This is a genomic window from Shewanella sp. GD03713 (genome assembly GCF_029843705.1).
In the GTDB taxonomy this organism is placed as follows: Bacteria; Pseudomonadota; Gammaproteobacteria; order Enterobacterales; family Shewanellaceae; genus Shewanella.
In genome coordinates this window covers 3,053,913-3,111,583 of record NZ_JAOCIW010000001.1, presented here as the reverse complement: position 1 = coordinate 3,111,583, position 57,671 = coordinate 3,053,913, and the positions used below count along the sequence as shown (strand labels likewise).

Annotated in this window: 44 protein-coding genes, 3 tRNA genes and 2 pseudogenes (1 of these 49 only partly in view); 22 read left to right on the top strand and 27 right to left on the bottom strand. The window is 48.2% G+C overall.

Annotation, left to right across the window (positions count from 1 at the left end; translation table 11 throughout):
• The 5 genes and pseudogenes from N5E87_RS13790 to N5E87_RS13770 form a co-directional block, all read left to right on the top strand.
• A protein-coding gene (locus tag N5E87_RS13790; RefSeq protein ID WP_086902529.1) for a class II D-tagatose-bisphosphate aldolase, non-catalytic subunit crosses the window boundary here: on the top strand, positions 1-1,053 show its 3' portion. The gene continues 234 nt to the left of window position 1, outside the view; the window shows 1,053 of its 1,287 coding nt (coding positions 235-1,287); the start codon falls outside the window, past its left edge; it ends in the stop codon at positions 1,051-1,053.
• Positions 1,054-1,060: 7 nt separating this feature from the next.
• Positions 1,061-2,221, top strand: a complete 1,161-nt coding sequence (agaS, locus tag N5E87_RS13785; RefSeq protein WP_086902530.1) for a D-galactosamine-6-phosphate deaminase AgaS — start codon at positions 1,061-1,063, stop codon at positions 2,219-2,221.
• 20 nt (positions 2,222-2,241) lie between these two features.
• On the top strand, positions 2,242-3,168 hold the full coding sequence (agaK, locus tag N5E87_RS13780) for an N-acetylgalactosamine kinase AgaK (protein ID WP_086902531.1): 927 nt from the start codon (positions 2,242-2,244) through the stop codon (positions 3,166-3,168).
• Positions 3,158-4,342, top strand: a complete 1,185-nt coding sequence (gene nagA, locus N5E87_RS13775; protein WP_086902532.1) for an N-acetylglucosamine-6-phosphate deacetylase — start codon at positions 3,158-3,160, stop codon at positions 4,340-4,342. The genes agaK and nagA overlap by 11 nt, the downstream gene beginning before the upstream one ends.
• 106 nt (positions 4,343-4,448) lie before the next feature.
• Positions 4,449-5,807 (top strand): annotated as a pseudogene (locus N5E87_RS13770) (sugar MFS transporter).
• Here N5E87_RS13770 and N5E87_RS13765 read toward each other — a convergent pair.
• From N5E87_RS13765 to N5E87_RS13725, 9 genes and pseudogenes are all read right to left on the bottom strand, one after another.
• A complete protein-coding gene (locus N5E87_RS13765) occupies positions 5,797-6,099 on the bottom strand; it encodes an AzlD domain-containing protein (RefSeq protein ID WP_011623281.1) in 303 nt (100 codons plus the stop codon). The pseudogene N5E87_RS13770 and the gene N5E87_RS13765 overlap by 11 nt on opposite strands.
• Positions 6,096-6,863 carry an AzlC family ABC transporter permease gene (locus N5E87_RS13760; protein WP_086902533.1) on the bottom strand — a complete coding sequence of 256 codons (768 nt, stop codon included), beginning with the start codon at positions 6,861-6,863 and terminating at the stop codon, positions 6,096-6,098. The genes N5E87_RS13765 and N5E87_RS13760 overlap by 4 nt, the downstream gene beginning before the upstream one ends.
• A 65-nt stretch (positions 6,864-6,928) precedes the next feature.
• A complete protein-coding gene (locus N5E87_RS13755) occupies positions 6,929-7,765 on the bottom strand; it encodes an AraC family transcriptional regulator (protein WP_086902534.1) in 837 nt (278 codons plus the stop codon).
• Positions 7,766-7,923: 158 nt separating this feature from the next.
• A complete protein-coding gene (locus N5E87_RS13750) occupies positions 7,924-8,598 on the bottom strand; it encodes a Vat family streptogramin A O-acetyltransferase (protein ID WP_086902535.1) in 675 nt (224 codons plus the stop codon).
• A 127-nt stretch (positions 8,599-8,725) separates the two neighbouring features.
• Positions 8,726-9,619 (bottom strand): methylated-DNA--[protein]-cysteine S-methyltransferase, encoded by an 894-nt coding sequence (locus tag N5E87_RS13745; RefSeq protein WP_086902536.1) that lies wholly within the window; start codon positions 9,617-9,619, stop codon positions 8,726-8,728.
• A 13-nt stretch (positions 9,620-9,632) separates the two neighbouring features.
• Entirely contained in the window at positions 9,633-10,400 is a 768-nt protein-coding gene (locus N5E87_RS13740) for an SDR family oxidoreductase (RefSeq protein ID WP_086902537.1), read from the bottom strand.
• A 142-nt stretch (positions 10,401-10,542) separates the two neighbouring features.
• Entirely contained in the window at positions 10,543-10,917 is a 375-nt protein-coding gene (locus N5E87_RS13735; RefSeq protein ID WP_086902538.1) for a hypothetical protein, read from the bottom strand.
• 110 nt (positions 10,918-11,027) lie between these two features.
• A complete protein-coding gene (locus N5E87_RS13730; RefSeq protein ID WP_086902539.1) occupies positions 11,028-11,483 on the bottom strand; it encodes a nuclear transport factor 2 family protein in 456 nt (151 codons plus the stop codon).
• Between the two features lie 35 nt (positions 11,484-11,518).
• A pseudogene (locus N5E87_RS13725) lies at positions 11,519-11,987 on the bottom strand (hypothetical protein).
• A gap of 750 nt (positions 11,988-12,737) precedes the next feature.
• On the opposite strand from N5E87_RS13725, the gene N5E87_RS13720 reads away from it, so the two are divergent.
• Together N5E87_RS13720 and N5E87_RS13715 are read left to right on the top strand one after the other, a co-directional pair.
• Positions 12,738-13,634, top strand: a complete 897-nt coding sequence (locus N5E87_RS13720) for a BRCT domain-containing protein (protein WP_011626623.1) — start codon at positions 12,738-12,740, stop codon at positions 13,632-13,634.
• A gap of 265 nt (positions 13,635-13,899) precedes the next feature.
• A complete protein-coding gene (locus tag N5E87_RS13715; protein ID WP_176370288.1) occupies positions 13,900-14,076 on the top strand; it encodes a hypothetical protein in 177 nt (58 codons plus the stop codon).
• A gap of 45 nt (positions 14,077-14,121) precedes the next feature.
• Here N5E87_RS13715 and panP read toward each other — a convergent pair whose 3' ends face one another.
• The 5 genes from panP to N5E87_RS13690 form a co-directional block, all read right to left on the bottom strand.
• Positions 14,122-15,771, bottom strand: coding sequence for a pyridoxal-dependent aspartate 1-decarboxylase PanP (gene panP / locus N5E87_RS13710; RefSeq protein WP_086902541.1), 1,650 nt, complete (start codon positions 15,769-15,771; stop codon positions 14,122-14,124).
• A 254-nt stretch (positions 15,772-16,025) separates the two neighbouring features.
• The gene (locus N5E87_RS13705) at positions 16,026-17,171 is read right to left on the bottom strand and encodes a glycerate kinase (protein WP_086902542.1); all 1,146 of its coding nucleotides are present in this window, start codon (positions 17,169-17,171) and stop codon (positions 16,026-16,028) included.
• Between the two features lie 58 nt (positions 17,172-17,229).
• On the bottom strand, positions 17,230-18,588 hold the full coding sequence (locus N5E87_RS13700; protein ID WP_086902543.1) for a GntP family permease: 1,359 nt from the start codon (positions 18,586-18,588) through the stop codon (positions 17,230-17,232).
• A gap of 259 nt (positions 18,589-18,847) precedes the next feature.
• Positions 18,848-19,846 carry a catalase family peroxidase gene (locus N5E87_RS13695; protein WP_086902544.1) on the bottom strand — a complete coding sequence of 333 codons (999 nt, stop codon included), beginning with the start codon at positions 19,844-19,846 and terminating at the stop codon, positions 18,848-18,850.
• 228 nt (positions 19,847-20,074) lie between these two features.
• Positions 20,075-21,307 carry a sugar diacid recognition domain-containing protein gene (locus tag N5E87_RS13690; protein WP_086902545.1) on the bottom strand — a complete coding sequence of 411 codons (1,233 nt, stop codon included), beginning with the start codon at positions 21,305-21,307 and terminating at the stop codon, positions 20,075-20,077.
• 231 nt (positions 21,308-21,538) lie between these two features.
• Between N5E87_RS13690 and N5E87_RS13685 the strand changes: the two genes are divergently transcribed.
• Positions 21,539-23,041, top strand: a complete 1,503-nt coding sequence (locus N5E87_RS13685) for a M4 family metallopeptidase (protein WP_086902546.1) — start codon at positions 21,539-21,541, stop codon at positions 23,039-23,041.
• Positions 23,042-23,169: 128 nt separating this feature from the next.
• On the opposite strand, the gene N5E87_RS13680 is transcribed toward N5E87_RS13685, so the two are convergent.
• The 9 genes from N5E87_RS13680 to N5E87_RS13640 all read right to left on the bottom strand — a co-directional run bounded on the left by N5E87_RS13680 (position 23,170) and on the right by N5E87_RS13640 (position 37,693).
• Entirely contained in the window at positions 23,170-23,892 is a 723-nt protein-coding gene (locus N5E87_RS13680) for a uracil-DNA glycosylase family protein (protein WP_176370289.1), read from the bottom strand.
• Positions 23,892-24,515: a hypothetical protein gene (locus N5E87_RS13675; protein WP_086902547.1), complete on the bottom strand. Its 624-nt coding sequence runs from the start codon at positions 24,513-24,515 to the stop codon at positions 23,892-23,894. Before N5E87_RS13675 ends, N5E87_RS13680 begins: the two co-directional genes overlap by 1 nt.
• 219 nt (positions 24,516-24,734) lie before the next feature.
• The gene (locus N5E87_RS13670) at positions 24,735-26,822 is read right to left on the bottom strand and encodes an MtrB/PioB family decaheme-associated outer membrane protein (RefSeq protein WP_086902548.1); all 2,088 of its coding nucleotides are present in this window, start codon (positions 26,820-26,822) and stop codon (positions 24,735-24,737) included.
• A gap of 12 nt (positions 26,823-26,834) precedes the next feature.
• The gene (gene mtrA / locus N5E87_RS13665) at positions 26,835-27,824 is read right to left on the bottom strand and encodes a decaheme c-type cytochrome MtrA (protein ID WP_086902549.1); all 990 of its coding nucleotides are present in this window, start codon (positions 27,822-27,824) and stop codon (positions 26,835-26,837) included.
• Between the two features lie 68 nt (positions 27,825-27,892).
• Complete coding sequence (locus tag N5E87_RS13660; protein ID WP_086902550.1) at positions 27,893-29,845, bottom strand: OmcA/MtrC family decaheme c-type cytochrome; 1,953 nt, start codon at positions 29,843-29,845, stop codon at positions 27,893-27,895.
• A gap of 333 nt (positions 29,846-30,178) precedes the next feature.
• Positions 30,179-32,374, bottom strand: coding sequence for an OmcA/MtrC family decaheme c-type cytochrome (locus N5E87_RS13655; protein ID WP_086902552.1), 2,196 nt, complete (start codon positions 32,372-32,374; stop codon positions 30,179-30,181).
• A gap of 246 nt (positions 32,375-32,620) precedes the next feature.
• The gene (locus N5E87_RS13650; RefSeq protein WP_279769136.1) at positions 32,621-34,540 is read right to left on the bottom strand and encodes an OmcA/MtrC family decaheme c-type cytochrome; all 1,920 of its coding nucleotides are present in this window, start codon (positions 34,538-34,540) and stop codon (positions 32,621-32,623) included.
• A 35-nt stretch (positions 34,541-34,575) separates the two neighbouring features.
• Positions 34,576-36,714, bottom strand: coding sequence for an MtrB/PioB family decaheme-associated outer membrane protein (locus tag N5E87_RS13645; protein ID WP_086902554.1), 2,139 nt, complete (start codon positions 36,712-36,714; stop codon positions 34,576-34,578).
• A gap of 13 nt (positions 36,715-36,727) precedes the next feature.
• Positions 36,728-37,693, bottom strand: coding sequence for a DmsE family decaheme c-type cytochrome (locus tag N5E87_RS13640; protein WP_086902555.1), 966 nt, complete (start codon positions 37,691-37,693; stop codon positions 36,728-36,730).
• Positions 37,694-38,119: 426 nt separating this feature from the next.
• On the opposite strand from N5E87_RS13640, the gene N5E87_RS13635 reads away from it, so the two are divergent.
• From N5E87_RS13635 to glnS, 3 genes are all read left to right on the top strand, one after another.
• A complete protein-coding gene (locus tag N5E87_RS13635) occupies positions 38,120-38,359 on the top strand; it encodes a FeoA family protein (RefSeq protein WP_011623257.1) in 240 nt (79 codons plus the stop codon).
• Positions 38,352-40,646, top strand: a complete 2,295-nt coding sequence (gene feoB, locus N5E87_RS13630) for a Fe(2+) transporter permease subunit FeoB (RefSeq protein ID WP_086902556.1) — start codon at positions 38,352-38,354, stop codon at positions 40,644-40,646. The genes N5E87_RS13635 and feoB overlap by 8 nt, the downstream gene beginning before the upstream one ends.
• Before the next feature lie 183 nt (positions 40,647-40,829).
• Positions 40,830-42,500 (top strand): glutamine--tRNA ligase, encoded by a 1,671-nt coding sequence (gene glnS / locus N5E87_RS13625; protein ID WP_086902557.1) that lies wholly within the window; start codon positions 40,830-40,832, stop codon positions 42,498-42,500.
• Positions 42,501-42,693: 193 nt separating this feature from the next.
• Here glnS and N5E87_RS13620 read toward each other — a convergent pair whose 3' ends face one another.
• On the bottom strand, positions 42,694-43,290 hold the full coding sequence (locus tag N5E87_RS13620; protein WP_011626606.1) for a Yip1 family protein: 597 nt from the start codon (positions 43,288-43,290) through the stop codon (positions 42,694-42,696).
• 279 nt (positions 43,291-43,569) lie between these two features.
• Between N5E87_RS13620 and N5E87_RS13615 the strand changes: the two genes are divergently transcribed.
• Positions 43,570-44,340 (top strand): tRNA isopentenyl-2-thiomethyl-A-37 hydroxylase MiaE, encoded by a 771-nt coding sequence (locus tag N5E87_RS13615; RefSeq protein ID WP_086902628.1) that lies wholly within the window; start codon positions 43,570-43,572, stop codon positions 44,338-44,340.
• A gap of 109 nt (positions 44,341-44,449) precedes the next feature.
• Here the strand turns inward: N5E87_RS13615 and N5E87_RS13610 are convergent, their stop codons facing one another.
• Together N5E87_RS13610 and N5E87_RS13605 are read right to left on the bottom strand one after the other, a co-directional pair.
• Positions 44,450-45,169: a UDP-2,3-diacylglucosamine diphosphatase gene (locus N5E87_RS13610; protein ID WP_086902558.1), complete on the bottom strand. Its 720-nt coding sequence runs from the start codon at positions 45,167-45,169 to the stop codon at positions 44,450-44,452.
• Positions 45,170-45,178: 9 nt separating this feature from the next.
• Entirely contained in the window at positions 45,179-45,670 is a 492-nt protein-coding gene (locus N5E87_RS13605; RefSeq protein WP_086902559.1) for a peptidylprolyl isomerase, read from the bottom strand.
• Positions 45,671-45,810: 140 nt separating this feature from the next.
• Here N5E87_RS13605 and cysS point away from each other — a divergent pair, with 140 nt between their 5' ends.
• Positions 45,811-47,190, top strand: a complete 1,380-nt coding sequence (gene cysS / locus N5E87_RS13600; protein WP_086902560.1) for a cysteine--tRNA ligase — start codon at positions 45,811-45,813, stop codon at positions 47,188-47,190.
• Between the two features lie 223 nt (positions 47,191-47,413).
• Here the strand turns inward: cysS and folD are convergent, their stop codons facing one another.
• Positions 47,414-48,268 carry a bifunctional methylenetetrahydrofolate dehydrogenase/methenyltetrahydrofolate cyclohydrolase FolD gene (gene folD, locus N5E87_RS13595; RefSeq protein WP_011623249.1) on the bottom strand — a complete coding sequence of 285 codons (855 nt, stop codon included), beginning with the start codon at positions 48,266-48,268 and terminating at the stop codon, positions 47,414-47,416.
• A gap of 261 nt (positions 48,269-48,529) precedes the next feature.
• Here folD and N5E87_RS13590 point away from each other — a divergent pair.
• From N5E87_RS13590 to ppiD, 9 genes are all read left to right on the top strand, one after another.
• A tRNA-Pro gene (locus tag N5E87_RS13590) sits at positions 48,530-48,606 on the top strand.
• 109 nt (positions 48,607-48,715) lie between these two features.
• Positions 48,716-48,792, top strand: a tRNA-Arg gene (locus N5E87_RS13585).
• Between the two features lie 9 nt (positions 48,793-48,801).
• A tRNA-His gene (locus N5E87_RS13580) sits at positions 48,802-48,877 on the top strand.
• 262 nt (positions 48,878-49,139) lie between these two features.
• Positions 49,140-50,444: a trigger factor gene (gene tig, locus N5E87_RS13575; protein ID WP_086902561.1), complete on the top strand. Its 1,305-nt coding sequence runs from the start codon at positions 49,140-49,142 to the stop codon at positions 50,442-50,444.
• Between the two features lie 89 nt (positions 50,445-50,533).
• The gene (gene clpP, locus N5E87_RS13570) at positions 50,534-51,142 is read left to right on the top strand and encodes an ATP-dependent Clp endopeptidase proteolytic subunit ClpP (protein ID WP_011717550.1); all 609 of its coding nucleotides are present in this window, start codon (positions 50,534-50,536) and stop codon (positions 51,140-51,142) included.
• Positions 51,143-51,241: 99 nt separating this feature from the next.
• On the top strand, positions 51,242-52,522 hold the full coding sequence (gene clpX / locus N5E87_RS13565) for an ATP-dependent protease ATP-binding subunit ClpX (protein WP_011717549.1): 1,281 nt from the start codon (positions 51,242-51,244) through the stop codon (positions 52,520-52,522).
• 132 nt (positions 52,523-52,654) lie between these two features.
• Positions 52,655-55,012 carry an endopeptidase La gene (lon, locus tag N5E87_RS13560; RefSeq protein WP_086902562.1) on the top strand — a complete coding sequence of 786 codons (2,358 nt, stop codon included), beginning with the start codon at positions 52,655-52,657 and terminating at the stop codon, positions 55,010-55,012.
• Between the two features lie 259 nt (positions 55,013-55,271).
• Entirely contained in the window at positions 55,272-55,544 is a 273-nt protein-coding gene (hupB, locus tag N5E87_RS13555) for a nucleoid-associated protein HU-beta (protein ID WP_011717547.1), read from the top strand.
• Between the two features lie 226 nt (positions 55,545-55,770).
• A complete protein-coding gene (gene ppiD / locus N5E87_RS13550) occupies positions 55,771-57,636 on the top strand; it encodes a peptidylprolyl isomerase (RefSeq protein WP_086902563.1) in 1,866 nt (621 codons plus the stop codon).
• The last annotated feature ends 35 nt before the right edge of the window (positions 57,637-57,671 follow it).

The following is a 57,671-nucleotide window of genomic DNA, read 5'->3' as shown; positions in this document are numbered from 1 at the left end:
GGCCTTGAACCTTCGCAGTTACTCTTTGGTGGCGACCACTTAGGCCCCGTTGTTTGGTGCCAGCAAGCCGCCGAAGAGGCGATGCAATTGGCGGAAGACCTTATCGCCGAATATGTTAAGGCGGGATTTACCAAAATCCACCTTGACACCAGTATGGCTTGTGGCGGTGATGTGCTTCCCTTAGCGGATGAACTTATCGCAGCGCGTGCGGCGCGGCTCTGTGCGGTGGCCGAAGCCCACCGTGCGCCCGAGCAAGCGCTCTGTTATGTGATAGGCACCGAAGTGCCTGCGCCGGGCGGCGTGAGTGAGATGGAGGCCGAACTTGCGGTCACGCCCGTCAGCGCCATTGAACATACCTTAAATTGCCACCGCGATGCCTTTGCTGCGGCAGGGCTGGGAGAGGAGGTGTGGCAAAAGGTGATTGCGGTTGTCGTTCAGCCTGGGGTGGAGTTTGATAACAGCCAAGTACATTTGTTTGAACCCGAGGCGACCCATGCCCAAAGTGAGTTCATTCGCGGTTATCCCAGATTAGTGTTTGAGGCGCATTCGACCGATTATCAGCTCAGCATGGGGTATCAAGCCTTAGTGCAGCAGCATTTCGCGATTTTAAAAGTGGGCCCACAGCTTACCTTTGCTCTGCGGGAGGCCTTGTTTGCCCTGTCCCATATCGAAAATGTGCTGTGCCAGCCCGAGCAATGCTCGGATTTACGCCAAAGCTGTTTTGAGTTAATGCGAGATAACCCTAAGTATTGGCAAGGGTTTTATGCCGACAACGAGGCATTGAAGTGGCAACTTGGCTTTAGCTTTAGTGACCGTGTGCGTTACTACTGGCCGAGTCTGCAAAACAAGGTCGAGCAGCTATTGAGCAACTTAGCCCAAAGCATTCCTCTGCCGCTGATCAGCCAGTATTTACCGAACCAATATACGGCGGTGTTGGCGGGGGAACTTAAGCCCACGGCCCGTGAACTCGTGCTGCATAAAATTACCGAAGTATTGGCCGATTACGCCAATGCCTGCCAGCTTCCTGTGATGCAATCACCTTTAAAGGGATGATATTTTGATGTTAACCAGTCCTCTTTCTCCATTCGAACATGAAGATAGCAACCTGTTATTGAGTGCAGAGCAATTAACCCAATATGGCGCCTTTTGGACGGCAAAGGAAATCAGCCAGCAGCCGAAAATGTGGCGCAAAGTGAGCGAGCAGCACAGTGATAATCGCACAATTGCAGCTTGGTTAACGCCGATTCTGGCAAAGCCGCAGTTAAGGATTATCCTCACTGGGGCAGGGACGTCGGCCTATATAGGTGATGTGCTCGCAGCCCATATTCAGCAGCATTTACCTTTGGCAACCCAACAAGTGGAAGCCATCAGCACCACGGATATCGTGAGTCACCCAGAGCTGTATCTGCGGGGCAATATTCCCACACTGCTGATTTCCTACGGCCGCTCGGGAAACAGCCCTGAGAGTATGGCGGCGGTCGAACTGGCGGAGCAATTGGTCGATGATTGTTACCATCTGGCGATCACCTGTAATGGTCAGGGAAAGCTCGCCAACTATTGCGCCGACAAATCCCATTGTTACTTGTATAAGTTGCCCGATGAAACCCACGACGTGAGTTTTGCCATGACCAGCAGCTTTACCTGTATGTACTTGGCAACCTTGTTGATTTTTGCGCCAAACCCTCAGGCGCTAGCGCAATGTATCGAGATGGCCGAGCACATCTTAACTGAGCGCTTAGCTGAAATCCGTCTGCAATCCGAGCAGCCTAGCAAGCGGGTTGTGTTCCTCGGTGGCGGACCACTTAAGGCCATCGCCCAAGAGGCGGCGCTTAAGTACCTTGAACTCACAGCAGGGCAAGTGGTGAGTGCCTATGAGAGTCCGCTCGGGTTTCGCCATGGGCCAAAATCTTTAGTCGATAGTTATACGCAAGTGCTAGTGATGGTGTCATCTGACCCCTATACTCGCCAATATGATAACGATTTAATTCAAGAGCTTAAGCGAGATAATCAAGCCTTATCAGTATTGACGCTCTCCGAAGAACTGTTAACTGGCAGCAGTGGGCTTAACGAAGTCTGGTTGGGATTACCCTTTATTTTGTGGTGTCAAATCCTAGCCATCTACAAAGCGATTCAACTTAAAGTATCGCCGGATAATCCTTGTCCCACGGGGCAAGTTAATCGAGTTGTGCAGGGTGTCAATGTATATCCCTTTGTAAAATAAATATAAATAAGGGCAAGGGCATGTATTACGGTTTAGATATAGGTGGAACAAAGATTGAGTTAGCGATTTTTGATACTCAATTAGCGCTACAGGATAAGTGGCGTTTAAGTACTCCTAGGCAGGATTACAGTGCCTTTATGGCAACGCTTGCCGAGCAAATCGAAAAGGCGGATCAGCAATGTGGTGAGCGCGGTACCGTTGGGATTGCGCTCCCCGGGGTGGTGAAAGCCGACGGGACTGTGATTTCGAGTAATGTGCCTTGCCTTAATCAACGCCGTGTTGCCCATGATCTTGCTAAGTTGCTCAATCGAACCGTGGCTATCGGTAATGATTGCCGCTGTTTTGCCCTCTCCGAAGCGGTACTCGGGGTGGGCAGGGGACACTCCCGCGTTTTGGGGATGATTCTCGGTACCGGTACTGGCGGTGGTTTATGTATTGATGGCAAATTGTATCTCGGTGCAAATCGACTCGCTGGAGAGTTTGGCCATCAAGGCGTGAGCGCCTATGTTGCCCGTCGACATCAACTGCCGCTCTATGCCTGTGGCTGTGGGCTTGAGGGCTGCGCCGAGACCTATGTGTCAGGCACTGGGCTTGGCAGACTCTACCAAGATATCGCGGGGCAAACGGCCGATACCTTTGCATGGCTGAGTGCACTGCGGCAAAACGACCCGCTCGCCATCAAAACCTTTGAGACTTATATGGATATTCTCGGAAGCTTAATGGCTTCATTAGTGCTGGCGATGGACCCGGATATTATCGTGTTGGGCGGTGGATTATCCGAGGTGGAAGAAATTCTCGCCGCCTTACCCCAAGCAACCAAGGCGCATCTTTTTGATGGCGTGACTTTGCCGCAATTTAAATTGGCCGACTTTGGTTCGGCCAGTGGCGTGCGCGGCGCGGCCTTGCTCGGTCACGGGCTAGATGCGGGGATAAGCTATGAAGCCTAATACGGATTTTAAGCTGATAGCCGACGGCGCTAAGGTGCTAACTCAAGGCAAACTTGCTGAGCACTGCATGATTGAGGTGTCGAATGGCATTATCTGCGGCCTTAAAACCTCAATATCGGCAGAGTGGACAGCGGATAAACCACACTACCGATTGACCTCTGGCACGCTGGTGGCGGGATTTATCGACACTCAAGTCAATGGTGGCGGAGGCGTGATGTTCAATCATGCTCCGACGCTGGAAACCTTAAGGCTGATGATGCAGGCCCATCGCCAGTTTGGCACTACGGCCATGTTACCTACGGTGATCACCGACGATATTGAGGTGATGCAGGCGGCGGCCGATGCGGTGGCTCAAGCTATGGTTTGCCAAGTTCCTGGGGTTATCGGTATCCATTTTGAAGGCCCGCATCTGTCGGTCGCAAAACGCGGTTGCCACCCTCCCGCGCACTTGCGCAGCATCACTGAGCGCGAGTGGCAGCTTTACTTAAGGCAAGATCTCGGTGTTAGGCTCATCACCCTAGCGCCAGAATCAGTCACCCCTGAACAAATCAAACGCCTCGTTGCCTCCGGCGCCATTGTCAGCCTTGGGCATTCGAATGCCGACGGCGACACCGTCCTTAAGGCCATTAAGGCTGGTGCATCGGGTTTTACCCACCTCTACAACGGCATGTCGGCACTGACTTCCCGCGAACCGGGAATGGTGGGCGCGGCATTGGCCAGTGAAAACACCTACTGCGGGATTATTCTCGATGGTCAACATGTGCATCCCATCTCGGCGCTGGCGGCGTGGCGGGCAAAGGGAACTGAGCACCTGATGTTAGTCACCGATGCCATGTCGCCCTTAGGGAGCGAGCAAACGGAATTTCAATTCTTCGATGGCAAAGTAGTTCGTGATGGGATGACGCTGAGGGATCAGCATGGCTCCTTAGCGGGTTCAGTACTGGATATGGCGAGCGCGGTGCGTTATGCCGCCACCGAACTCCATCTTGGCCTTAGTAACGCAGTACAGATGGCGACACGCACGCCCGCCGACTTTATTCAGCGGCCGCAATTGGGGGATATTGCCGAAGGTAAGCAGGCAGATTGGGTCTGGCTCGATGACGAGCACAGGGTCCTAGCGGTCTGGATTGCTGGGGAGTTGCTGTATCAAGCCGAGCAGGTTCGGTTTGCGTAAGTTATCGATATATCAATTAAAACAATAATTAAAGTGGCATTAATTTGGGAGATAAGTACTCAACTCATTGCCCATTCAACAAGCAAAATAACAATAAGGTGAAACGATGAAATTCACGTCCGACAGTACCCAAGCCACGGCCTCACCGCAGGGCAGTTTTATTCCTATGTTATTGATAGGAATTTTATTTTTTGTCTTTGGCTTTGTGACTTGGCTCAATGGTGCCTTGATCCCATTTTTAAAAATTGCCTGTCAGTTGAATGAGTTTGAAGCCTATTTAGTCACCTTTGTGTTTTACATAGCTTATTTTGTGATGGCGCTGCCGACCTCATCCATCCTCACGCGTCTCGGCTATAAGATGGGCATGACCTTAGGTTTAGGGATCATGGCGGCAGGCGCGGGTTTGTTTATTGTGGCGGCTTTGGTCGGCCATTTTGCGACCTTCCTCTTGGCGTTATTTGTATTGGGCACAGGCTTAACCTTGCTGCAAACGGCCGCCAATCCTTACATTGTCTGTATTGGCCCACGGGAAAGTGCGGCAATGCGGATAAGTTTAATGGGGATTGTGAATAAGGGCGCGGGCTTTATTGTGCCAATTATCTTTACTGCCTGGATTTTAACGGGCATGGAACCCTACAGTGAAACGGCATTGGCCAGCCTGTCCTAGGCGCAGCGCGAATTGGCGTTAACGGAATTAGCCAATCGTTTAGTACAGCCCTATTTAATGATGGTGTTTGTACTACTGGGATTGATGGCCTTTGTGTGGTTTTCGCCGCTGCCAGAGCCTGAATTAGGTGAGCGAGTCGAGCGTACTCAAGCCGATTGGAAGGCTATTCTACAGTATCCGCAGGTGATCTTAGGGGCACTAACACTCTTCTGTTATGTGGGCGCCGAGGTGATTGCCGGTGATAGCATAGGACTATTTAGTCAAGGACTCGGGGTTGCGCACTTTGGCATGATGACCTCCTACACCATGGGATTTATGGTACTTGGCTATGTGCTCGGAATCGTGCTGATCCCAAGCTGGATCAGCCAGCAAATGGCATTAGTGGGCTCGGCCATCGCGGGCTTGTTATTTACCCTCGGGGTCTTGCTCAGCGACAGTCAAAGCCAAGGTTTGTCTGAACTGTTACTCGGTTGGTTAGGCGTATTACCCGTGCCCGATCCCGTGCTTTACTTAGCCCTGCTTGGGCTGGCAAACGCCTTGGTATGGCCTGCGGTGTGGCCATTAGCCCTTGAAGGACTCGGGCGCTTAACGGCCACGGCATCGGCGCTATTGATCATGGGGATTGCAGGCGGTGCGATTCTGCCACTGCTCTATGGTTACATCGCCCATAGCCAAGGTGACAGCCAAATGGCATATTTCCTACTGTTACCTTGCTACGGCTTAATATTTTACTACGCCATTTGGGGCCATAAGTTAACGGCCAAAGTGGCCTCAAGCACTGCTATGGTTAATGAATAGCAAAGAAAAGTCCCATGCTCAGCACTGTGGTCAATAGGGTATTACGCGTGACAAATGCTAATACTGTTGCGACCACAGCGCATATCAAGTAGCTGTTATCTAAGCTTAAATCGAGTTTTCCCTCCTGCACAAATACGATAGGTGCAAAGATGGCCGTGAGTACGGCGGGCGCCGAATAACTCAAAAAGGTCTGGGTATTTTTACTCAGCCTTAGCGGCAATTTTGGCTCGAGCAGTAAATGCCGACTGATAAATACCACCGCCGCCATTGAAAAAATCATTAACCAGATCATAGGGTTTCCTCAGTTTGGGTGGCAGTCGTGTCGATTTTGGGGGCTGGCTTATCTTCGCCCGTGACTTTGGCATAGAGCACGCCAGCGCTCATCCCCGATAGGGCGGCAATTAACAGTCCCGCCTGAATATTCAGCACGGCGCACACCACAGCAAAGGTGAGTGAAACCAGCACACAGACTAGGATTGACGGCTTTTTCACCGTCGGGACTACAAGCGCAATAAAGGTCGCGGCAATGGCAAAGTCGAGCCCTAATTCGCCTAAGTTATCGATAGCATTGCCCGCGATAATGCCGAGCAGGGTGGCGAGGTTCCAACCAAGGTAAAAACTCAGACCGCCGCCCAGCGCGTACCAAGGATCGAACTTGTGCAGTTTGCCTTGGTTAGCAATGGCAAAGAGTTCATCGGTTAATAAAAAGCCCAGAGTGAGGCGCCATTTCAGTGGTAAGGGGCTGATTTGGCTGCGCATCGCCATGGCGTACAGCAAGTGACGCGAGGTGATCAGCAAGGTGGTGATTAAAATGCTCCACAGACCAATCCCCGCCTTAACCATGCCGAGCGCGACCAATTGCGCGGCGCCCGCAAAAATAATCGCCGACATGGCCTGACTTTCTATTGGTGTTAGTCCGACCTCAATCGCGAATGAGCCTGCGAGGATCCCCCAAGGAACGACGGCAATGGTGAGTGGCAACATGGCGAGTGTGCCCTTGAAAAAGGCCTTGGTCTTACTGGATGAATGGGTGTGGACAATATACGGCTCTGACACTCTGACTCCTCACACGGCTGGGATAAAAAGAATATAAGGGGTTAAGGCTAACGTAAAATCAGGGCTTAAGCTTGGATAATATTGCGGCCGATCCCCTTGGCAAATTGCCCTGGGGTGAGCCCGACAGTCTTTTTAAAATGGCGGTTTAAATGGCTCTGATCATGGAAACCGCACTCCATGGCGACATCTAGCAGCTTAATACCTTGGCCGATTTTCTGTTTTGCCAGTCTGACTCTGGCCTGAGTTTGATAGGCGTGGGGCGGCAGACCATAACAACGTTGGAATTGTCTAAGCAAATAATAGGGGCTTAATCCTGCGAGTGTGGCTAGCTCTTCGAGGGAGATATCGGCCGCGGGGTGATCGTCAATAAAGGATTTCACCAAGGCTAATGCGGGCTTAGCGTTTGCCCCCAAGTGTTCACTGGGATAATTACGGCCATGGCGCGCCATCAGTTGCGTCAGGCTCGAGTAGACCAGACTTTCACGTAGTAGGCGATTGTCCGAGGTATCTAAGGTGCTAAAGGTGAGGCGCAGCAATTCGGCAAGCTCGGGGTCGTGCACTACGGGTTGTGGGAAATAGGGCGCGCCGCGAGCTGAAGTGAACTCCTGAGTCATATTGGCAAATTGGGCGGGAACGGGATACATAGCACGATAGGACCAGCCGTCCTCGGTGGCGCTACAACCATTATGCACTTCGTCGGCATTGACAAGAATAATGCTGTGCTTTGGCGCCACATGGTTGCCACCGGTGCGATAAAAACGCTGAGCGCCCGTTTCAATCACGCCAACCGTGTAACCTTCGTGGGTATGGCGACTAAAATTTTGCTTATGATAGTGGGCGTTAAGTAGCTCAAGGCCCCCCAGTTCATTGGCGATGTGGTAGGCCGCATGTTCAGTGTTCATTCGGCCTCCTTTATCGACTGGATGAATGGGCGAGTGCGTTTGGCGTTTAATGCTTGTTTTGCCAGATAGTAACCCAGAACGCTTCGACACTTTTGTACAAAATTGCGCTTTGCCGTGTTTTCGGGGAAGTTTTGGGCACCGCTTTCTGCCGTCAACGGTTACGGCTGCGTGTGTATTTCATCGGCTAAGCGGGCTAATTGGCTAAGATCGGCGCCCACAATGGCAGGTAGATGCTCGCTGATTTTCTCAATCGGCCAATCCCACCACGCAATGGTGAGTAGCTTGTGTATTACCTCGGGCTCGAATCGCAACTTAATCACAGTCGCAGGGTTACCGCCGACGATGGCATAGGGCGGCACATCCTTAGTGACCACGGATTGGCTGGCGATAATGGCGCCGTGGCCGACGTTGACGCCGGGCATAATGGTGGCGTTATAGCCTATCCACACATCATGGCCAATGCGGGTGTCGCCCTTAAAGGGTAAATCCTCGGGCTTAGGTGTTGCCTTCTCCCAGCCATTGCCGAAGATATAAAAGGGATAAGTGGAAAAGCCCGATACCTGATGATTGGCGCCATTCATAATGAACTTAACGTCCCGTGCAATGGCACAAAATTTACCAATAATCAGCTTATCGCCAATAAAGTCAAAGTGATAAAGCACATTTGACTCGAAGCGCTCTGGCCCCGCAGGGTCGTCATAATAGGTGTAATCGCCGACGATAATGCTGTCACGGCTAATAAAGTTCTTCAGAAACCCCACCTGAGGGAATCCTTTTAAGGGGGATTTGTCATTCGGGTTAGGTCCATGTTGAGATGGGGAATGAGTCGGCATGTTTGCCTCCCTGATTATTCAATGGCTAAGAATTGGGTAATAGCGCGCAGTTTATAGTCGTAGTGCCGTTAAGAGTCGCGCACAGTTAATAACAGAAAAGCTCAGTTATACCTGCTGGTGGATCTTTTTACTCACAATAGGCCGCTTCCCTTGCCAATATGGCATGTTTGCGGGTTTCACCCCAGCGATAGCCGCCAAGTTCACCACTTTGACGTAGCACTCGATGGCAGGGGATAAGTAATGCCACCGGATTGGCACCAATCGCCGTACCGACGGCGCGTGAGGCCTTAGGCTTGCCAATGGCCTTGGCAATATCACCATAGGAGGCGACCTCTCCCTTAGGTAAATTCAGCAGGGCGCGCCACACATTAAGCTGAAAATTAGTGCCTTTTACCCAGAGTGAGAGCGGGGCTGGCTCGCCTTGGTGTATAGCCTGAGTATTAGGTGCTGTTAAATTAACCTCTGCGGCACTCGAGCCCGCAAAGTACTGGCTAAAGAGGTGATCAATTAAGCTTGCCGTTTGCGCCGTGTCCTCATAAATGGTGGCCTGACTCCAGCTTTGCTTTAAACGTTCTAATGGCAATTGAATTTGCTGCATATCGACAAAATCAAACTGGCAAATGCCCCGGGCCGTTTGGGCGATAAAGGCCAAACCGAAGGGCGTAGGATGATAGCCATAGGCAATGCTGATCCCTAAACCCTGCTGGCGATATTCGAAGGGGGTGACCGCCTCGAGTTGCACAAAATGATCGTATAAGCGCGAGCCACTGCTCAGGCCTAACTCATAACTGGCACTCAAGGTCGAGTGGGACGGCTGCTGCAATAACTGTTTTGCCCGCTCTAGGGTTAAGGCCTGCAAATAACGTTTGGGAGTGATCCCAGCCCAGCGACTAAAGAGCCGCTGAAAATGGAATTCACTTAAATGGACGTGCGCCGCAATCTCCGCCAGTGAGGGTTGATGACCCACATGTTGACGAATAAAGTCAATAGCACGCGCAATTCGCTCGTAATCTTGGGTCATCGTTATCCATTCCCTAGGTTTTACAGATGGACACACCACCATCGACCAATAAGGCTATCCCTGTGGTAAAACTGGCCGCATCGGAGGCGAGATATAGCGCCGATTGGGCAATTTCCGCGGGATCTGCGAGGCGCTTGAGGGCATGGAGGTTCTTCACAAAGGCCATGGCCTCCGGGGTATTAGCAAACTCCCGCCCCATGGGGGTATCTGTACCGCCAGGCAATAGCGCATTGACCCTAATGCCGCGCGCGCCGTATTCAACGGCCAAGGATTGGGTTAAGCCAATCATCCCCGCTTTACTCGCCGCATAGGCCGCCGTTTGCGGAAAGCCTATGGTATAGCCAACAAAGGAAGATGTAAAAATAATCGACCCTGCGCCACGTTTAAGCATTTGTGGTAATTGATATTTTGCCGCTAAAAATGCACTGGTAAGGTTGGTTGTTAGGGTGTTTTCCCATTCGGCACGGCTAAGCGCATCCGAATCCACACCTAACTCGCCATTAATGCCGGCATTGTTAAAGGCGATATCCAATCCACCATACTGCTCGACGGCAAGCGCCACTAAGTCACTGGCATACACCTCGTCGGTCACATCGCCCGCCAGATAAACCGCTTCACCGCCTTGAGTGATGATCTCATCCACCAATGAGGCCAATATGGCGCCGCGACGCGCCCCCAGTACCAGTTTTGCGCCTTCACGGGCAAAGCGTTTTGCGGTGGCATAGCCAATTCCCGAACTTGCCCCAGTAATGATTGCGACCTTTCCCTGTAACACTGTCATAGATATGTCTCCATTGATTGCCTCGGCCAATATGCGCCGATAGAGACATAGTGAAGGGTTAAGGCATACTACTCGACCCGAATCTTGCGCTTTTACTCTCGGCGCTAAAGTCGTGGAAGTTGGAGCGGATTATCACAGAGTTTTAGGCGATGCCAGCAGCATAAATCAGTAGCAAAGACAGCGGGACGGAAACAACACCTATTAAGCGGAATTGATTCTTAAACGCTTGGGCTGACCATAGGGCAAATTTACGATGCTGACTTGGCGGCGTGCATGCTAAGCCTATTCCCACGCAGAGTAAGACAATGCCTATCGCAAGAATGAGCTGTGGAAATCGGGTATCGGCGCAATATTGGATAAAAATCACACCCGCAATAATTCGGCTGACGACTTCAACAATATGGAAGTAGGGCCGCTCGCTAAATGCAATAATGCCATCAGCGAACGTCGCTGGCTTGACGACCATCACAAGGCTGAATAACAGCATCAATAGGCCAAAAGCCGCAATAAAGTACATTGCCATTCCTTGTTTTGTGAGGTGTCTTAAAGCCAAAATCCAATGGTTTAATCGATACTTTCAACCCAATAGTAAACCAGTATCGATTTCCCCTTTTTATCGCACAAGCCTTACCAGAGCTCTTTTACAAGGGAGATTTTGCCATCGGTAAAGCCAAATAAGACAAGTAGGGGCTGTTCTTGTTGCCATTGTCCATCGGGTTGAATGCTGCCGTGGGCGTATTCGACGGCGACATGGTTCTTACCCACAATGTAATTTAATACCCGCTGCTCCTTCGGTTGTTGATAGGCGCCGCGAGCAATATTGCGGATAAAGGCACTGCGCCAACTGGCCCTATCAAAATTAGCGCCATATTCGAGGTGGATATAATTCACCTTCGGATGCAGTAACTCCAGAAAATTATCGACATCTTGTTCGCTAGAACCCGATTGGCTGACCTTATCTAGAGCTTTAAAGTAGGCATGAATTTGCGGTAATTGGCACTCAGCATCACAAGTTTGGCTCGCATTTGCGGAGGAACTCAGCAGACAACAGAGGGTGAGCAACATCGATAAATAGTATTTCATCGCAACTCCTTTGCATTGGTTATTTTGTATTTGTTCTACTTTAACTTGAGTCGTAATTGTTCTATCTGCCTATCGATAGACGCAACCTGTGTATCTGCTTGCTGCGCCACAGCCGACATTTCTTGCGCTAAGCTTTGCTCCCAAGTTGCTCCGGCAAGATTGTTATTGGCGTAACTTCTATCGTTTCTCAGCTCGACAATACGTTTATCCCTTTGGTCGATAATGAGTTTTCGGTCGTTTTCTAGTTTAGTGATTTCACGGCTAATGCGTTCGTTGTTTATCAATAAAATCGGTGATTTCTTGTTTTTTATCCGAGTGAGTAACAGCGTTTGCGTGGGTAATATCAGGGCCCTTAACTACGCTACCGACGCCGCTGAGATCTACGGGTTGGCTATTTTCATCACAGGGATCGGCCTGATATTTTCCGTCGGCACATTGGTATACGGCGGCATTGGCCGAAAAAGGCAGGATAAGTGTAACTAGCAATAATGATTTTCTGTCCATAGAACACCCCATTGTCGATTTTGGCTAGATTACTCTGTCGTGGTGTAAAAACCAACCGCGAGGTCGTGGGGCCTCACCCTACAGCCTAATCCCATTCAGCCTTTGGTATGGCAGATGGTTTGTTATCAACAATTAAGGTATGCCATGAATTTAACAATGGGTGTTTTGTTAAATCTTGTTTAGTTAATTTATTTAAAAGCAAAGTCAAAGTCGTGGGGCTTCACCCCACACCCGACCAAGAGGGGATCAACAGCAATTCCCTCTTGGATCTCCCTTGCCGCCCCCAACGGAGTTGAAAGCCCCTTGGGCATTTAGCGTTCTAATGCTATCGCGTCAGACGCTCGTCCCTGATTCGACTGACGCTATCTCGGCATCCATGCCTCGCTCACGCAACGAACGCAAATGCCCTGCGGCAACTCCGAGGGGAGGTGTATTCTGCTACCTCGGAGTTAACTGTTAACCCCAAAACATTCAAACCTATCCAGTCTTTTTGTTAAGCCTGATAGTCTGTTATTTGTAATTAGAGCATTCCAAGAATTCACAATGGGTGTCTTATTAAGTCTCTGACTATTTTAAGTAGTTTATTAGTCGTTATTAAGTAACTATCAATTCTCACTTCACATTAATAACCTTCAATAAAACCATTTTACTAGAATTGGTTGATGAAAAATGAAAAGTGCATTATGTTTTTTATTTAAATAGGATGGTTAGCAGTGTTTCAACTCAATGACTATGTAATAGGGATATATTATGAGAGATGAAAATCCACTACTCGACAAAGATGGTCAACCCTACAGTCGAGTGAACTTTAAGCACAATAAACAAAAAGCTTTATGTTCGTTAAAAGGTGTTTTGACAGGTGTAATTTGCGATCAAAAACTCAAGCCCTCTGAGTTGCTATACCTTGAGTCGTGGCTTAATGACAATGAGTTTTTACAGGATGACGCAGATACTGCGGACTTACTCGATGCTATTGGTGATGTGCTAAATGATGGGATGATTACTGATGAAGAACATGAAGATATTTTCTGTTTGCTTGAAGACGTTATCGCTTATAAAACTCTAGATGACTCTAAGTGTAAAGATCATATGAATGTTCTTATCGGCATTTTAAAAGGTATTACAGCCGATGCCGATATTAATGATGCTGAAGTTTTATTTTTTAAAAAATGGCTTAGTGAAAACCTCGATATTGCTAATATTTGGCCTGTTCCAAAATTAACAGAAAAACTTGATCAAATTCTTCTAGATGGAGTGATTACAAGTGAAGAGCGAAAAGATCTATACCAATTAGTCACAATGCTCATTGGCAATGACTTTAGCGAAACGGGTGATGCGGCAGACTCGCCTACCCAGAGTTTCGATAGTGTCTTGAATATTTCCCATAAAGATAAATGTTTTTGTTTTACAGGTAAGTTCAAACAATTAAAACGAGTACAACTTGAAGATAAAGCAAAAAGTTTGGGCGCGGTAATAGCCAAGAAAATCCCTACGTTATCGACTGACTATGTAGTCGTAGGCTCTTTGTCTAGTCGTGATTGGTTGTATTCAAGTCATGGTCTAAAAATACAACATGCTAAAAAGATGCAGGAAAGTGGCCACCATATTAGTATTATTTCTGAAGATCAGTGGCTAGCATCACTCTAATTTTAAAAGGATGTTATGGTTAATAAATATAAGAAATTTATGATAAAAGGCAGGAAAGTTATAAAGTTGTAGTTTTGGGGTTGCTTTTAATTGTGTTGATTGAAAAAGTAAAGACACCATACCCCATGGTTGCTCTTTATCCATAACCTCTTTTTGTAGTGGTTAAAATGGTAGCGATTTTACTAGGTTATTCGTGCTTTTTGATATTGAAGAGTTCGTCGAAATTTATTAGCCGAATTCGATTGTGGACGTGACCTTCGATGATATGGATATCATCGCAGAGCCGCCATGGATGGCTTCATGGCGTGTCACGGAAGCAATTGAATTTGGCGTATCTACGACTGAACATAAACCTTTAATCTTTGTTATTTCATCAAGCTTTCCTGCAATTCAGCTCTGCAAACAAAAACAGCCGCATAAATTTGCGGCTGTTTTTGATTAACACTCTGTATTTAAATGAGATTTAAAGCTTGCGCTAAATCACTCATTATTCATTGACCATTGCTAATAGCGCAGGTAAAAACTCTTTATCTAATGCGGCAATTTCACCTTGCTCGATAAGCACTTGATTAAGAATCTCATGGCTAGTCAAAGGATTAGCTAATACGACGCGAAACACCACTGTGGGTTGTCTAAAGTAGCGCGCGGGTTGAATACGGGTGCGCGAGACAAAGGATTTACCCTGTTCGCGTTGGTGTTTTTGAATAAATTGGGTTAGACCATCGAGCAGCTCATTAAAGCGAGCGAGTTTGGTCTTATCGCCTTGTTCTATCGCCACTTGCATGGCCGCCTGTACATTCGCGGGCACATAACGATAGGTGAGCAGGCACAGCTCTGGCGCGGTGACTAGCTCAAAGTCAGGGTGTGCGCCGATTTGCTCGGCAAAATAACGGGCTTTTTCAAGGCTGTTATTGATCAGGATTTCGTAACCATCGCGGCCAATAATCTGCAAACAGGCGTGCACTAACATCGCCATGCCGGGGCGTGAGCCTTCGAGCGTTTGGCTGCCTAAATCCTTAGAACCTCGGCGCAGAATATATTCGGCGTGGTGGGCAATGGCATGGGCAAACTCTGGGTTTTTAAATAACACCATGCCTGCGCCCATGGGGACATACATTTGCTTATGGGCATCGATGGTGACTGAATCAGCGAGTTCAATACCATCGAGTAAGTGACGGTATTTATTGGATAATAAGCTTGCGCCGCCCCAAGCTGCATCCACATGGAAGTGGCAGTTTAGCTCAGTTGCTAAGGCGGCAAGTTCGCGCAGTGGGTCGATATTACCCGTCTCGGTAGTGCCTGCCACCCCAACAATCGCCATGACTTTAATGCGTTTTTTCGCCAGTTCGGCGGCGACTTCGCGCATTTTGGCAATGTCGACTTTGTTATTGCCATCGGTTGGGATACTGATGATATTGTCGCGACCGATACCGAGCAGATCGACGGCCTTACCTAAGGAATAGTGGCCGCGCTCGGAGACCAGAATCGCTAAATCATCGAAGCCATAGTGGCGTAGCGCCTTGATTAAGCCTTCGCGGGTCACGCCTTTAAAGTCGCCATCGGCCTTGAGTAATTGGTTGCGGGCAATCCACAGGGCGGTGATGTTCGCCACTGTGCCGCCAGAGCAAAATGCGCCGAGGGAATGGTTGGCGCTGTGCATCCAATTACGATAAAAATCATCGTTTTGAGCGTAAATCAAATGGTGCATCATGCCGAGCACTTGGCGCTCAAGCGGCGTAAAGGCTTTGGAGGTTTCGATTTTGACCAAGTTTTGATTCAGCCCCACCATCATTTTCGACAGTGGCAACACGAAATAGGGCAGTGCTGAGGTCATATGGCCGATAAAACTGGGCGCCGCCGTATGCACAGAATGCGCCACCAGATTCTGCATGATTTCGTCGGTGTAATCGGAGACAAAACGCGGCTGGCTTGGAATTTCAAAGGCTTGAAAATCGGTCTCGATTTCGGAGAGCGGCTTTTCTAGCGCGGCAATGCTGTCACCCAAAAAGCCCGCTAAGTCCTCGGAAAGCTTCTGCTCGATAATGCTTAAGGTGGATTCCGCATCTTCGGGCACAGTGAAAATTCGCATCAAACTGTCTTCGGATGCGATGGCTTGGCGAGGGAGTTTTTGGGTCATGGGGCTTGCCGTCTATTAATTCTTATAGTGAAACCGCAAAGGTGATTAAGAGTATAACCAAATACATGGCGCTTAAACCCGTTTACGGATTACCAAAAAGGGAGCTCACTTTACTGCAAGGCCTTTTAGGCATCAAGCACTAAAACACCGCCTAAGTCTGTGCTTGGGTTATAGAATAAACAAAGGCGCTATGAATAGCGCCTCAGGTGTGTGTTGTTAGGCTATCTAAACGCTATCGGTACGCTAAGGTAAAGTTAGCGCTTGCCCAGCATCAAGACGGCGCCAATATTACGGGCGGTATTGGTCAGATTCGTTTTGGCGTTCGCCAGCACATCATCCAGAGGACTTAAGTGTGGAATGATGGGGAAAATCGCCGCCATACCATGCTCGAGCACGGCATTGGCATTGTCGCCAAGACAACCCGCAATTCCGATGGTCGGAATATTTTGCAGCTGCGCTTGCTTTAATACGCCCATCGGGGTTTTGCCAAAGATTGTCTGGCCATCGATTCGGCCTTCACCCGTGATGACAAGATCCGCGCCGCGAATTTTGTCAGCCAGTCCCACTGTTTGCATCACAATCTCAACACCGGGTTTAAGCTCGGCGCCTAAAAAGGCCATCACGCCAAGTCCCATTCCGCCTGCCGCGCCCGCGCCAGCTTGATTGCGGTGATCGGTGACGCCGCTTTGGGCAATCACATCGGCATAGTGACTCAGGGCTGCATCTAAGGTGCTCACCATCTCGGGTGTTGCGCCTTTTTGCGGGCCAAATATGGTCGAAGCACCACGCTCGCCGCACAGCGGATTATCGACATCGCAGGCCACTTCAAAGGTGCATTCTTTCAGTAGCGGATGGGCGTGGCTCATATCGATACTGGCAAGCTGAGCAAGTGCGCCGCCGCCTGCACTTAAGGTTTTACCTTGTTTATCCAGCAGTAAAATATCCAGCGCTTGGGCCATACCTGCGCCGCCATCGTTGGTTGCACTGCCACCCAAGCCTAAAATAATGTGTTTTATCCCACGATTAAGCGCATCACAAATCAGCTCGCCCGTGCCATAACTGGTGGTGAGCAGCGGGTTACGCTGATCCCTTGGTACATGGTGTAAACCCGAGGCGGAGGCCATTTCAATCACCGCAATCGTGCCTTTAGCTTGCTGGCCTAAAATGCCGTAATGGGCTTTGACTTTATGGCCGAGTGGCCCCATGACCTCTAAATTGACAATGCTGCCGCCAGTGGCATCGACCATAGATTGCACTGTGCCTTCGCCGCCATCGGCGACGGGGATTTTGACAATCTCACAGTCTTGGATCACTTGTGTTAAGCCTTGTTCGATCGCATTAGCCACATCGAGTGCGCTTAAGCTCTCTTTAAAGGAATCGGGGGCGATAACTATCTTCATTCAAAATCCTACAGCTTTTTGGGCGCACGGATGCGCCCAAGGATGAGAAAAGTGCGGCTTAGAGCAGCACTAAGCTTAGTACATACACGGCCAGCATTGCGGTGACGCCTTGGATAAGGGTCGCCATGGTTTGTGCTTTATAGGCTTGTTTAACGCTCATGCGGCTAAATTGAGTGACGACCCAGAAGAAGCTGTCGTTAGCGTGGGAGACTGTCATGGCGCCGGCACCAATCGCCATTACGGTTAACACGCGGCCCATATCACTGCCAAGACCAATATCGCCCAGCATAGGTGCGACTAAGGCCGAGGTTGCCACTAGGGCGACGGTGGATGAACCTTGCGCCGATTTCAGTGCGGCGGCGACGATAAAGGGCATGAAGATACCTACCCCTAGCGCCGACAGTGAGCTACCCAGGTAGTCACCAATTGGTGTGGCTTTTAACACGGCGCCGAAGGCACCACCTGCACCGGTGATCAAAATAATTGGGGCTGCGGCAACTAAACCTTGGCTGATGCGCTCGCTAAACTCGGCAATCTTGTTATCGCTTTTCAGTAACAGCAGTGACAGGAACAGACCGATAAGCAGGGCGTTAACGGGTTGGCCAAGGAAGACTAACAGGCTGAATAGGCCTTCTTTGCCCAGTGGTGCAGACGGGAAGTTGGCGATAGAGCCTAAGCAAATTAATAGGATAGGCACAAAAATCGGTGCAAATGCCTTTAATGGGCTAGGGAGTGTGCCATAGCTTTGTTTTAAGGCTTCAAAATCAGCAGCTTGTGCTTTGAGTTCTTCCGCACCTTCGCCATCGGGTTCAACAATGGCAAAACGGTTCGCCCATAACATCCCCGCAAGCGCGGCAACGGCAGCAACAAATAAGCCGACACCAATCACTAGGCCTAAGTTGGACTCTAGCCCTAAGTTACCTGCCGCGGCGATAGGGCCTGGTGTGGGCGGTACAAAGGTGTGAGTGGCATACAGGCCTGTGGCTAACGCCACGCTCATGGAGACGCTCGAAACCTTCATGCGGTTGGCCATGGATTGTTTAAGCGAGTTTAAAATGACGAAGCCAGAGTCACAAAACACCGGAATCGACACTAAATAACCGATGATGGACATAGTGAGTGTTGGGAAGCGTTTGCCCAAGACTTTGATCACCACGTCCGCCATGGTAATGGCGGCGCCGCTCTTTTCGAGGATGATACCGATAATGGTACCTAACACGATCACCAGACCGATATAGCCGAGGATATTACCAAAGCCTGTGGTGATGGTTTTGGCAATATCGCCACTCGGTAAACCGTAGGCGAAGGCGGCGATAAAGGCGGCCAGAATTAAGGTTAAAAACGGATGGAGCTTAAATTTTGAGGTCGCGATAACAATAAATGCAATCACGCCGATGAGGATGAGCACTAAGTTCATAGGTTGTCCCGTTCAGTCTTGGCTGAAGTTCTTAAGTGGTTTTGGCTGTTTTTGTAGGGCGCGGTCTTTATTTGATCCCAAGTCCAAATAAAGGCTGCTTTAAGGTCAGCCTATTATTGAACACTGTCAGTTGAATAGCTTTGGGTAAATCGACGGAATTACGGGCGGAACTGGCCCTTATTTTGTGCATGCGCACAAAATAAGGGCCGTGAATTCGAATGTAATGCTAAGAATATTGTTGAACCAACGTGAGCCGCGCTTATTGACGACGGATAAAGGACTCGACATATGCCGCGGTGCGGGCATTGAGGATGGGGTCGTCCGACGCTGCTATGCCTTTGGGCAGGAGCAGAGGATTAAAGATGCTTCTATCACATTGTTGCACTTGAGGATCGCTATCGCGCTTGCCATCAATCACCACTTGGCCGACGAGAATGCGCGAACGGTTTTCTGGCCAAAGCACTGTCGGGTTATTAATCTCATCGCCTTGTTCCGCAAACTGAATGTACAGATCCCACTTGGCAGGTTGAGACTGAATTCGCTTGAGTAATTCAGGCTTGAGAAAGTCATCACCAAGCTGTGCCAACGCTTGCTGGGAGAGGGCTTGCGTGCCCGCGACGGGTTCAAAAATCCATTTACCCGCAATGCTGTTATTTTGCTTGTCGGTAAACAGAAAACTGTTCACCCCAAAGTACTGGCTATTGGCAAAACTCGGGCTCGGCGGCAATTGTTTTAAATAGTCGAAAAAGGCCTTGGCATCGGGCTTATTATCGATAAGCCATTGTTTACCTTCGGCGCCTTGCTTGCTCTTGGTTTGGAACAGATAAAAGTCCTCTAGGTTACTGGCAAAAAACATCGGCACATTGGTGGTGACAAAGTTGAGGTTTTCCCGCTCGCCATCGATTTTTAATGACATAAAGCGCCCCGGGGTTTTATCGGACAGCTTAGGATTAGTGCCGCCGAGGGAAAAACGGGCGGTCACTTTGATGGGATTTTGATTAAAAAAAGGAATGTTGAGTGAATCGTGCAATTGGGGATTAGGGGCAAAGTAACCCGAGGTACAAAACCCTTTTGTATGATTACGCAGTTTAACTTTTTTACCCGCCTCGCGACTCGCTGCATCTGGCGTGCCGTTCACTGCATCTACTAATTCTGGAATGGTACGCTCCGCCGCGCTGGCAAGTGGGGCGACAAACACTGAGCTGACCATTAGGCACGCTGTGGCGAATGAGCTGAGTTTGGCATGATATGGCTGCATGGATTTCCTTCCTTAACAATTTAACCGTATGGGTGTCTTGTGCATTGATAGGAAAGGACGAGGCGAAATTATCTTTCACTCATTTTGTGAATATCTGGCCAGAGGACGGCAAAACTAAGCCTAGACTGCTGGATTATGCCTGAGTCTGAGTGAATGTCATCGCTAATTTCAATTCATTGAGTTAACGCTTGCTGATGTTGAGTTTTACGCTAGTGGTGATATGGGGCACTACTCGAGTCGGTAATTTGAGGTATCTATCAACTGGCCAAGATAAAGGCTTAACAATCCGTGGAGGGAATGGATGTCACTCTTGGTGAGTTGCTGAATTTTATCTAACCGATACCTTAGGGTATTTCGGTGAATAAACAGCGCATTAGCGCATTGCTGCGCATCACCAAAATGAGTGATATAGGCGGCTAAAGTTTTGCGTAGCTGACCATTTTTATCGGCCTTGGCTAATTGTTGGTAGGGGCTGGCCAGCGCCTGACCACGCCAATCATGCTTGAGCCCAGATAACAGCACTTGCAAGGAGTAGTCTTCAAACAGGTATTTAGTGCCCTCGGGGTTAAGCTGCTTGCCTAAGTTCAAGGTTTCCTGCGCGGTTTGGTAGGAGCGCGCAATGCCGCCTTTTTCAGGGAAAAAATGCCCTAGGGCGATTTTAAAATTTAAATCCATTTGCGCCGGTAAACGCTGCAGCAGTTTATCGATACGCTGGTTCTCAAGCTCGGGATCCCATTGTTTACCATCCAGAAATGCCGGTTTTAAGATCACCAGTTGCGACATCGAGGTCATGGCTATCAAGTTGCCGCGATCGGGATTTTGCAGTAAATGCAGCACTTGCTTGAGGATTTCGCTGACTCTGGGATTACGCTCGTCTGCGTTTTGCTCGCTCTGAGCTAATGAAGAAAACGCAGCGGATTTTTGCTGGGTTGGTGTGGATTGTTTTTCACTGACTTCAATTATGGCGGCCACTCGCGGCAAATTGATATCGATGTCGAGTTGCTTGGCCCAGCGATGCAATTGCTCATCGTCATCGGTTTGCGCCTTAATCAACTGCAAAATAAATTCTTCACGCTGACGATTTTCCCACTGCAGCTGATCCTGCTGATTGGCTTGCTCGACAATCATTTCGGCGGTCATTTTTAGCAGCTCACCGTAGTGGGTTAACTCGGCCGGATCGCCAGTAATACCAATCACCCCAATAATTTGCCCTTGATAATGCAAGGGCAAATTGATGCCGGGTTTGACGCCATGTAAGCCTGAGGCTACTTCTTCACTCAGTTCCACATTGCGGTTTTGGGCGATAGCGAGCAGCGCACCCTCGTGGGTCGAGCCAATACGTTTGGGATCGCCGGAACCTAAGATCACGCCCTGACCATTCATCACATTGATATTGTGCCCAATGATTTTCATGGTGCGACTCACAATTTGTTTAGCGATGTGTTGATCCAAAACGTACATAACTCACCTTAATTTTCAAAGGATTGATACAGAGGTTCGCCTAAACGGCGACGCCATAAGGGTAAAGGCAAACGACAGAAAAGGGCAGGTGTTTTTTTATCTTCTATACTGAGAATTGAACCTAACTCTTGTTAACCTATTTTTAACAATTGAGTTGGGGAAAGGTTATGGCGGTATTTTGTTCCCTTAAGTGTCATTTGTCCCTTTGTGGACAGGGCGAAGGATATCACGATGAAAGTCTATCTCTTACCTTCTGTACTCAGTATGTGCGTTGCGGCAAGCCTTCAGGCGCAGGCCGCTGAGTTCAACGTTAATCACGGGCAATCCCTCTCGGCAGCGGCAGGGTTGAGCCAAAAACACAGCTTTAAAGAGGTCAAAACGGTAACGCTCAATAAAGGTCAAAGCAAAACGAAAGCGTTGCAGTATTTCGATGGTGTGCTGGTGTATGGCCATCATCTGGTTGTGAGCACGGATGATACAGAACAAAGTGCCATGGGGGATGTGGCACAGATTGCGGATGATTTTTCGGTAGAGGCAGGGATTTCTCAAGGGCAGGCGATTGCGGCGTTGAATCGGTTATATCCAGGTTCGGCGGCTACCGGTAAAAAGGATGTGCAACTGGTGATCTTGATGACCGAGGATACCCCGAGGTTAGTGTATCGGGTGTCCTACTTAAGCGATCAAACCGATGCGTTATCTCGGCCAACGGGCTTTGTCGATGCGCAAACCGGCGAGGTGCTTGAGCACTGGAATGAGATCATGACCGCCAAGAATAACGTGGGAAAACCCGGCGGTGGTGGAGGCGGTTCAGGTGGTAGCAGCACTCCTTTTGATGCAACGGGTCCTGGCGGCAATACCAAAATCGGTGGTTACTACTACGGCGATGCTTACGGTAAACTTAAGGTGAGTGAGTCTAATGGTACATGTACTATGACCAACGCCAATGTGAAAACCGTGAACATGGCGAACTCGACTCGTCGAGGTTCTGTGTTCACCTTTACTTGTCCCGAGAATACTTATCAGATGGTCAATGGTGCTTATTCGCCTTTAAATGATGCCCACTATTTCGGTGGTGTTATTTTTAATATGTATAAGGAATGGTATAACACCAAACCATTAAGTTTCCAGTTGGAGATGCGGGTGCATTATGGCCGTAACTATGAAAATGCCTTCTGGGACGGCTCGGCTATGTCCTTCGGTGATGGTGCGAGTTACTTCTATCCACTCGTGAGTTTGGACGTTTCCGCCCATGAAGTGAGCCACGGCTTTACCGAGCAAAACTCGGGTTTAAATTACAGCGGCCAGTCCGGCGGTATCAATGAAGCGTTTTCGGATATTGCCGGTGAGGCGGCCGAGTTCTACATGCGTGGCAGTAACGACTGGAAAGTGGGCTACGACATAGTTAAAGGCAGTGGTGCACTGCGTTATATGGATAATCCGCCTAAGGATGGCCGCTCAATCGACAATGCTGCCAATTACACTAGTTCCATGGATGTGCATTATTCCTCAGGGGTGTTTAACAAAGCTTTTTACACTCTGGCTACCAAGAATGGTTGGAATACTCGCAAGGCGTTCGATGTGTTTGTGTTAGCGAACCAGCTGTATTGGACGCCAACCTCGACCTTTAACCAAGCGGCCTGTGGCGTGCAGCAGGCGGCGAGTGCCAATGGTTCTGCCTATCCTGTGGCGGATGTGGCTGCGGCATTTGCCGTGGTGGGCGTGAGTTGCCAATGATATTGAGAGCCGTGCAGTGTTTTGAGGGACGCTTAGGTCGCTCGCCAAAACCTTTCTAAGCTCCAGTTTTTGAGTTCTAGTTTCCGAAAGCCCCTTAATGGGGCTTTTTATTGGGATTTGATTAGGGTTTATATAGGCTTAGAACTTGCCAGCAGGCCTGCGATACGCGCTTGAAGTGTGGGGAGCTGTTCGCGCTCAAACTCGGGATGCTGTTTTAGCCAAAGATTGTTGCGCGGGCTAGGGTGGGGCATGACCATCAGCCTAGGCCAATATAACGACCATTGCTCAATGGCTTGGGTCACTGTGATCTTCTTGTTCGTTTGTGGGGTAGATATCGCTATCGCTTGAGAGCTTAACGCTTCGTCTGTCGTATCTATGGCCCGTGTGCGCGGTAGATGGTAATCAATGGCATATTGGCCAAGGACCAGCACTAATTCTATCTGTGGCATCAAGGCCAATAACTTAGCATGCCAAGTTGCGGCGCACTCGGGGCGTGGCGGTTTATCACCCTGCTTTTTTCCATTGCGTTCAATGGTTCCCGGAAAACAAAATCCCATCGGCACTATGGCAAACAGTGCGGGATCATAAAATTGTTCCCGAGTGACATTAAGCCAAGCTCGCAGCCGCTCACCACTGGCATCGTCGAAGGGGATGTCCTTATGGTGGGTTTTTACGCCGGGGGCTTGGCCGGCGATTAAGATCCGTGCTTGGCTACTGGCTTGTAAGATGGGTTTTGCTGGTAGGGGTAATTCGGCCTGACACAGTTGGCAAGCGCGGATTTGTTTAAGCAGTACATTGAGCTCGGCTGAGCCGTTTGGCTCGATAGCTGGGTGCGACATGTCTGTCATCATCAAGCCCCAAGTTTGCTCAATAGATGGTAGAGCCAATACCCAAAGAGCGCATAGGAGGCGACTAATACAAGGTAACTCAATAACTTGGCACCCAAGGCTTTAGTGGGAGCTTTGGCATGAGAGGCTAGTGCAATATGGCCCAAGATAATCGCAAACAGGGCGCAGGGCGGCAGCAGATAACTGATGCCTAAGACGAATAGGGCACCAAGACTTAGCAACCAGTTCGCGTGTTGCTTGCTGGGTTGATTCAGTTGGCGTAACTGCAGCGGTAATAAAACCAGCCCAACGCCGACAATGATCATGCCGAGATTGAGTGCAAAGTCGCTCCAAGCACGGTGATCATAAAGGGTTAAGGCAAAGGCGAGCAGAGGCACTATCAGTGCGGTCAGCACGTGGCGTTTGGCAAAGAGGGGATTACAATACTGACCCGCAAAAAAGAATAGCCCCTGCATCAATGCGTTGATAAGAGTAAATCCACCCAATCCGACGATGATAAATAAACTCGCCGTGCCACCGCTGGAATCGAATGCCATGGCTGGGGCGGCGAGCAAACTTAAGCCTATCGAGGCGGGCAGAGGCGATAAACGCCACAAACGCCACAAGCAACAAGTGAAGGACGACATCTAAGATCCAATGATAGTTAACTCACTGAATTAACATCCGCTAAAGTGCCAGTAAACTCAAGGAATACCTCATCTTCGGCGTAAGTTTTGCCTCAGAGTCTGATCTTATTCAAGATTTTGGCCGCTGGAATAGTCAGGACCCGTATCTAAAGCGCGGTGAGTGTTCGTTGGCAATAAAAAAGCCCGCAGTGCGGGCTTTTGATTATCAATAAACGCAGATTAGAGCTTGTAACTCATGCTCAGCATCAGCATTTGTGCAGTGTAGTCATGGCTGTTGCTGCCAAAGCCTACGACGTTCCAAATGCCATCAACGGCGATATCGTTAGCGGCGTCATTGTCCTTATAGTTCTCAATTTTGTAATCGAAGCGTAGCGCGAGTTTCTCGGTCGCTTGATATTGAGCATATAAGTTAATGTTATGGACTTTGGCAAAATAGTCGCCATAGTCGCCGGTGATACCTTGTCTGACTTGAGTGTTACTGTCGGAGTCTGAGTAAGTGTAATCCAGACCTAGGCGTAACTTGTTCTCCAGCAGATTGTTGTAGCTGATGCCTGCGCCAACCACATCCACTTTGTCTTCAATAAAGCCAGTCCAAGTTGGGGTGCTGTAATTGCTGCTACCCGCTTGTTCTGATTCTATGGTTTGGTGGTTGTAGAAGGCCGTTGCCAGTAAGTCAGCGGTGATCATATAGCTGATATTGGCATCGTAACTGGTGTCTTTTGACTCAGTTAAGCCAATCACAGTATCGGTATAATCATCCAGCGCATAACGGGCACCGAAGTCTATGGTCAGGCTTTCGAGTGGCGTGTGAGTGATGCGTGCTTCGATTTGGGTTCTGTCACGGTCAGCCAGATTGTACTTACGTAACAGGCTGTTGGTTTCAGAAGACGTCCATTCAGACGCTTGGTATTGTGAGCCGTCACGGTTGCCGTAACTGCCTTTTACCCACATGTCCCACATGTCGAAGCTATTGACGCGCAAACGGGCCCAAACGGTGTTCTCATCCGTGCTATCACGGTCTTGATACTCACGTTCGTCACGCTTGAAGTCATAACCACCATCGAGCTTAATGCCGTGGGTAATACGATAATCCGCCGCCACTTTGAAGCGCTGTGTGCGGTTATCGTAAGGGGTGTTATAGGCCACCTTACCACTGACATTGTTGATGCTGATCTGAGTCCACTCTTCGATTGGGGTATTGTTGTCACGGTCGTAATAATCGTAACTACCCGTTAAGCGAAGGGAGTTGCTGACCTTGCTCACGACTTTGAGGTTCATGCCTAGTAGGTCGACTTTGGCGTCTACCGCATCCGTTGGCAGTTGATAACCGTAGCCAGAGGTCACCAGTGACTGATCTTGGCTCATTTGTCCGGTTAAAATACGGCCAGACAGTGAGTTACTGCCGTCGTTATACTGACCCATCAGCGACACTGTGTGTGACTGGTTATCGGGATCGAGTGCAATGGCACCAGTCGTTTGCGCACCAAAGGTGGGGTTGAAGGCACTGTCAAAGTTCAGCTGGTTGTATTCATTTTTGAAAATTGAACCATTGTAACTGAGCGCTGTGAACCAACGATCGCCTTTGAGTTTCACGCCCGCTTCTATGGTGTCAGTGGTGTAATCCACGGGTTCTGCCAACATCATAGATTGGTTAAAGAAGCTACCAGCGGTTTGTTTTAAACCGGTTTTTTCTTCACGCATGTAGTTCACATAGGTGCTCCACAGCGACTCACCCTGATATTCGAACCCAAGGCCCGCGCGTTCACGTTTCAGTGATAACTCGAGGCTGTTGAGGCTGTCCATCAACAGTGGCATTTGGCTGCTTGAACCTGCGGTGACCCAGTTATCGGGTAAGGTCAGGTTATTGCCGCCGATACCAGAATAGGGCGAGAGGGCACTATTGCTATCGTAGGTGGCAATTTGGCGGTAGTTCAGATTGATATTGTACTGGCCTTGTTTGCCCGCATTTACATCTAAACGTCCGCCGTCCATTCCCAGTTGATAGGCCTCAACACTGGCGCGGTAACCTTTTTCACCACGGTAGGCAAGGTCTGCATCTAACTTGCCCGCAACTTCGTTTTTAGAACCAAAGGCATTGGCAGAGCGAATGTCCTCTTCGCCATTGTAACCTACGCCGACACCGACAGTGCCAGATACACCCGTTTCAACCACGCAGCCTTTACAGCTCCATGCTGAGAGTTTCACTTTGTCGGTATTGGCATTGGCGAGGCCATAACCATCGGCAGCTACGGCTAAGCCTGTGTTGGCTAATAACGCTAGAGTGATCAAATTGAGTTTGAATTTCATCTTCTCGTCTCCTTAGCGCTGTAATAGCTTGCCAGATGGATGGTTAGAACCATGGACCTGACTATGGCAATTTAAGCAGCTTCTTCCACCCGTAAAGGCATTGTCACCGACATTTGAACCTAAACCAGTGTTACCTAAGTAGGCATTGCTGGCGTGGCCATCGCTGGCGTGACATTGCTGACACAGCTGCGGCGCACGGGTTTTCAGCATGGCATCGTTCACGCTGCCATGGGGATTATGACAAGTGACACAGTTTTCAGTGACGGGTGCATGCTCCCAGAGTTTTGGGCCGCGCTTCTCGGCGTGACAGGAATAACAAGTTTCGTTAATGCTTGGCTTGTTTAGGTCAGAATCTGTCATGCTCCCATGGGGATTGTGACAGTCGCTACAGGTCATTTGTGCCCATTTGAGTGGGTGACTTGAGCGTTTGTTCATATCCGCTTTTTGCTTAGTGTGGCAGCTTGTACAGACGTCCATCTCAGTGTTTTTAGATAACACTGGGTCTTTCGCGACGTGAACTTGGTGGCACGAGGCACAAGCAACATCGGCATTGTCATGGTGACCGCCATTCCAAGACATACGCTTATCGTCTTGGTGACAGCTCATACATACGCTGTTTTGCTTGTCGGCACTTAAGGTCGATTGCTTACCAAAAGTGATCATCGGCTCATTGCCGCCCTTGTTGTGTTGACCCATAGGTCCGTGGCAAGCCTCACATTGTAGGCCAGCCATTGGGCTCTTAGTGGAGTCAATGGCGCCGTGGACACCTTTGAAAAGGTCCATCACTTTTTCGGATTTCTTGTGGCACATCAAGCAAGAGTCTGCACCTTTAGGTGAGTAGTTGCCTTCGGCAAACTTCTTATCTAAGGTCGCTTCGACTTGCTCTGGCGTCATTTTTTCATCCCACTTGGAGGCGTGAGCACTCGGTGCGATGACAAATACCATGACCGCAGACATCATCAATGCCGGCAGTAGGTTTTTCATTTTGTGGCTGTTCTTCATAATAGGCTTCCCAATTTGTCCCAACAAAATTCAAGAAAGGGGGAGCGAACTCCCCCTGCTTGGGCAAATTACATTTTCACTTGAGTGTGATCTGCAACTGTTGGGGTATGGCAGTAGAAACAGGTTTCTGACTGTGCCGCTTGGTTGGCTTGAACATAATCACCGTTCACAATCGCACCCATATTTTCTAAGCCGTGGCCAATAGATTCTGGCGCGTGGCATGAAGTACAAGTTGCTGTGATTGGGGTGGTGTATTTACCGGCAGATGTGGCCAGTGCACCCTTCACTTTGAACGCGTCTAAGTTGAAGTCGTTGTGGCACTGAGTACATTCTTTGATAACGCCTTGCTCACCGTGAACTACGTGCAGTTTCATTTCGAAACCACCTTTGTTTGCACCGCTTGCATAGGTACCATCAGGGGTATGACAGGCCACACAGGCATCCACACCGACAATTGGCTTACCGCTTGCGTCTTTGGCATGTGAAACTTGTTCTGTCATCACAAAGCCTGAGTGGTGACCTTTGTGTAGCTCGAAGGTATCACTGTGACAGTTTTGACAAGTGCTGAAGTTCACTGAGTTCACATGGCGCATGCTAGGTGCATTACCTGATTTAGTACCGAAGACTAAGTCGGCTTTCATGCTGGTGGTTGTGCTATCAGCAGTACAAGCCGTCAGCGTGGTGCCAGTGTTACACATTTCCAGACCGATAAAGGTAAAGGCGGTATCAGTATCGCCAGCACCAAATGGCAGTGCAGGGGTGGTGAATACCAGTTTACCGTCAACTAAGGTCACACCATCTTGCAGTGCACCATCTTTAACGAGGTCTTTGGCTATCTTCGCAGCACCGCTACCTGGGCTCTTGTTGTAGCCCATGATTGGGAAGTTAGGACCGACGTTAGTGATCGTTTCTAAACGTTTGATCTTATCTTGTACGCTTGCTGCATCGATGGCATTACCGTCTTTATCTAAGATAGATACGGTTAATACCGCAGTATTGTCTTCTTGACCAGCGAGTGTTGCAGACATACCTAACTGAGCCATGATAGCTTTCTTCTCAGCGGTTTTGCCTGTGTGTAACTCGGCGGTCCAATTGCTGTTGTGACAAGCGATACAGTTAGAGTTATCTAACTGCTGAGAGTGGCCTTTGCCTGCGGCAAAATCAACGGCAGTATGGCAGCTACCACAGGTTGCGGCGGTTGGAATACGTGACCAGTTGCCCCAATCCGGTGCGGCTTCGGTTTCAACGTGACAGCTTTGGCAGCTTTCTAACGAACCTAAGGTGAGGTCTTTATGTTTAGCGTGGACTAACACGTTAAATTCTTTACCTACACCCACTTTGCCTGAAGTGTGGCAAGTCGCGCAGTAGTTCACATCTGAGTAAGCGCCGCCGTGTTTCACATTGGCTAAGTCTTGGTGACAAGCATTACAGCTTTCTGTGGCGACGACTTTGCGGCTGTAACCCGGTGTTGCACCTGTGTCAGCGGTAAAATCAACATAAGCGTTGCTATTAGGGACTTGTGTGCCATCTGGTAATGGCGTGTTGTAAGCGCGGATCAGAACACGTTGCGCTAACTGATCGTTGTAGGTGATCTTAGCGTTGGCGCTGAGGTTCATCTTGAAGGTGTAGCTGTAGTGGCCGTTCTTCATGTCCACGAAGGTACCGGGACAGGTAGATGCCACATCACAGGTCTCATCACCGAAGTATTGCCACTGAGAGGCATTACCGGCACCTGTTGCACCCTGTGGAATCAACTGAGCTGCAGCAAAGCGCATTTTCTGCAGACCAACAACGGGTAAATCGTCTTCGTTAGTGACGGTGAATTCCACACTTGGGACACCGTTAGTCACTACTGATTTGTTGAATGTAAAATTGAGTTTTTGAATGGCTGGAGCTGGCTCGCCACCAGGTTCACCGGGTTTACCATCGTTACCATCACTTCCACCACAGCCAGTTAAGGCCACAGTGACAGCACTTGCTGCGAGCAGCAGTGCGATTTTTGATTTTTGTGCGTTCATCATTTTTTTCCCTGCATAGGTTTGGCATTACTTAAGCGCTTATCTTCTTCGCCCGACAGATTCTTTGTCTGTGCTTTGGTCTCGAAGGCGACTTAAGTGGATGCTGGAAATAGAATTCCCCAAGGAAAGGCTAACCTAACATGCCCCTAAAATCTTCAAGGCCTTTGCTAATGTGTGACTTGGATCTTTCTATTTCTAAAGAGGTAGTTAAACCACAGGGGAAAAACAAATTTAGATCAAAAAAACGACGGATAGTGAGGAGGAAAATAAAAAAAGAGAGAGGGGTTACCTCTCTCTTTTTGTCCAGTCTCTTTAATCGCTAAAGAGGTGGTTTATTTAGTTACCGTGAGCTTTCATTAATTGAGTAGGAGTATGGCAAGTTGCACAGCCTTCAGACGCACGGGTTTGAACATCCGCAGCATCGACTCCATCTAAGATACCGCCGTTAGCTTCAATGTGAGACTTAGCCGCATCAGAGAGATACTTCTGGTGACAGCTTAAACATGCACCCGCATCTGAAGATACCCAAACACCCGCTTTATCATAGGTTGCTGAGTTTGGATAAATCCATGTACGCTTGGGAGCTCGGCCAAGTTCAATGCCTGTGACGACACCGCTTTTTTCGACGTGGCAAGTTGCACAATCGCTCTTAAGAACAGTGCCTGATTGAACGCCAGCATATTTCAGATAGTGACCTTCTGCTTCATGGGCTTTCCAGGCAAAGCTGGTTGCTTGATCGAACTTACCTGAATTTCGAACCGTCTCTTTAAGTGCTTTGTCTGGGGTATGACAAGTCTGGCAGTTCACGCCGTTATCGTAATGCAGAACTTGCTGATTGTGACAGCCTTGACAATTTGAAGTGTCAACAATAGGACGACGGCTAGCTGGAGACGCTGCGCTATCTACACCATTGTCTTTCCAGACAAAGTGGTATGGGGCTTCTTTCACTGGCACTTTACGTACGGTATCGTCTGCACAGTTAGTTAGAACTACCTCGGCAACACCGTAACCACCATTATTGAAACACACTTCTAATGCTGACCAGAGTTCAAAGGTTTTACCGTTAGCGTCCGCTGGCAGGTTGAACTTAGTGCCAGTTAACGTGTAGGTTTTGGTCGCTTCGTTGTAAGTGCCATCGCTCAGTGCGATACGACGGTTGCTGTAAGAGGCATCAGCATAGCTTGGGTAATCTTTATCAGAATCCCATGCCACAACTACGCGTGAGCCTTGGTTTACAAATGTTTTATCGATAGCGTTGCCATCTTTATCAACCACTTGAACATCAAAGGTAATCTTACCTGTGTCATTCACACCCACATTGCTGAACTTGATGCCCATTGCTTGAGTATCAGAATAGGCTTTCAGTACATCACCATGGCGCTTAGCCGCGCTGCCAGTACCGCCGTAAGGCTCGGTGGCATTGTGGCAAGACATACAATTAGTGCTGCTGTGGTGAGAAGATGGTTTTTCGGTATGACAACCAATACAAGCTTGATTGCTTAAATCGGCTTTGAAGAGGTCAGCATTCGCAGGCGCTCCCGCACCTTCAACGTGACATGCTGAACAGTCCGCGGCAGGTTTTAATGGGAAAGTCACTTTACCGTAGTCGTGTAACGAACCACCGTAACCGACAATCTTATAAGGTGCTGGAACTTCTGCGCCTGTCTCATCGAAGGTATGACGCTCACCACCTTTGTGGATAGCGTGGATCATGTAAGTGAATTCAATGCTATTGCCTGATTCTGGGTCGCCAGAAGTTGCAGTGTGGCAAGAGGCACAGTTTTCAAGATCAATACGACGACCACCATGCAGCTCTAAGCTTTCTGGTTGGTGACAGGTGTAACAGGCTTGAATAGAAACCACATTGCGGGTTTGAATGCCTTCAGTTTTGCCTGTAGACGGTTGCCAATCGAAATGGGCGTTGGCCACAACCTGTGGTAAATCCAGCTCCATTGTGGCGCGTTGAGTCGCATCGGCACTGTAAGTGACTGTGAGTGGCTCAGTTACATTGGCAATGTTGGCCTGATAGGTGTAGCTATAGCTACCGTCACCGTGGTCAACTAAGCAAGTGTCGCATTTATTTGCCGCTTCCACGTTGGCTTGGTATTGGGCCGATGGATTTAGGTTATCGACACCTGATGGAACAGTGCCTGGCTCTTTTTTGGCATTGATATAGGCTTGCCATTGATAGCCGCGATCCGCTGGTTTAGCTGGATCGTCCGTTGCTTCAGTCACATGGGTGAGCTGAGCAATACCGAATCGTAAATCGTGATCTTTCGTTAAGCCGAGTACGGCCACACCATTGGCATTTTCCAATGTAAAATCAACGGTGACTTTGCCAGCATCAACAGTGGCATTTGTGAATTTCGCTTTTAACGTTGAGGTTGCGTCGATATTAACACCAACAACGCCTGGTTTACCGTCTTCACCATCTTTACCATCACTGCCACCGCAACCAGTGAGAAGAAGTGAAAGTAAACCGGCACCCAACATCGCTTTTGTTGCGGTATTGAAATTGAACCGTTTCATCATGATATTTCCCTGCAATAGTTTTAATCATCATTAAGCGCTTAGCAAATAAGAATAAATCTCATTAACCGCATTTAATGTGTGGAATTAGATCCCACCTGTAAGGCTAACTAAGTCATTGGTATTTATCAGTCACTTTAAGCGGGTAATGTGATTGAGATCTGACTATTTCTTTAGGGGTAGATGACTGCATAGTATGAGTTCCTTTTATATTTGCAGTAGCAGGCCTTTTCGGCCTGCATCATAGGGTTATTTAATAGGGTGCACTTTTAAAACGTCGGCGACAGCGCCTTGTCCGTGGCAGAAAGCACAGGTTTCTGTGACTGCGGTGGCGTCGGCTTTTGTTCCCGCAAATACCGCGCCTTGCTGCATCATATGGTTGCGGGTGGTATCACTTGAGTGACAGTTACTGCACACCGCAGCTATTGGGCTGGTAAAGGTACCGTTGTTCAGTGCAAGTGGTTGAACTGCCGCGTTTAAGGGGAGGGCAGCCGTTGAAACTCCCGCAGCATCTTTGATATGGCATTGAGCACAATTACCGATTTTGCCTGGGTAGTTGAGGTCTTCAAAACCTGCAAATTGGCTGGTATGGATCCCATGAATTAACTGCTTAAAGTCAAAGGAGGTAATGGAGGGATTTGCCGCTGTCGCATCGGCCTGCATATTCGGGTTGTGGCATAGCTGGCATTGGCCCGCTAAATCGTTGCGTGCCCCATGAATATTCAGTTGTTGATCGCCGTGGCAGCTAGCACAGTTGGCATTGCTAATGACCTCGCGTCTGCCGGTGGCACTTAAGGCTGACATGTCAAAGTAACTATGGCTTGCCTTGATAACCAGAACTTCGGCAAGTTCAGTGCTGCAATCCACTAATACTTTATCTTTGGCGCAAACTCGACCTTGAATCGCTAAGCCGCCGTGGTCCGATTCAGTTCCTGCCGGAATCGTGAGACCCGAAATGGTATAAGTGTAAGTGCCGTTGCTGCCAGAGACTGGTGTGGACTCGGGTAGACGAATTGAACGCGCGGAGCGAGTACTGTAATCGAAACTGGTTCCCCAGTTAGCATAGACCCTTAGGTCGCTGATAAATTTGAGCTTATCTGCGCTATCACTGTATACAGTACCAGTGGATGGATTGCTCAGCGTCACGGCAACTGTCACTGTGCCATTGGCATCCATGCTTGCGCTACTGATGCTCGGACTAAACTGGGCTAACGCGGCTGTTTGATCTTTATTACCGTGTACGCTGGCGGTCCAATCGGCATTATGGCAGGCAACACAATTGCTGTTATCTGCTTGTGCAGGATGACCTTGGCCCGCAGGGAAGTTAATTTGGGTATGGCAGGCACCACAGGCTTCCATGGTGGGGACTCTATGCCAGTTTTGAGCTTCGGCTAAATCAGGATTATCAACGTGGCAAGTCTGGCAATTACTGATGGATTGAGGGAAACCCGCTAAGTGTTTGCTGTGGATCATTTGCGGGAAAATATCTGCAGGATCACTGACTTTTTTACTGTTATGACAAGTTACGCAAGTTTCAACTTGGTTGTAACGTCCACCATGGAAAGCCAAATTACTGTGACAGCTATTACAGGTTTCAATAGTGATTAAGTTACGAGTGTAAGCGAGGGTATTGCCCGAGGTTTGCCAATCGTAGTGTTGATTGGTAATGGGGAGCGCGGTGCCATCGGCTAATGCATCTCCGCCGAGTTTAATGACGATTCGTTGGGTTGCATCGTTAAGGAAGCTCACACCATTCATGCCGTTAAATGTGGCACTAAAACGATAGCTGTAATGGCCGTTTTTATGGTCGACAAACGTGCCAGGGCAAGAAGCTGCGCACGTTTCAGAGGTAAAATGTTGCCACTCACTGCTATTACCCGCACCTGTCGCGCCCTGAGGCAGTAATTGCGCCGCAATGAAGGTTGCCGAGGGAATACCGACTACGGCTTCATCGTCTTGGTTGCTCACCTGATAATCGACTTGAGCGATGCCGTCGGTCACGGCGACTTTATCGACCATGATGTTTAGGCTAGTGATCGTCATCGCGGGTGGTTTACCTGGCTCACCGGGTGAGCCATCGTTACCGTCACTGCCACCACAGGCGGTAAGTAGGGTGGTTAAGGCCAGCAACAGACTGAATTGTGTGCTAAATCTTGCAAACTTGTTCATATTTCTATCCTTGGAATACGCTGTCAATGCCTAAGTTACATTTGGTAGCTTAAGGTCAAACCTAAGTAATGAGCATTGTAGTCGTGGCTGATATCGCCAAAACTGAGCACATTGGGGACTGTGTCCCAAGTGGTGTTTTGGTTTTGCCAGTTTGCATCTTGATATTTCTCGAACAACCAATCGAAGCGTAGCGACATACTGTCGGCCAGCTTATATTTGGCGTAGGCGTTAATATTGTGCTTGCGACTGTAATAGTCGCCGTAGGGACTGTTGATACCGTAGGTGACTTCGGTGTCGCTTTGTCCATCGGAGTAGCTGTAATCCAAGCCAAGATCTAAACGATTATCCAACAGGTTTTGATAGGCGATACCCGCGCCAATCAGGGTTGATTTCTCTTCAGAGGTGCTGTACCAATCTGGGGTTGAGAAACGATTGCTTCCGGCCTGATCGGAATCGCGCCAGTCTTGGTTGAGATAGGCGTTAACACTTAAATTATCGCTAATCAAATATTGTGTGGATACGTCATAGCCAAGATAAGAGACTTGGGTGAGCCCGACCAAGGTGTGGTCATAGTCATCGTCGATGCTGTGTAAACTCGCGCCTACAGATAAGCCGATATCACTTTGATAATCTGTGTGTAGGGTGATTTTTTGACGTTTCCTGTCCGCGAGGTAGGATTTACGTAGCCAAGGGTTGCTTGGACTTTGGGTGCTGGTCACTGGATTGTATTCACTGCCATTGCGGTCTAATGCTTCTCCTTTTAACCAAGCTGACCAAGCGGGCGAATAACGGTAGCTGAGTTTGGCAAACAGCCCCGATTCGTCAACGGATTGCCTGTCTAGTTCAGAATAGATGACTTCATCACGACTATATCCCGCCTCAGCATAGGCAGACGGGGTTAAGCGGTATTTTCCTTTAAGGTCGAATTGTTTGCTGCGTTTATCGTAGAGGCGATTTTGTTCTGTGCCTTGATGAAAGCTGTCGGTCACAACCTGCGGGAAATCCAGTTGAGCCGTTTTGTTTTCCCTGTCTTGATAGTTATAACTTGCTTGAACACTCAAATCCTGTGTGATGCGTCCTGAATACTTAAGCACCATATCTAGGATGTCCACTTGGGCATCCAGATTATCAGTTGGCAGTACAGGGGAGGGGCCATTAATGGTCGCGGGAAGAAAAGCCTCATCCTGCGACATTTTGCTGATACCCGCGTGCATAAGGATGTTATGGCCATTTTGGCCACCACTGGCCTCGGCTGCGATCCGATAGGCCTTGTTATCTGGGTCGACGGCATTTTGCCCAAAGTAGGCCGCACCAAATGTGGGTGTATAGGCCGATTGCCATAGCAGTCCCTGATGATCATTCTTGTATTGGCTTATCTGGCTGTTTATGCCCGCTTGCCAGCCTGCGCCGCCAAAATAGACTCTGGCATCGATTTCATCTGTGCTGTCATCGATTGGCTGCGCCAACATCACACTGTTAGTGAGAATATTTGCGCTGGTTTTTTTCGCGCCGCTACGGTTTTCATGTTGGTAGTTTACCGAGGCTTTGTAGCGGCTGCTCGATGAAATATGGCCAGCATAGTAACCGCCGAGGTTGAATCTATCCCGCGTAATGCTTAAGTCCTGCTCGATTAAACTCGATTGCAGTAGCGGCATGGATTGGGTTGTTGCTCCCTCTACCCAATTATCAGGCAAGAGCATCTTATCGTTATCGGTGAGATAAGGGCTCTTTAGCTGATTATATTGGTAATTGGCGAGACCTTTATAACCCAATTGGATTTGATAGTGCCCGGGTTGGCCTGTGGTGAGCTTGGCTGAACCTGTGTCAAATCCCAATTTATCGGCCTCTAGCCGAGTTTGGTAACCACTCTCTGCCTGATATTGCATATCGGCGCCCACGGCACCGACCATGCCATCTTTATCCGTGCCAGTGCGATTACCAAAACGGCTGTCTTCACCGTCATTGTAGGCGAGGGTGGCGCTGACGTTACCTTGGCGCCCTGTTTTGGGCTGGCATTGCTTGCAGCTCCATGCCTCACTTTTTACGCCACTGCGATTTGCTTTTTGGATTTCATATCCCTCAGCATGGGCTGTGTTGAGTACGCCACTAATCGCCCAAGCCAGTAATGTGAGTGAGAAACAAGCTTTAGGAGTCGATATGTTCATTATTTGCATGATCATTCCCTTGTTATCTCTGGAGCAACTTGCCGGATGGATGGTTTGAACCATGCACTTGTCCATGGCAATTCATACAGGAATTACCCGAGGTGAAGGCATTGGTTTGATTACCAAAGTAAGCATTACTGCTGTGGCCATCGGAGGCGTGGCACTGTTGGCATAACTGTGGCGGTTTGCTGATAAGCATGGATTCGTTGACGCTGCCGTGGGGGTTATGACAGTTCGCGCAATTATCGGTGACTGGCGCATGTTCCCACAATTTAGGACCGCGTTTTTCGGCGTGGCAGCTGTAACAGTTTTCGTTGACGCTCATTTGCTTCAGACTGGCATCATTTAAACTGCCATGGGGATTGTGGCAATCGCTACAGACCATTTGTTGCCATTGCAATGGATGGGATGAGCGTTTGTGCATATCCGCTTTTTGCTGGGTATGGCATTGGGTACAAATCGCCACTTCGTTGGCTTTGTCGCTGATAGGGTCTTTTGCTACGTGTACTTGGTGGCAGCTACTGCAGGGAATATCAGCATTGTCATGGTGATTGCCTTTCCACGCGATGCGTTGATCATCGTTATGGCAACTCATGCAGACACTGTTTTGTTTTTGCGCGGGAACGGGGGAATTCTGGCCGAAGGTGATCATCGGCTCTTTGCCCCCCTTGTTATGATTACCGAGCGGGCCGTGGCAAGCCTCACACTGTAAGTCGGCCATAGGGGAATCTTTGACATTAGGATTACCATGTACACCATCAAAAATGGCCATCACAGTGGCACTTTTCTTATGGCACATCAGGCAAGTGTCAGCCCCTTTGGCCGAGTACTTACCTTCGGCAAATTTTTTGTCCAAAGTCGCGACGACCTCCTCGGGCGGCTTGTCATCCCAAGGTGTCGCTAACGTTGAAAGGCTGAGTATCGATAACATCACAACAAGCATAACCTGAGTTATGCTTTTGAACTTAAACCCAATATCCATGTTCATCTATTCCCGAGTGCGTTTTATTTGTTATTTTTCAAGCTTTCGACATCACTAATTTAGCTGATTAATACTAGAACAAATTTGCGACAATCGCGTAACATTTTTGTGGTCATTGACAGTAAAGAAGGATGATTTTGTTAGTGATAAATAACAAAGTGTGATCTTGTTCTCACTTTGGTTTGTGAGGCACTCGTTTACAGCTCATTGACTTTTACTCTAACTTGCGAAGAGTGATGTGCCTTTATGGGGATTTTTATTTTTGGTCAGGCGTTTATTCATTGAGATTTTTGTCACATAATACTCAACACAATTGAAAACTATTATCGTTACCAGTCATAAAGCTTGATCTAGGTAAAGTTATTAGAGCCATCGCTCAGTTACAATGGGCGCAGTTTTTCAAGCTGAAGCTGTTACAAGGTGAAATAGGTAATGAAGTTAAGCGAACTCAGTCCCGGTGACCGTGGCATTATTTCTGAAATCGGGCGTTTAGATCTGCCGCAGACAGTGAAGCGTAAATTATTATCCATGGGCATCACCCCAAATACACGATTTTCGTTGATCCGCAGAGCGCCTATGGGCTCTGGTTTAGAGTTGGATATTCGTGGCAGTAAGCTTTGTATGCGCAGAGACCTGGCAGACATCATAGAGGTGGAAAAGGCGAATGACTAAGCAGTTTCATTGCGTCACTGTTGGTAACCCAAACGCGGGAAAATCAACACTCTTTAACGCGCTAACCGGCGCGAATCAGCAAGTGGGCAACTGGTCCGGTGTGACCGTTGAGAAAAAAACCGGTCATTTTACCCTTAATGGTGCCGACGTTTACTTAACCGACTTACCCGGTATTTACGATTTACTCCCCGCGGGTAATAGTTGTGATTGTTCCCTCGATGAGCAGATTGCTCAGCAATACCTCGCCGAACAACGTGTCGATGGCATTATCAACTTAGTTGATGCGACCAATATCGAGCGCCACCTTTATTTGACGGCACAACTACGTGAGCTGTCGATCCCTATGGTGGTGGTATTGAATAAAATCGATGCGGCTATTAAGCGTGGGATCCGTGTCGATTTAAAGAAAATGAGCCAAGAGTTAGGTTGCCCTGTTATTGGGGTGTGCTCTCGCGATCCTGCCGATGTGGCTAAAGTGCAAGCGCAGGTTTTGGATTTACTCCAAGGCCGCGTATCCGAAGCGCCTCTGCTACTCGATTACGACGAGCAAATTGAAGCGGGCGTGCAACTCCTTTGCAGTAAAGACCCCAACTTAAGCCGTGGCCGCGCTTTAGCGATGCTGGGTAACGGTTCTGGTTGTGGCAGCTGCAAAAATGCCGAGCTACAGGATGAAGTCAGCACTTGCACCGAGCAAATTGCGCAGCAAGGGCATGACATCGAAGTGATGGTCGCTACGACGCGTTTTAACTTTGTTGAACGTGTGTTCCAAGGTTCCGTTAAGACCGATGGTTTCCTCACGCTGAGCGATAAACTCGATAAATTAGTATTGCATCCCGTGCTTGGCATTCCGGTGTTCTTATTTGTCATGTATCTGATGTTTATGTTCAGCATTAACATCGGTAGTGCGTTTATCGATTTCTTCGATGTGTTTGTCGGGGCATTACTGGTCGATCATTTTGGTGCATTCCTTGGCAATATGGGCGCGCCAGCATGGTTGGTGACGATTCTCGCGGGTGGTGTCGGTCAAGGTATTCAAACCGTTTCTACTTTTATTCCGGTTATCGCAGCGCTATTTCTCGGTTTATCTATCCTTGAAAGCTCAGGCTATATGGCCCGTGCGGCCTTCGTGGTGGATGGCTTAATGCGCCGTATTGGTCTACCGGGTAAAGCGTTCGTGCCTATGATTGTTGGCTTTGGTTGTTCGGTGCCAGCGATTATGGCGACACGTACCTTAGGTAGTGAGCGTGAGCGTATCGTGACAGGTATGATGGCGCCCTTTATGTCCTGTGGTGCACGTTTACCTGTGTATGCGTTATTTGCGGCGGCGTTCTTCCCTGACTCTGGTCAAAACTTGGTGTTTTTACTGTATGTGATTGGGATTTTTGCGGCGATTGGTACAGGATTATTATTGCGTAGCACCTTATTACCTGGCACAAGCAGTGCGGTGGTGATGGAGCTGCCAAGTTATGAAATGCCAAAATTGAAGGCTGTGATGGTCCGTACTGGTAAGCGAACTAAGAGCTTTATCTTAGGAGCGGGTAAAACCATCGTGCTTGTGGTAACCCTGCTTAACTTTATCAATGCGATTGGGGTCGACGGTACATTTGGCCATGAAGATAGCCAAGCGTCACTCTTAAGTGTGGCGAGTCAAAAGGTGACACCTATCTTTGCACCTATGGGGATTGAGCAAGATAACTGGCCTGCGACTGTGGGTATTATCACGGGTATTTTCGCTAAAGAAGCGGTAGTGGGTACACTGAATAGCTTGTATGCCAATGTTGCCCATGAAGATGCAGAATTAACGCCATTAGCGGATAGTTTCAGCGAAGCGCTGGCGACGATTCCAGCTAACCTGTTTGGCTTGGATTTAGAAGACCCGCTTAAGTTATCAGTGGGTGATATTTCTAATACTAACGTGGCAGCAGAGTCGCAAGGTGTGGAAACCTCTACCTTTAGCGCCTTACAGTCAGGCTTTACCACTAAAGTGGCCGCATTCTCTTACTTGCTGTTTATCTTACTCTATACTCCCTGTGTCGCCGCGATGGGCGCCTTAGTGAATGAGTTTGGTACTCGCTGGGCAACCTTTGCTGCCACTTGGACATTCTCACTGGCCTACGGCAGTGCAACCATTGCTTACCAAGCGGCAACCTTTGGTGCACATCCACTGCAATCGAGTTTGTGGATTGGTTTCTTCCTCGGAGCGCTCGTGGTGTTCTACCTGTGGCTCAAACGTAAGGGCCGCAGAACCCAACAGATCATTCCTGGCGTTAGGATCATTACCGAGTAACCGCTGAGTAATAAATGTCAGCTTATTAATGACAAAGATAAAAGCAGCTTTCATGGCTGCTTTTATTGTTTTACTATCCATGCCATAAACCATAGTTTTTTATACTGGGCATTGTAACTGGCCGAGATCTGTAGGATCATGCGGGTTTTGTTAAAATTGCCATTGTTCGCAAAGAGGAATTCCATGAGTCATGTGGACACTGAAGTACGTCCGAGTAACTTTATCCGTAATATCATTGATGAGGATCTGAAAAGCGGTAAGCACACCAGTGTGCAGACGCGTTTTCCTCCCGAGCCAAATGGTTATTTGCATATAGGTCATGCTAAGTCTATCTGTTTGAACTTCGGCATCGCGCGCGATTACCAAGGCCTTTGTAATTTACGTTTTGATGATACAAATCCTGAAAAAGAAGACATCGATTATGTGAATTCTATTCAGGCGGATGTGCGTTGGTTGGGATTCCAGTGGGATGGTGAAGTTCGTTATTCCTCTAACTATTTCGACCAATTACACCAATATGCCGTTGAGTTGATCAACAAAGGCTTGGCCTATGTGTGTTTCCTCAATGCCGATGAAACCCGTGAATACCGTGGCACCTTAAAAGAGCCGGGTAAAAACAGCCCGTACCGTGACACTTCCGTTGAAGAAAACCTGCAATTATTCGAAAAAATGCGTAAGGGTGAATTCAAAGAAGGTGAGTGTGCACTGCGTGCTAAAATCGACATGGCATCACCTTTTATGTGTATGCGCGATCCGGTTATTTACCGTATTCGTTTCGCTCACCATCATCAAACGGGTGACAAGTGGTGCATTTACCCAATGTACGACTTCACTCACTGTATTTCGGATGCGCTGGAGCACATTACTCACTCGTTATGTACGCTTGAGTTCCAAGACAACCGTCGTCTTTACGATTGGGTTCTCGACAATTTAGATGATTTCCAAGCGCCGAACCGTACTCGTCAGTACGAGTTTTCTCGCTTAAATCTTGAATATACGCTGATGTCTAAGCGTAAATTAAATGACTTAGTGACACGTAAGTTAGTTTCTGGATGGGATGACCCACGTATGCCAACGATTGCTGGCCTGCGTCGTCGTGGTTATACCCCAGCAACTATCCGCGAGTTTTGCCAACGTATTGGTATCACTAAGCAAGAAAATATGATTGAAGCCGCGATGCTCGATGCCTGCATCCGTGAAGAACTCAACGAACATGCGCCACGTGCGATGGCCGTACTGCGCCCATTAAAAGTCGTGATTGAGAACTACCCAGAAGGTCAAATCGAGACGATTCAAGCGGCTTCTCACCCAAGCGATGAAAGCATGGGCACACGTGAACTTGCCTTTGGCCGTGAACTGTATATCGATGTGGCGGACTTCAGAGAAGAAGCCAATAAGCAATACAAGCGTCTGGTGATGGGTAAAGAAGTGCGTCTGCGTAACGCGTATGTGATTAAGGCTGAGCGTTGTGACAAAGACAGCGACGGCAATATCACCACGGTTTACTGTAGCTACGATGCAGATACCTTGGGTAAAAACCCCGCCGATGGTCGCAAGGTGAAAGGCGTAATCCATTGGGTGGAAGCGACTACGGCTAAACCTGCTGAATTCCGTTTATATCAACGTTTGTTCACTGATCCAAATCCAGCTGCAGCAGAGACAGTGGATGAAGTGCTTAATCCTAACTCACTTGAAGTGGTTAATGGTTTAGTTGAAGCCAGTCTTGTGAATGCGCCAGCGGAAAAAGCATATCAGTTTGAGCGTGAAGGTTATTTCTGTGCTGACAATAAAGACTCATCAGCCGAACATTTAGTCTTTAACCTAACGGTTGCACTGCGTGACTCGTTTGAATAGCAGGTCGCTAGCCGCGATAATCTCTGTCGCGACTAACAGTCAACTGCAGTAAAGCATAAAAAGGCCCTTAGTGTTTTCAAGCTAAGGGCCTTTTCTGTTTTACAACTTTTCGTTTTCAACACGTCAATTTGCCACTATCAATTTGTCACTATCTGTATTTCAAGTCGTTTGCGCCTGAGTGCGGATTAATACCTTATTGGTACATTGGACCAAAGCCAATGCTCCAGAGAATAACGCTGGTGGCCATTAAACCGACCAAGAGTACTAAACCGGCAGTGACCATAGAGCTGGCGTAAATAAAGCCTTTCTCTTCAGGGATATTCATAATAATGGGCACGCCTGCGTATAGCAGATAAACCGAGTAGGCCAATCCTACCAACCCAACAATCATAATAAACCAGAGCACAGGGTAGAGCGCCGCCAGACCAACCATAAACAGAGGCGTTGCGGTGTAGGACGCGAGTTCTAACGCTTGGGTGAAAGTAGGCTGGGCATCGAAGGTTTTTGCCATCCAGTAGGCTAAATAGGCGAGGGCGAACACACCTGCAATCAGACCGAAGTACATGCCGACGGACATAAACATGGCGCTTTGTGGTGTAAGATAAATTGGATCACCCGAACCCGGATTCCAACCAATATATGCGGTGGCGATAAAGCTACAGACAGCCGGAATGAGTGCGATGAGAATAACGTGACTTAAACTACTTTTGAGTGCCTCGTGATTCTTCTCAATCGCGTGCCACTCTTGTTTTGGATGAGTGTATAACCCCATTAAGTGATTCAGTATCATTATAATTATCCTTGTTTAGCATTGATGATGGCTCGCCAAACGTCAGACGAGCTGACAACAGCTCTACAATCAGGGTTAAACGCTCTCCTATCCCTTAACGCCCGACTGCGTACACTCCGAATTGAGACGCGGTGTGATCAGGATCTCAGTTCTTAAGGTGTAGATTATTTATTGAACAAAAAGTTCATCTCGTCAAGTTTACTGCGGTGTAAAGCTATAGCTTGTCGATAATTACGCGTAAAATATGGCGATATTTTTTTAATGATTTTGAGTGATCCCATGCAGCAATTATTGGCACCTGTTCATGCGTTTCTTCGTTGTGAGACGCCGCAAACTTGGATTGATATGGCAAGAGCCTCTGCCTCTTTAGATGAACTCTTAATCGACCATTGTAATTGTGAGCTAAAAGCGGCGCAGACTGCGATGTTCTTATTGAGGCGATACGCATTAGATAAAGACAGCGGGCAATCGCTATTGGCGTGGGCAAAACCCTATGAGGAATTTGTTTATCACAAGGATCGCGATATCGAGCAGTTTTTGGCTCGCGACGTTAAAAAGAACGAGCTGGTTGCCAATCTACAGCCGAATCAGCATTTTGCCTTTGCTCAGGATCTTATTCCGCCACTCATTCGTTTGATAAAAGAAGAATTCCATCATTTTGAGCAAGTGCTGGAGTTGATGCACGCACGGCACATTCCGTATCGCAATATTCGTGCCGGGCGTTACGCAAAGGGCATGATGAGCCACGTGACCACCCATGAGAAGGATATTCTGCGGGATAAGTTGATTGTGGGTGCGTACATTGAGGCGCGCTCCTGTGAACGCTTTGCTAAATTAGCGCCTTACTTGGATGCGGAGTTAAGTAAGTTTTATGTGTCCTTACTGCGCTCTGAGGCGCGTCATTTTGAGGATTATCTTAAGCTGGCGCAGCTCGTTTCAACGGAAGATATTACTGAGCGGGTGGCTTATTTGGGCGAGAGGGAAGCTGAATTAATTATCGCGCCCGATGACGAGTTTCATTTCCACAGTGGTCAACCCTTAGTTGCCTAGTGGCAATAACCCTCAGTTGCCTAGTGGCAATACAAGTAGCGGCCTCAACCATATTCAGGTATGAGGCCTAAGCGGTTCGATGTATTAATGGTGAGGGCGCTATAGGTGCTTAGCTGGCGTCGAAGGGCAGGCTTTTTAAATCTACGCCGTCGGCGCTGACCACCAACACACTGCCTTGCTCGTACCAATCACCGACCACAATACGTTTGCAGCCATTATTTAACTCGTGAATGGCGGGTCTGTGGGTATGACCGTGGATCATCTGTTTGCAGTGAGTCTCGGCAAATAACGCATCCACCGCACTGGGTTCCACATCCATGATGACGTAGCTTTTTTGTTGATTGCTGCTCTGACTATTGCTGCGGATCTTATTGGCAATCGCCTGACGTTTTCTCTTCGGCAAACAGCTATAAAGCCAACGGGCGAAGGCAAAACTGCGTAGTTTGCGAAAGCGTTGGTAGGCTTTATCTAAGGTACACAGGCTATCGCCGTGTAAGATAACCGTGTTAACACCATAGAGATCTAAGCAAGTGACTTCGGGCAACATTTGCATACCCGCAGCATCGGCAAATTGCTTGCCTAACATAAAGTCACGATTACCATGAATAAAGTAGATGGGCAATTTTTGGGAGATTTGCTTGAGCTTGCGCGCTAATTCGAGGGCAAAAGGCGCGGCTAAATCGTCGCCGACCCATACTTCAAATAAATCCCCCAGAATATAGAGGGCATCGGCATCATCAAGTTCAGTATCGAGGAAACGATTAAAGGCTTGGGTGATATCGAGGCGATCGGCACTTAAGTGCAGATCGCCAATAAATAAGGTCCGCATCCTAGGGAATTAGGCCGCACTTACTTTTTCAATCACAACCGCTTCTAATGGCACATCTTGGTGCATGCCACGGTTACCAGTGCTGACAGCTTTGATTTTTTCAACGATGTCCATGCCTTCAACCACTTTACCAAATACGCAGTAACCCCAGCCTTGCATGCTTTCAGATTTGAAATCGAGGAAGGTGTTATCGTTTACGTTGATGAAGAACTGAGCCGTCGCTGAGTGTGGATCAGAAGTACGCGCCATCGCGATAGTACCGGTACGGTTTGATAAACCGTTGTTGGCTTCGTTTTTCACTGGCTCATGGCAACGTTTTTGGCTCATTTCAGTGGTGAAGCCACCACCTTGGATCATAAAGCCGTCAATTACACGGTGGAAAATGGTGCCGTCGAAGAAACCTTCGTCAACATATTTCATAAAGTTTGCCACGGTCAGTGGTGCTTTTTCGGCGTTCAGTTGCAGTTTGATGTCGCCAAAATTAGTGTGTAATGTGATCATGTTTTCATACTCTCAGTAAATAGTGGCGCGATTCTAACTTATCTCGGATTGCACGCAAAGTGCAGTATTCAAAACCATCGTCAGCGTGGTAGACTGACCCCTTGATTTTACACTCGAATCTATCATTGAAGAGAATGCCGATGTTGAAGATTTACAACAGTATTACCCGCCAAAAACAGGAATTTAAGCCAATTACTCCCGGAAAAGTTGGGATGTATGTATGCGGAGTGACCGTATACGATCTGTGTCATATTGGCCATGGGCGTACTTTTGTTTCCTTCGATATGATCGTTCGTTACCTGCGTTACGCGGGTTATGAAGTGAATTTTCAACGTAACATCACCGATATTGATGACAAAATCATCAAACGCGCCAACGAAAACCAAGAAGATTGCAATACATTAACCGATCGCTTGATTGGTGAAATGCACAAGGATTTTGATGCGCTGAATATGATCCGTCCCGATTTCGAGCCTCGTGCTACTCTGCACATTGCCGAAATCATCGATATGGTTGAGCGCTTACTGGCCCGTGGTCATGCCTATGTGGCAGCCGATGGCGATGTGCTATTCAGTGTGGCCTCATTCCCTGAGTACGGCCGTCTGTCCGGTCAGAACTTAGAGCAATTACAGGCGGGCGCACGGGTTGAGATTGACGATAACAAGCAAAATCCAATGGATTTCGTGCTATGGAAAATGTCTAAACCGGGCGAGCCAACATGGGAATCGCCATGGGGACCGGGTCGTCCAGGCTGGCATATCGAATGTTCGGCAATGAACAGCAAGCACTTAGGTCTGCATTTCGATATTCACGGTGGCGGTTCAGATTTACAATTCCCTCACCATGAGAACGAAATTGCTCAGTCTTGCTGCGCCCATGATACGCCGTATGTGAATTACTGGATGCACACTGGCATGGTGATGGTTGACCGCGAGAAGATGTCAAAGTCTTTAGGTAACTTCTTCACTATTCGTGATGTATTAGGCCATTACGACGCTGAAACTGTGCGTTACTTCCTGCTATCGGGTCACTACCGTAGCCAGATAAACTACTCAGAAGAAAACCTCAAGCAGGCGCGTGCCGCCTTAGAGCGTTTATACACTGCGATTAAAGATGTTGACCTGACGGTAGCGCCTGCACCAGCTGAAGAGTTTGTTGCTAAGTTTAAAGCGGTAATGGACGATGACTTTAATACGCCAGAAGCCTACTCAGTGCTGTTTGATATGGTACGTGAAATCAACCGTTTGAAAACCACAGATATGGCGCAGGCTTCAGCTATGGCCGTTGCCATGAAGCAACTGGCCGATGTATTGGGATTATTGCATCAAGCACCGGATGCCTTCTTTAAAGGCGAAGGGAGCGATGATGAAGTGGCTGAGATTGAAGCGCTGATCGTTGAGCGTAATCGTGCCCGCGCCGAGAAAGATTGGCCAGCGGCTGATGTTGCGCGTAATCGTTTAAATGAGCTTGGTGTGGTCTTAGAAGATGGCCCAAGCGGTACTACTTGGCGTAAGAAATAGGTTAGCGTAAGAAATAATCCCATCGCTTAAGTTTGATTCGTATCGATAATAAAAAACCTGCCAATGGCAGGTTTTTTTATTGGTCTCACGTATTTGATTAAGCTCATGTTATTGCGTTACCGGCTACTGAGCTTAGATGGCTAAATCGCAGGTTTAAATGCTGCGATTTGCGCCATAACTTACGCCATAACTTAAGCCATTATCTACGCGATGGCGAAGCACATTAGTCGTGATATTGCTCTGCCGCATACAAGGTATTTTCAAGTAAGCTGGCAATCGTCATAGGGCCGACACCACCTGGGACAGGGGTGATAAAGCTGGCGTTTTGCGCAGCGACATCATATTGCACGTCGCCCACTAAGGTACCGTTTTCTAAGCGGTTAATACCCACATCGATAACAATGGCGCCCGGTTTAATCCATTCACCTGGGATAAAGCCAGGTTTACCCACGGCAACCACCACTAAATCTGCCTGACGGATTTTTTGTTCAAGGTTTTTCGTAAAGCGATGACATGTGGTTGTGGTGCAGCCTGCAAGCAATAGCTCCAGTGTCATTGGGCGGCCGACAATGTTTGATGCGCCTACCACAACGGCATCTAATCCATAGGTATCGACACCCGTTGATTTGATTAAGGTCATGATCCCCATTGGGGTGCATGAACGTAATACGGGAATGCGCTGGGCTAAACGGCCAACGTTATAAGGGTGGAAACCGTCGACATCTTTATCGGGGCGAATGCGCTCAATGACTTTAGAGTCTTCGATATGCGCAGGCAGAGGGAGCTGCACTAAGATACCGTCGATCGTCGGATCATCATTGAGTTCGTCGATAAGGGCTAATAATGCTTCTTCGGTATAACTGGTATCGAGATCGTAAGAGCGAGAAATAAATCCCACTTCTTCACAGGCTTTACGTTTACTACCAACATAAACCTGAGAAGCGGGGTCGGCTCCCACGAGAATGACGGCTAAACCTGGTACGCGTTGTCCTGCCTCTTTGCGGGCGGTTACTTTTTCGCGAAGTTGTGTGCGGATGGATTGAGCAATCGCCTTGCCGTCGATTATTTGGGCTGTCATGGGTGTAGGATATCCTTTATATGGGCGATGGTGAAAACTGTCGTTAACACAGAGAGTGACAATCGCGGCTATTTTAACAGGGCGTTGCGGGTGTGTCATGGTGAAAGCCGCAGCGAAATGGATAAAAACAGGCGTATTCGCCTGATAATTCAGCATCTAGTTTGAATGCTTAAAAAAATCGTTGACGGGTGCAAAGTGAGGGGCTAAGATGCGCTCCGTTCTCAAGCAGATGTGCTCATTTGCTCTGAAAACAATGATTCTCGGTGATTAGCGCAGTCCGGTAGCGCATCTGGTTTGGGACCAGAGGGTCAGAGGTTCGAATCCTCTATCACCGACCACTTTAATATTATTGGCTCATGATTATTCAGTTAATTTGAGCGGGTAATAGCGGATAACCTAAGTCAGTTATCCCACGTAGGTTAGGATACAGCAGAGTCTGTAAACCATGCGCCCGTAGCTCAGTTGGATAGAGCATCCGCCTTCTAAGCGGATGGTCGCAGGTTCGAATCCTGCCGGGCGTGCCAGTTTCAGTGGTGATTGTAGCTCAGTTGGTAGAGTCCCGGATTGTGATTCCGGTTGTCGTGGGTTCGAGCCCCATCAGTCACCCCATTTTTAAGTACTTTGAGTACAAAATAAAAAAAGCGACCTCTGGTCGCTTTTTTTATACCCTAGATTCGGCCGTAGAGGCTCGACTCTGCACAAAACGGTGGCTATAATGTCGCGTCTTGATAGATATCAACTAACAGCGACCTGTGCCGAAAGCCAATAGTGGTGGGCATTGTAGTCAAATTTAATGATCAAGAAACGAATACCTGAATAGTTGATGACTCGACTATTACAAAGGACGTTAGACAAATTTCGAGGTAAAACAATGCAAGTTTCTGTTGAAGCAACCCAAGGCCTAGAGCGTCGCCTGACCATTTCTGTTCCTGCTGAACAAATTGAAAAACTGGTTAAAGACAGTTTACAACGTGAAGCTAAGCGTGCTCGTATCCCAGGTTTCCGTCCTGGCAAAGTGCCTGTTACTGTAATCAACAAACGTTATGGCGCCGCTATTCGTCAAGACATCACTGGTGAAGTGATGCAACGTAACTTTATCGAAGCGATCATCGCTGAGAAATTAAACCCAGCTGGCGCACCAACCTTCGTACCTGGTGCGACTGACGGTGAAAAATTCGAATTCGTAGCGACTTTCGAAATCTACCCAGAAGTCGAGCTGAAAGGTTTAGATGCAATCGAAGTAGAACAACCAAAAGCGTCTGTAACCGATGCTGATGTAGACAGCATGATCGAAACTTTACGTAAGCAACACGCGACTTTCGCAGCTGTTGAGCGTGAAGCGGCTGACGGCGACAAAGTGAAAATGAACTTTGTTGGTTCAGTTGACGGTGTTGAATTCGAAGGCGGTAAAGCTGATGATTTCGAACTGCAATTAGGCAGCGGCCGTATGATCCCAGGTTTCGAAGCGGGTATCTTAGGTCACAAAGCGGGTGAAGAATTCGTTATCGACGTGACTTTCCCAGAAGAATATCACGCTGAAAACTTAAAAGGTAAAGCAGCTAAGTTTGCTATCACTTTAACTGAAGTGTTAGCGGCTAACTTACCAGAAGTAAACGATGAGTTTGCAGCATTATTCGGAATCAGCGAAGGCGGCTTAGAAGCTCTGAAAACTGAAATCCGTAAAAACATGAACCGTGAGCTTGAGCAAGCGTTAAAAGCAAACGTGAAAGAGCAAGTGATCACTGGTTTATTAGCCAACAACGACATCGAACTACCAAAAGCACTGATCGATGGCGAAGTTAACGTACTGCGTCAACAAGCGATGCAACGTTTCGGCGGTCAAACGGCTAACATGCCAGAACTGCCAGCTGAATTATTCACTGAGCAAGCGGCTCGTCGCGTGAAAATCGGTCTGTTATTAGGCGAAGTTATCAAGACTAACGAACTGAAAGCAGAAGATGAGCGTGTACAAGCGTTAATCGCTTCTATGGCTTCAGCTTACGAAGATCCAAGTGAAGTTGTTGCGTACTACAACAGCAACAAAGAGCTGATGCAAAACATGCGCAACGTTGCGCTTGAAGAGCAAGCTGTTGAAGCACTGCTGAAATCTGCCAAAGTGACCGAAAAAGAAGTCGCTTTTGAAGAATTTATGAACAAGGCTACAGGTCGCGCATAAGCTAAGCTTGACTTGATTGGCAGTTCGCCATTTATAATGGCTCGTATGAGGCTCCTCATGCGAGCCATTTTTATTTAGGGAAACGAATAATGCATAATGCGTCAGACATACAAAGTGCTTTAGTGCCTATGGTGATCGAACAGACGGCTAAGGGTGAACGCTCATTCGATATTTATTCTCGTCTGTTAAAAGAGCGGATTATCTTTTTAGTGGGTCAAGTTGAAGAGCATATGGCGAATCTGATTGTGGCGCAGTTGCTATTCCTCGAGTCAGAAAGCCCAGATAAAGATATCTTCTTATATATCAATTCACCCGGTGGCTCAGTCACTGCGGGTATGGCGATTTACGATACCATGCAGTTTATTAAGCCGAACGTCAGCACTGTGTGTATTGGTCAAGCGGCCAGCATGGGCGCGTTTTTATTAGCCGGTGGTGAAAAGGGCAAGCGTTTCTGCTTACCTAACTCTCGCGTGATGATCCACCAACCACTGGGTGGATTCCAAGGTCAGGCTTCTGATATCGCTATTCATGCCCAAGAGATCTTAGGCATCAAGCATAAACTGAACCTGATGTTGTCAGAGCACACTGGCCAGCCACTCGAAGTGATTGAACGTGATACCGATCGCGACAACTTCATGAGTGCGACTCAAGCTGTTGAATATGGTTTAGTTGACGCAGTGATGACTAAACGCGGCTGATTTTTACTTTTGACTGGGCTATGCTCTATTAAGCAAAGCCCAGTAAAGGGTTAGCAAGTTTAAGACAAGCAGTAGAGCAGACTGCAAATGAGGTAATTAATGGGCGACAACAAAAATAATGGTGACAGCGGTAAATTGCTGTACTGCTCTTTTTGCGGTAAGAGCCAGCATGAAGTCAGAAAACTGATTGCAGGCCCATCAGTATACGTATGCGACGAATGTGTTGAATTATGCAACGACATCATTCGTGAAGAGATTAAAGAAATCTCCCCTAAGCGTGATAATGATAAATTGCCAACGCCACATGAGTTGCGTGCGCATTTAGACGATTATGTGATTGGTCAGGACAGAGCCAAGAAAGTGCTGTCTGTCGCTGTATACAATCACTATAAGCGCCTGAGAAATTCTTCTCCTAAAGATGGCGTGGAATTAGGAAAGAGTAACATTCTGCTGATTGGTCCAACGGGCAGTGGTAAGACACTGCTGGCTGAAACGCTTGCGCGCTCATTGAATGTCCCATTTACTATGGCGGACGCCACCACCTTAACCGAAGCGGGTTATGTGGGTGAAGACGTTGAAAACATCATTCAAAAGCTGCTGCAAAAGTGCGATTACGATGTTGAAAAAGCACAGCGCGGTATCGTCTATATCGACGAAATCGACAAGATCAGCCGTAAATCGGATAACCCATCAATTACCCGTGACGTATCGGGTGAAGGTGTACAGCAAGCGCTGCTGAAACTTATCGAAGGTACGGTTGCCGCGGTTCCGCCTCAAGGTGGTCGTAAGCATCCACAGCAAGAGTTCTTACAGGTAGATACCTCTAAGATCCTGTTTATCTGTGGTGGTGCTTTTGCTGGCCTTGAAAAGGTGATTGAACAGCGTGCTCATGTAGGTTCAGGTATCGGTTTCGGTGCGCAGGTTAAGGGCGAGAAAGATAAGGCAACAATTTCGCAAACCTTATCTCAAGTCGAACCCGAGGACTTAGTCAAATACGGCTTGATCCCTGAGTTTATCGGCCGTCTGCCCGTTGTAGCAACGCTGACCGAGCTGGACGAAGAAGCATTAGTGCAAATTCTGTCTGAGCCTAAAAACGCGCTGACAAAACAGTACAACGCGCTGTTTGAGATGGAAGGGGTTGAGCTAGAGTTCCGCGAAGATGCGCTCAAAGCGATTGCACATAAAGCTATGTCACGCAAAACGGGTGCCCGTGGTTTACGTTCAATCGTTGAAGGTATCTTACTCGATACTATGTACGATATTCCTTCGATTGAGGGCGTGGTGAAGGCGGTTGTCGATGAATCTGTGGTGAATGGCGAGTCTGCACCAATCTTGATTTACGAACGCAACGAAGCGCAAGCTGCCTCTGGTGAACAATAATTGTACTGATTGCTAATAATCTGAAAATCAAGGAGTCCATCGGGCTCCTTTTTTTATTTTGCCCATTGAAACCCACTAAAGCGCCCCAATATACTCCTTAACTAATCCCTTTCATCTAAACGGAATCGAACTATGACCTTAGAGCGTGAAGCGCATATCGAACTCCCCGTGCTACCACTGAGAGATGTGGTGGTCTATCCCCATATGGTAATTCCGTTGTTCGTTGGCCGAGAAAAATCGATTCGTTGTCTCGAAACGGCAATGGCCCAGGATAAGCAAATTATTTTAGTCGCTCAGCGTGACGCTGAGTTAGACGAGCCGACCAAAGACGATATCTTTGAAGTCGGTACAGTGGCGTCTATTCTGCAACTGCTTAAACTGCCTGACGGTACGGTAAAAGTACTGGTCGAAGGTGGTCGCCGCGCCCGTATTACCCGTTATACCCAAGAAGCGGATTTCTTTGTGGCTAAGGCGGAGTATCTAGAATCTGAGCCTTTAGAAGATAAAGAAGAGGAAGTCTTGGTTCGCAGCGCGATTGGCCAATTTGAAGGCTATATCAAGCTCAACAAGAAGATCCCGCCTGAAGTCTTAACCTCGCTTTCTGGCATTGATGAAGCGGCGCGCCTTGCCGATACCATGGCGGCCCACATGCCACTCAAGCTTGAGGACAAACAGTCTGTGCTGGAGATGACTAACGTCGGTGAGCGTCTGGAATATTTAATGGCGATGATGGAGTCGGAAATTGACTTGCTACAGGTCGAGAAACGTATCCGTACCCGCGTTAAAAAACAGATGGAAAAGAGCCAGCGTGAGTATTATCTGAACGAACAGATGAAAGCCATCCAAAAAGAATTGGGTGACTTAGACGAAGGCCACGACGAGTTTGAAGTCTTAAATCGTAAGATTGAAGAAGCCAACATGCCAAGCGATGCCAAAGAGAAAGCCGTCGCCGAGCTGAATAAATTACGCATGATGTCACCTATGTCTGCCGAAGCGACAGTGGTTCGCAGCTACGTGGATTGGATGACCTCAGTACCTTGGAGCCAACGCTCTAAAATCAAACGCGATTTAGCCAAAGCCCAAGAAGTGCTGGATACCGATCACTATGGTCTAGAAAAGGTCAAAGACCGAATTCTGGAATACTTGGCAGTGCAGAGCCGTGTGCGTCAACTTAAAGGGCCTATCCTGTGCTTAGTAGGCCCACCAGGGGTAGGTAAAACCTCATTAGGTCAATCGATTGCAAAAGCAACCGGTCGTAAGTATGTGCGTGTTGCTTTAGGCGGCGTGCGTGATGAAGCGGAAATCCGTGGTCATCGCCGTACTTACATTGGCTCAATGCCGGGTAAAGTGATTCAGAAAATGGCGAAAGTGGGCGTGAAAAACCCCTTATTCCTGCTCGATGAAATCGACAAAATGAGCTCGGATATGCGTGGCGACCCAGCGTCAGCTCTGTTAGAGGTGCTTGACCCTGAGCAAAACGCGACCTTTAACGACCATTACCTTGAAGTCGACTACGACTTATCCGATGTGATGTTCGTGGCGACTTCGAACTCGATGAATATTCCAGGCCCGCTTCTGGACCGTATGGAAGTCATTCGCCTGTCGGGTTACACCGAAGATGAGAAGCTCAATATTGCTAAGCAGCATTTACTGACCAAACAAATCGAGCGTAACGGTCTTAAAGCGAACGAAATTCATATCGAAGACAGTGCGATAGTCGGCATTATCCGCTACTACACCCGTGAAGCTGGTGTGCGTGCACTAGAGCGTGAATTGTCGAAGATCTGCCGCAAGGTCGTGAAGATGATCCTGTTGGATAAATCCATCAAGTCAGTCACAGTGACCGCGGACAATCTCAAGTCTTTCCTCGGTGTGCAGCGTTTTGACTATGGTAAGGCGGAGTCGAACAATCAAATCGGTCAAGTCACAGGTTTGGCGTGGACCGAAGTGGGTGGCGATCTGCTCACCATTGAAGCGACATCAGTGCCCGGCAAAGGTAAGTTGACCTATACAGGCTCACTTGGCGATGTGATGCAAGAGTCGATTCAAGCGGCAATGACGGTCGTACGTGCCCGTGCGGAACAATTAGGTATCAACGGCGACTTTTATGAGAAGCGTGATATCCATGTTCACGTGCCAGAAGGGGCGACGCCAAAAGATGGTCCATCTGCGGGCGCGGCAATGTGTACTGCATTAGTGTCTAGCTTAACGGGTAATCCTGTGCGCGCCGATGTGGCGATGACGGGTGAAATTACCTTACGCGGAGAAGTGTTACCTATCGGCGGTTTAAAAGAAAAACTGCTCGCAGCACACCGTGGTGGCATTAAATTGGTACTTATTCCAAAAGAAAACGAGCGTGATCTGGAAGAAATTCCTGCCAATGTGATTGCCGATTTGGAAATTCGTCCCGTGCGTTGGGTCGACGAAGTGTTAAAACTGGCGCTGGAAAGACCGGTTGAAGGCTTCGAAGTGGTTAAAAACTTGGCATAACGCAAGAAAATGCGCTATCACGCTAAAAAAAATGAAAAAAGGGGCTTAACAAAGCGCAGACCTGTGGTAGCCTAGGTCTGTGGAGAGTCGGTTGCTCCAAGCCCTTGGCGCAACTGGCTTTGAGCTGTATCCAGTTTTATTTCTTTGGTTTTCGAACTCAGCTTGAACTTTGAATTCAAGCTTGTTATAAAAGCCTCCGCAGACCGCTCTAGAGACGGATTTGGTTGCGGCGCAAAAAAATTACATTCAAGGGGATGACATGAACAAATCTGAACTAATCGAGAAAATCGCTTCTGGTGCTGACATTTCTAAAGCCGCTGCTGGCCGTGCACTGGATTCTTTTATCGCTGCTGTGACCGAAGGTCTGAAAGAAGGCGATAAAATTTCTCTTGTTGGTTTTGGTACTTTTGAAGTGCGTGAACGTGCTGAGCGTACTGGTCGCAACCCACAAACGGGTCAAGAAATCAAAATCGCAGCAGCAAAAATTCCAGCATTCAAAGCTGGTAAAGCTCTGAAAGACGCTGTCAATTAATTTTTGATATCGTAGCCTTTGTAAGGCGTTCGTAATGATAAGCACTGTTTAAACAGTGCTTTTTACGAATTGAAAGTAATGGATTTTGAAGCACAATTTCTACCATTACTCGGGGTTTTAGTACTTACCAGTGGTAGCGTCTGAATAATCCCCATAAATTACAGAAAGGCGCATCTCAAATTGATGCGCCTTTTTATTTTGTTAATCGCAACGAGCGAGAAATCTGATGTTAGAAAAGATCCGCGACGGTTCGCAAGGCGTGATTGCTAAAGGCATTCTCGTACTTGTGATTTTATCTTTTGCATTTGCAGGCGTAAGTAGCTATCTAGGCTCAAAATCGGACGTCCCTGCCGCAGAAGTCAACGGTGACAAAATCACTAAAGCCGAGTTAGAGCAGGCCTATCAGAGCGAACGCGCTCGTATGGAGCAACAACTGGGTGAAATGTTTGCTGCGTTATCTGCCGACGAAAGATACCTAGAAAGCATCAAGCAGAGCGTACTCGAACGTTTAGTGGCCGATAAATTGATTGACCAAGCTGCCGCTGCTATGGGGCTACGTGTGTCTGACGAACAAATTATCACGGCGATTAAATCAGAACCCGCTTTCCAAACCGATGGCAAATTCGATAACGACCGTTATCAAGCGATTTTGCGTCAGTTAGGCTATCAGCCACAAACCTTCAGAAGCATGATGCGTGTCGATATGACTCGTCGTCAGTTAACTGCGGCGTTAGTGGGCACTGAATTCGTATTACCCGGTGAAGCTAAGCAATTAGCTGAGCTGCAAGGTCAAACTCGCGACATTCGCTACTTAGTAGTGGATTCTGCGCCATTCCTTGCTAATGCCTCTGTGACAGACGAACAAGTTAAAAACTACTACGACACTAACCAAGGCCAGTTTATGAGCCCTGAGAAGGTGAGCTTAGAGTACGTTGAGTTAAACGCGGCTGATTTTGCCAAAGACAGCAAAGTGACCGATGAAGAAGCTCAGGCTTATTACGATGAACACAAGACGCAATATGTGTCTAACGAGAAACGTTTAGCGGCGCACATTCTGATTGGCCCTGGCAGCGATGAAGCGGCGGCGAAAGCCAAGGCTGAAGATTTAGCTAAGCAGCTAGATAACGGTGCTGATTTTGCTGAGTTAGCCAAAGCCAATTCTGAAGATACCTTAAGTGCAGAGCAGGGCGGTAAATTAGACTGGTTTGAACCCGGAGTAATGGACCCAAGCTTTGATACCGCACTGTTTGCACTGCAAAAAGGTCAGCATTCAACAGTCGTGAAAACGGATTTTGGTTTCCACATCATCAAATTGTTAGACGTTCAGCCTGGTACAACAGTGCCATTTGCCGATGTCAAAACGAAGATTGTGGCTCAGTTGCAAGAGAAAAAAGCGGTCGATCAATTCTATAGCTTACAGAGCAAACTGGCTGATACCAGCTACGAAGTGCCTGATACTTTAGCCGAAACTGCGAAAGTGGTTGGCGTTGAGATTAAGACTACGCCAATGTTCTCACGCGATGATGTGCCAGCGGCATTGAACAAGCCTGACGTAGTTAAAGCCGCATTCTCTGACACTGTTTTACGCCAAGGCCTCAACAGTGAAGTCATTGAACTTGAGCCAAACCATGTTGTGGTTATCCGTATGAAGGAACATCACGATGCGGGCACTATGCCATTAGCCGAAGTGAAGGCCGACATCGCTGAGCGTTTGAAGCAAGATCAAGCGAACGAAGCGGCACGTGCTAAAGCGCAAGAGCTGATGACCCAAGTTAAAGCGGGTGCGACGGATGTGACTCTAACGGCTAAGACTAAACTGGGCCGTGGCGCACAAGATGTAGATGCAGCCATTGTGGGCAAAGCCTTCCAAATGCCGACGCCGAGTGCTGCACCTGTGGTTGACACTGTTGGTTTAGCCAATGGCTACGCTGTGATTGCACTGGATAAAGTGAACGCGGCAGAGTCAGTTAGCGATGAGTTAGTCAATGCGCTGAAACAACGCTTAAATGCACAATACAGCGAAGCGGATTACCGCGGTCTGATTGAGTCACTGAAAGCGAATGCGAAAGTTCATTATCCTGTAGAAGGTTAATGGCAATAAGGGATAACTGAGCTTATCCCTTATTT

What these genes read in the sequence shown, in the direction of transcription:
- agaS (WP_086902530.1), top strand. Translation starts at nt 1,061, where the DNA reads ATGTTAACCAGTCCTCTTTCTCCATTCGAACATGAAGATAGCAACCTG.
- agaK (WP_086902531.1), top strand. Translation starts at nt 2,242, where the DNA reads ATGTATTACGGTTTAGATATAGGTGGAACAAAGATTGAGTTAGCGATT.
- nagA (WP_086902532.1), top strand. Translation starts at nt 3,158, where the DNA reads ATGAAGCCTAATACGGATTTTAAGCTGATAGCCGACGGCGCTAAGGTG.
- N5E87_RS13765 (WP_011623281.1), bottom strand. Translation starts at nt 6,099, where the DNA reads ATGATCTGGTTAATGATTTTTTCAATGGCGGCGGTGGTATTTATCAGT.
- N5E87_RS13755 (WP_086902534.1), bottom strand. Translation starts at nt 7,765, where the DNA reads ATGAACACTGAACATGCGGCCTACCACATCGCCAATGAACTGGGGGGC.
- N5E87_RS13750 (WP_086902535.1), bottom strand. Translation starts at nt 8,598, where the DNA reads ATGCCGACTCATTCCCCATCTCAACATGGACCTAACCCGAATGACAAA.
- N5E87_RS13745 (WP_086902536.1), bottom strand. Translation starts at nt 9,619, where the DNA reads ATGACCCAAGATTACGAGCGAATTGCGCGTGCTATTGACTTTATTCGT.
- N5E87_RS13740 (WP_086902537.1), bottom strand. Translation starts at nt 10,400, where the DNA reads ATGACAGTGTTACAGGGAAAGGTCGCAATCATTACTGGGGCAAGTTCG.
- N5E87_RS13735 (WP_086902538.1), bottom strand. Translation starts at nt 10,917, where the DNA reads ATGTACTTTATTGCGGCTTTTGGCCTATTGATGCTGTTATTCAGCCTT.
- N5E87_RS13730 (WP_086902539.1), bottom strand. Translation starts at nt 11,483, where the DNA reads ATGAAATACTATTTATCGATGTTGCTCACCCTCTGTTGTCTGCTGAGT.
- N5E87_RS13720 (WP_011626623.1), top strand. Translation starts at nt 12,738, where the DNA reads ATGAGAGATGAAAATCCACTACTCGACAAAGATGGTCAACCCTACAGT.
- N5E87_RS13715 (WP_176370288.1), top strand. Translation starts at nt 13,900, where the DNA reads ATGGATATCATCGCAGAGCCGCCATGGATGGCTTCATGGCGTGTCACG.
- panP (WP_086902541.1), bottom strand. Translation starts at nt 15,771, where the DNA reads ATGACCCAAAAACTCCCTCGCCAAGCCATCGCATCCGAAGACAGTTTG.
- N5E87_RS13705 (WP_086902542.1), bottom strand. Translation starts at nt 17,171, where the DNA reads ATGAAGATAGTTATCGCCCCCGATTCCTTTAAAGAGAGCTTAAGCGCA.
- N5E87_RS13700 (WP_086902543.1), bottom strand. Translation starts at nt 18,588, where the DNA reads ATGAACTTAGTGCTCATCCTCATCGGCGTGATTGCATTTATTGTTATC.
- N5E87_RS13695 (WP_086902544.1), bottom strand. Translation starts at nt 19,846, where the DNA reads ATGCAGCCATATCATGCCAAACTCAGCTCATTCGCCACAGCGTGCCTA.
- N5E87_RS13690 (WP_086902545.1), bottom strand. Translation starts at nt 21,307, where the DNA reads ATGTACGTTTTGGATCAACACATCGCTAAACAAATTGTGAGTCGCACC.
- N5E87_RS13685 (WP_086902546.1), top strand. Translation starts at nt 21,539, where the DNA reads ATGAAAGTCTATCTCTTACCTTCTGTACTCAGTATGTGCGTTGCGGCA.
- N5E87_RS13680 (WP_176370289.1), bottom strand. Translation starts at nt 23,892, where the DNA reads ATGATGACAGACATGTCGCACCCAGCTATCGAGCCAAACGGCTCAGCC.
- N5E87_RS13675 (WP_086902547.1), bottom strand. Translation starts at nt 24,515, where the DNA reads ATGTCGTCCTTCACTTGTTGCTTGTGGCGTTTGTGGCGTTTATCGCCT.
- N5E87_RS13670 (WP_086902548.1), bottom strand. Translation starts at nt 26,822, where the DNA reads ATGAAATTCAAACTCAATTTGATCACTCTAGCGTTATTAGCCAACACA.
- mtrA (WP_086902549.1), bottom strand. Translation starts at nt 27,824, where the DNA reads ATGAAGAACAGCCACAAAATGAAAAACCTACTGCCGGCATTGATGATG.
- N5E87_RS13660 (WP_086902550.1), bottom strand. Translation starts at nt 29,845, where the DNA reads ATGATGAACGCACAAAAATCAAAAATCGCACTGCTGCTCGCAGCAAGT.
- N5E87_RS13655 (WP_086902552.1), bottom strand. Translation starts at nt 32,374, where the DNA reads ATGATGAAACGGTTCAATTTCAATACCGCAACAAAAGCGATGTTGGGT.
- N5E87_RS13650 (WP_279769136.1), bottom strand. Translation starts at nt 34,540, where the DNA reads ATGAACAAGTTTGCAAGATTTAGCACACAATTCAGTCTGTTGCTGGCC.
- N5E87_RS13645 (WP_086902554.1), bottom strand. Translation starts at nt 36,714, where the DNA reads ATGCAAATAATGAACATATCGACTCCTAAAGCTTGTTTCTCACTCACA.
- N5E87_RS13640 (WP_086902555.1), bottom strand. Translation starts at nt 37,693, where the DNA reads ATGAACATGGATATTGGGTTTAAGTTCAAAAGCATAACTCAGGTTATG.
- N5E87_RS13635 (WP_011623257.1), top strand. Translation starts at nt 38,120, where the DNA reads ATGAAGTTAAGCGAACTCAGTCCCGGTGACCGTGGCATTATTTCTGAA.
- feoB (WP_086902556.1), top strand. Translation starts at nt 38,352, where the DNA reads ATGACTAAGCAGTTTCATTGCGTCACTGTTGGTAACCCAAACGCGGGA.
- glnS (WP_086902557.1), top strand. Translation starts at nt 40,830, where the DNA reads ATGAGTCATGTGGACACTGAAGTACGTCCGAGTAACTTTATCCGTAAT.
- N5E87_RS13620 (WP_011626606.1), bottom strand. Translation starts at nt 43,290, where the DNA reads ATGATACTGAATCACTTAATGGGGTTATACACTCATCCAAAACAAGAG.
- N5E87_RS13615 (WP_086902628.1), top strand. Translation starts at nt 43,570, where the DNA reads ATGCAGCAATTATTGGCACCTGTTCATGCGTTTCTTCGTTGTGAGACG.
- N5E87_RS13610 (WP_086902558.1), bottom strand. Translation starts at nt 45,169, where the DNA reads ATGCGGACCTTATTTATTGGCGATCTGCACTTAAGTGCCGATCGCCTC.
- N5E87_RS13605 (WP_086902559.1), bottom strand. Translation starts at nt 45,670, where the DNA reads ATGATCACATTACACACTAATTTTGGCGACATCAAACTGCAACTGAAC.
- cysS (WP_086902560.1), top strand. Translation starts at nt 45,811, where the DNA reads ATGTTGAAGATTTACAACAGTATTACCCGCCAAAAACAGGAATTTAAG.
- folD (WP_011623249.1), bottom strand. Translation starts at nt 48,268, where the DNA reads ATGACAGCCCAAATAATCGACGGCAAGGCGATTGCTCAATCCATCCGC.
- tig (WP_086902561.1), top strand. Translation starts at nt 49,140, where the DNA reads ATGCAAGTTTCTGTTGAAGCAACCCAAGGCCTAGAGCGTCGCCTGACC.
- clpP (WP_011717550.1), top strand. Translation starts at nt 50,534, where the DNA reads ATGCATAATGCGTCAGACATACAAAGTGCTTTAGTGCCTATGGTGATC.
- clpX (WP_011717549.1), top strand. Translation starts at nt 51,242, where the DNA reads ATGGGCGACAACAAAAATAATGGTGACAGCGGTAAATTGCTGTACTGC.
- lon (WP_086902562.1), top strand. Translation starts at nt 52,655, where the DNA reads ATGACCTTAGAGCGTGAAGCGCATATCGAACTCCCCGTGCTACCACTG.
- hupB (WP_011717547.1), top strand. Translation starts at nt 55,272, where the DNA reads ATGAACAAATCTGAACTAATCGAGAAAATCGCTTCTGGTGCTGACATT.
- ppiD (WP_086902563.1), top strand. Translation starts at nt 55,771, where the DNA reads ATGTTAGAAAAGATCCGCGACGGTTCGCAAGGCGTGATTGCTAAAGGC.